The organism is Dysgonomonas sp. UBA7630 (genome assembly GCF_002483985.1).
In the GTDB taxonomy this organism is placed as follows: domain Bacteria; phylum Bacteroidota; class Bacteroidia; order Bacteroidales; family Dysgonomonadaceae; genus Dysgonomonas.
The window spans coordinates 180,747-238,417 of record NZ_DLIY01000037.1; the positions used below are offsets into that span (position 1 = coordinate 180,747).

35 protein-coding genes and 5 pseudogenes (2 of these 40 cut by a window edge) are annotated in these 57,671 nt (G+C 38.0%); 15 read left to right on the top strand and 25 right to left on the bottom strand.

What is annotated here, in order from left to right; all coding sequences use genetic code 11:
- Positions 1 to 1,006, top strand: the 3' portion of a protein-coding gene (locus tag B3P17_RS15545; RefSeq protein WP_252636619.1) for a bifunctional 3-deoxy-7-phosphoheptulonate synthase/chorismate mutase type II. It extends 56 nt beyond the left edge of the window; only the last 1,006 of its 1,062 coding nucleotides appear in the window; its start codon lies beyond the left edge, outside the window; the stop codon is at positions 1,004 to 1,006.
- Positions 1,007 to 1,012: 6 nt separating this feature from the next.
- The gene (locus B3P17_RS15550) at positions 1,013 to 1,792 is read left to right on the top strand and encodes a prephenate dehydrogenase/arogenate dehydrogenase family protein (protein ID WP_006842521.1); all 780 of its coding nucleotides are present in this window, start codon (positions 1,013 to 1,015) and stop codon (positions 1,790 to 1,792) included.
- Positions 1,793 to 1,904: 112 nt separating this feature from the next.
- Here B3P17_RS15550 and B3P17_RS15555 read toward each other — a convergent pair whose 3' ends face one another.
- From B3P17_RS15555 to B3P17_RS15580, 6 genes and pseudogenes are all read right to left on the bottom strand, one after another.
- Entirely contained in the window at positions 1,905 to 2,669 is a 765-nt protein-coding gene (locus tag B3P17_RS15555) for an alpha/beta hydrolase-fold protein (RefSeq protein ID WP_252636620.1), read from the bottom strand.
- Between the two features lie 95 nt (positions 2,670 to 2,764).
- Positions 2,765 to 4,126: a glucoamylase family protein gene (locus B3P17_RS15560; RefSeq protein WP_252636621.1), complete on the bottom strand. Its 1,362-nt coding sequence runs from the start codon at positions 4,124 to 4,126 to the stop codon at positions 2,765 to 2,767.
- Between the two features lie 72 nt (positions 4,127 to 4,198).
- A pseudogene (gene bglX, locus B3P17_RS15565) lies at positions 4,199 to 6,413 on the bottom strand (beta-glucosidase BglX).
- Positions 6,414 to 6,521: 108 nt separating this feature from the next.
- On the bottom strand, positions 6,522 to 8,042 hold the full coding sequence (locus B3P17_RS15570) for a RagB/SusD family nutrient uptake outer membrane protein (protein ID WP_135103895.1): 1,521 nt from the start codon (positions 8,040 to 8,042) through the stop codon (positions 6,522 to 6,524).
- 19 nt (positions 8,043 to 8,061) lie between these two features.
- Positions 8,062 to 11,114: pseudogene (locus B3P17_RS15575) on the bottom strand (SusC/RagA family TonB-linked outer membrane protein).
- Positions 11,115 to 11,395: 281 nt separating this feature from the next.
- Positions 11,396 to 14,212: a triple tyrosine motif-containing protein gene (locus B3P17_RS15580; protein ID WP_291106238.1), complete on the bottom strand. Its 2,817-nt coding sequence runs from the start codon at positions 14,210 to 14,212 to the stop codon at positions 11,396 to 11,398.
- Between the two features lie 176 nt (positions 14,213 to 14,388).
- Between B3P17_RS15580 and B3P17_RS15585 the strand changes: the two genes are divergently transcribed.
- Positions 14,389 to 15,216 carry an ROK family protein gene (locus tag B3P17_RS15585; RefSeq protein WP_252636625.1) on the top strand — a complete coding sequence of 276 codons (828 nt, stop codon included), beginning with the start codon at positions 14,389 to 14,391 and terminating at the stop codon, positions 15,214 to 15,216.
- 83 nt (positions 15,217 to 15,299) lie between these two features.
- Here the strand turns inward: B3P17_RS15585 and B3P17_RS15590 are convergent, their stop codons facing one another.
- The 4 genes from B3P17_RS15590 to B3P17_RS15605 all read right to left on the bottom strand — a co-directional run bounded on the left by B3P17_RS15590 (position 15,300) and on the right by B3P17_RS15605 (position 21,378).
- Positions 15,300 to 16,472 (bottom strand): TolC family protein, encoded by a 1,173-nt coding sequence (locus tag B3P17_RS15590; protein ID WP_291106243.1) that lies wholly within the window; start codon positions 16,470 to 16,472, stop codon positions 15,300 to 15,302.
- A gap of 17 nt (positions 16,473 to 16,489) precedes the next feature.
- Complete coding sequence (locus B3P17_RS15595; protein WP_252636627.1) at positions 16,490 to 19,588, bottom strand: efflux RND transporter permease subunit; 3,099 nt, start codon at positions 19,586 to 19,588, stop codon at positions 16,490 to 16,492.
- A gap of 17 nt (positions 19,589 to 19,605) precedes the next feature.
- On the bottom strand, positions 19,606 to 20,841 hold the full coding sequence (locus B3P17_RS15600; protein ID WP_291106246.1) for an efflux RND transporter periplasmic adaptor subunit: 1,236 nt from the start codon (positions 20,839 to 20,841) through the stop codon (positions 19,606 to 19,608).
- 90 nt (positions 20,842 to 20,931) lie between these two features.
- The gene (locus B3P17_RS15605) at positions 20,932 to 21,378 is read right to left on the bottom strand and encodes a hypothetical protein (RefSeq protein ID WP_252636629.1); all 447 of its coding nucleotides are present in this window, start codon (positions 21,376 to 21,378) and stop codon (positions 20,932 to 20,934) included.
- Positions 21,379 to 21,573: 195 nt separating this feature from the next.
- On the opposite strand from B3P17_RS15605, the gene B3P17_RS15610 reads away from it, so the two are divergent.
- On the top strand, positions 21,574 to 22,971 hold the full coding sequence (locus B3P17_RS15610; protein WP_291106249.1) for an aspartate ammonia-lyase: 1,398 nt from the start codon (positions 21,574 to 21,576) through the stop codon (positions 22,969 to 22,971).
- 80 nt (positions 22,972 to 23,051) lie between these two features.
- Here the strand turns inward: B3P17_RS15610 and B3P17_RS15615 are convergent, their stop codons facing one another.
- Positions 23,052 to 25,211 carry an elongation factor G gene (locus B3P17_RS15615; RefSeq protein WP_252636631.1) on the bottom strand — a complete coding sequence of 720 codons (2,160 nt, stop codon included), beginning with the start codon at positions 25,209 to 25,211 and terminating at the stop codon, positions 23,052 to 23,054.
- A 218-nt stretch (positions 25,212 to 25,429) separates the two neighbouring features.
- On the opposite strand from B3P17_RS15615, the gene B3P17_RS15620 reads away from it, so the two are divergent.
- From B3P17_RS15620 to B3P17_RS15630, 3 genes and pseudogenes are all read left to right on the top strand, one after another.
- The gene (locus tag B3P17_RS15620) at positions 25,430 to 26,014 is read left to right on the top strand and encodes a Crp/Fnr family transcriptional regulator (protein WP_252636632.1); all 585 of its coding nucleotides are present in this window, start codon (positions 25,430 to 25,432) and stop codon (positions 26,012 to 26,014) included.
- A 73-nt stretch (positions 26,015 to 26,087) separates the two neighbouring features.
- A complete protein-coding gene (locus B3P17_RS15625; RefSeq protein WP_252636633.1) occupies positions 26,088 to 26,672 on the top strand; it encodes a hypothetical protein in 585 nt (194 codons plus the stop codon).
- Positions 26,673 to 26,846: 174 nt separating this feature from the next.
- A pseudogene (locus B3P17_RS15630) lies at positions 26,847 to 30,363 on the top strand (bifunctional proline dehydrogenase/L-glutamate gamma-semialdehyde dehydrogenase).
- A gap of 93 nt (positions 30,364 to 30,456) precedes the next feature.
- Here the strand turns inward: B3P17_RS15630 and B3P17_RS15635 are convergent.
- The 4 genes from B3P17_RS15635 to B3P17_RS15650 are packed head-to-tail and all read right to left on the bottom strand — an operon-like array spanning position 30,457 to position 32,734.
- A complete protein-coding gene (locus B3P17_RS15635) occupies positions 30,457 to 31,296 on the bottom strand; it encodes a hypothetical protein (RefSeq protein WP_252636635.1) in 840 nt (279 codons plus the stop codon).
- 4 nt (positions 31,297 to 31,300) lie between these two features.
- The gene (locus B3P17_RS15640) at positions 31,301 to 31,786 is read right to left on the bottom strand and encodes a hypothetical protein (protein ID WP_252636636.1); all 486 of its coding nucleotides are present in this window, start codon (positions 31,784 to 31,786) and stop codon (positions 31,301 to 31,303) included.
- Between the two features lie 11 nt (positions 31,787 to 31,797).
- On the bottom strand, positions 31,798 to 32,226 hold the full coding sequence (locus B3P17_RS15645) for a hypothetical protein (protein WP_252636637.1): 429 nt from the start codon (positions 32,224 to 32,226) through the stop codon (positions 31,798 to 31,800).
- Position 32,227: 1 nt separating this feature from the next.
- Positions 32,228 to 32,734: an RNA polymerase sigma factor gene (locus B3P17_RS15650; protein ID WP_252636638.1), complete on the bottom strand. Its 507-nt coding sequence runs from the start codon at positions 32,732 to 32,734 to the stop codon at positions 32,228 to 32,230.
- Positions 32,735 to 33,107: 373 nt separating this feature from the next.
- Here B3P17_RS15650 and B3P17_RS15655 point away from each other — a divergent pair, with 373 nt between their 5' ends.
- The 8 genes and pseudogenes from B3P17_RS15655 to B3P17_RS15690 all read left to right on the top strand — a co-directional run bounded on the left by B3P17_RS15655 (position 33,108) and on the right by B3P17_RS15690 (position 40,063).
- Positions 33,108 to 33,728: a TetR/AcrR family transcriptional regulator gene (locus B3P17_RS15655; RefSeq protein WP_252636639.1), complete on the top strand. Its 621-nt coding sequence runs from the start codon at positions 33,108 to 33,110 to the stop codon at positions 33,726 to 33,728.
- A 10-nt stretch (positions 33,729 to 33,738) separates the two neighbouring features.
- On the top strand, positions 33,739 to 35,004 hold the full coding sequence (locus tag B3P17_RS15660; RefSeq protein WP_252636640.1) for a TolC family protein: 1,266 nt from the start codon (positions 33,739 to 33,741) through the stop codon (positions 35,002 to 35,004).
- A gap of 57 nt (positions 35,005 to 35,061) precedes the next feature.
- On the top strand, positions 35,062 to 35,961 hold the full coding sequence (locus tag B3P17_RS15665) for an HlyD family secretion protein (RefSeq protein WP_252636641.1): 900 nt from the start codon (positions 35,062 to 35,064) through the stop codon (positions 35,959 to 35,961).
- Positions 35,962 to 35,972: 11 nt separating this feature from the next.
- Positions 35,973 to 36,176 (top strand): winged helix-turn-helix domain-containing protein, encoded by a 204-nt coding sequence (locus tag B3P17_RS15670; protein WP_252636642.1) that lies wholly within the window; start codon positions 35,973 to 35,975, stop codon positions 36,174 to 36,176.
- A 3-nt stretch (positions 36,177 to 36,179) separates the two neighbouring features.
- The gene (locus B3P17_RS15675) at positions 36,180 to 37,094 is read left to right on the top strand and encodes an ABC transporter ATP-binding protein (RefSeq protein WP_252636643.1); all 915 of its coding nucleotides are present in this window, start codon (positions 36,180 to 36,182) and stop codon (positions 37,092 to 37,094) included.
- Between the two features lie 11 nt (positions 37,095 to 37,105).
- A pseudogene (locus B3P17_RS15680) lies at positions 37,106 to 37,834 on the top strand (ABC transporter ATP-binding protein); the annotation flags it as partial.
- Positions 37,835 to 37,838: 4 nt separating this feature from the next.
- Entirely contained in the window at positions 37,839 to 38,945 is a 1,107-nt protein-coding gene (locus tag B3P17_RS15685; RefSeq protein WP_252636645.1) for an ABC transporter permease, read from the top strand.
- Positions 38,946 to 38,950: 5 nt separating this feature from the next.
- A complete protein-coding gene (locus B3P17_RS15690) occupies positions 38,951 to 40,063 on the top strand; it encodes an ABC transporter permease (protein WP_252636646.1) in 1,113 nt (370 codons plus the stop codon).
- Between the two features lie 74 nt (positions 40,064 to 40,137).
- On the opposite strand, the gene xylE is transcribed toward B3P17_RS15690, so the two are convergent.
- The 10 genes and pseudogenes from xylE to B3P17_RS15740 form a co-directional block, all read right to left on the bottom strand.
- On the bottom strand, positions 40,138 to 41,694 hold the full coding sequence (xylE, locus tag B3P17_RS15695; RefSeq protein WP_252636647.1) for a D-xylose transporter XylE: 1,557 nt from the start codon (positions 41,692 to 41,694) through the stop codon (positions 40,138 to 40,140).
- 172 nt (positions 41,695 to 41,866) lie between these two features.
- Positions 41,867 to 43,195, bottom strand: coding sequence for a xylose isomerase (gene xylA, locus B3P17_RS15700; RefSeq protein ID WP_252636648.1), 1,329 nt, complete (start codon positions 43,193 to 43,195; stop codon positions 41,867 to 41,869).
- A gap of 32 nt (positions 43,196 to 43,227) precedes the next feature.
- Positions 43,228 to 44,709, bottom strand: a complete 1,482-nt coding sequence (locus tag B3P17_RS15705; RefSeq protein ID WP_252636649.1) for a xylulokinase — start codon at positions 44,707 to 44,709, stop codon at positions 43,228 to 43,230.
- 33 nt (positions 44,710 to 44,742) lie between these two features.
- Positions 44,743 to 45,412 (bottom strand): annotated as a pseudogene (locus B3P17_RS15710) (NUDIX hydrolase).
- Positions 45,413 to 45,682: 270 nt separating this feature from the next.
- Positions 45,683 to 48,181 (bottom strand): sugar-binding domain-containing protein, encoded by a 2,499-nt coding sequence (locus B3P17_RS15715; protein ID WP_289781669.1) that lies wholly within the window; start codon positions 48,179 to 48,181, stop codon positions 45,683 to 45,685.
- A 123-nt stretch (positions 48,182 to 48,304) separates the two neighbouring features.
- Positions 48,305 to 50,011: a cellulase family glycosylhydrolase gene (locus tag B3P17_RS15720; protein WP_252636650.1), complete on the bottom strand. Its 1,707-nt coding sequence runs from the start codon at positions 50,009 to 50,011 to the stop codon at positions 48,305 to 48,307.
- Positions 50,012 to 50,087: 76 nt separating this feature from the next.
- Entirely contained in the window at positions 50,088 to 52,004 is a 1,917-nt protein-coding gene (locus B3P17_RS15725; protein ID WP_252636651.1) for a hypothetical protein, read from the bottom strand.
- A gap of 19 nt (positions 52,005 to 52,023) precedes the next feature.
- The gene (locus B3P17_RS15730) at positions 52,024 to 53,640 is read right to left on the bottom strand and encodes a RagB/SusD family nutrient uptake outer membrane protein (RefSeq protein ID WP_252636652.1); all 1,617 of its coding nucleotides are present in this window, start codon (positions 53,638 to 53,640) and stop codon (positions 52,024 to 52,026) included.
- A gap of 21 nt (positions 53,641 to 53,661) precedes the next feature.
- The gene (locus tag B3P17_RS15735) at positions 53,662 to 56,829 is read right to left on the bottom strand and encodes a SusC/RagA family TonB-linked outer membrane protein (RefSeq protein ID WP_291106272.1); all 3,168 of its coding nucleotides are present in this window, start codon (positions 56,827 to 56,829) and stop codon (positions 53,662 to 53,664) included.
- Between the two features lie 76 nt (positions 56,830 to 56,905).
- Positions 56,906 to 57,671: the 3' end of a TIM-barrel domain-containing protein gene (locus B3P17_RS15740; RefSeq protein ID WP_289781670.1), read on the bottom strand. Its footprint extends 2,069 nt past the window's final position; only the last 766 of its 2,835 coding nucleotides appear in the window; its start codon lies beyond the right edge, outside the window; the stop codon is at positions 56,906 to 56,908.

The following is a 57,671-nucleotide window of genomic DNA, read 5'->3' on the forward strand; positions in this document are numbered from 1 at the left end:
AGCCGGTCCATGCAGTGCCGAGACTGAAGAACAAGTAATGAATACTGCAAAGCAACTAGCAGCAGACGGTATAAAAATCCTTCGTGCCGGAATATGGAAACCCCGCACTAAACCAGGTGGATTTGAAGGAGTTGGCAGCGAAGGTCTTGCTTGGCTCAAAAAAGTGAAACAAGAAACCGGAATGTACGTTTCTACTGAGGTTGCAACACAGAAACACGTTTATGAAGCTCTTAAATATGGCATAGATATGTTATGGATCGGCGCCCGTACAACAGCAAATCCATTCGCAGTTCAGGAAATAGCAGAAGCGCTACAGGGTGTTGATATCCCGGTATTGGTTAAGAACCCTGTTAATCCCGATTTAGAGTTATGGATCGGTGCTCTTGAACGCCTCAGCAATGTAGGTCTAACCAAGATAGGAGCAATACACCGTGGATTTAGTTCATACGATAAGAAAGTCTACAGAAACCTGCCTCAATGGCATATACCGATCGAACTGAAACGTCGTTTTCCTGATCTGCCTGTTATTTGCGACCCAAGTCATATCGGAGGAAAACGTGACCTTATACAGCCGCTATGCCAGCAAGCAATGGACTTAAACTATGACGGATTGATTATAGAAACTCATTGCGATCCTGAAAATGCTTGGAGCGATGCTTCTCAGCAGGTAACGCCGGTGAGGCTAAAAGAAATACTGACAGCACTTATTATTCGTGATGGTAAGCAATCGACAGAAGACCTTTCTGACCTTCGCAGACAAATAGACGAACTAGACGATCAGTTGCTGGAATTACTAGCAAAACGTATGCGCATATCATGCGAAATAGGTACTTTCAAGAAAGAGCACAACTTAACCGTTGTTCAGACAGACCGCTATGATGAAATTCTTCAAAAACGAATTGCTCAGGCAACATCTATGAGTATGAACCCTGACTTTATGCGTGTAGTTCTGGAAGCAATACACGAAGAATCTGTAAGACAACAGGTTGAGATATTAAACAAGTAACCGTATATGAAGATATTAATATTAGGAGCCGGAAAAATGGGCTCCTTCTTTACTGATGTATTAAGTTTCGATCATGAAGTTGCTATATTTGACATTGACCCCAAACGGCTACGATTTGTTTATAATGTAGTCAGAATGAGCAATCCGGAAGAGATAAGGGACTTCAAACCTGAAATTGTTATTAATGCAGCAACAGTCAAATATACCATTCAGGCATTTGAAATGGTACTGCCATATCTGGATGAAGATTGTATATTGTCGGATATTGCATCTGTAAAGACGGGACTAAAAGAGTTTTATAAAAAAACAGGCAGACCGTTTGCATCTACCCATCCTATGTTTGGCCCTACATTTGCCAATCTAACAGACCTTAGTACACAGAGTGCAATTGTAATTTCGGAATCGAACCATTGGGGAAAAATATTCTTCAAAGACTTGTATAACAGTCTTAAGTTGAACGTTTTTGAATATACATTCGAAGAGCATGACGAAACGATTGCATATTCCCTTTCAATTCCGTTTGCGTCTACACTTGTATTCGCATCGGTAATGAAGCATCAGGATGCTCCCGGAACAACCTTCAAGCGTCACATGAATATTGCAAAAGGGCTTCTGTCCGAAGATGATTATTTGTTGACCGAGATTCTCTTCAACCCTTATACTCCTGCTCAGGTGGAGAGTATACGAGGCGAACTAAAGCATCTTTTAGAGATCATCGAGAAAAAAGACAGTGCAGCAATGCTAAGTTTCCTTACCAAAGTAAGAGCGAATATAGCTGACAAATAGAATATAAAAAGAGACTGCAAAAGTCATACAATACTAATGCAGTCTCTACTCCTTATAACACCAATTACCAACCATAGTTAGCCTAACACCAAACAAACCTTGAATTCAGCTTTTATTTTTTATGTTTAAACAGCCATGAGGCAAGTCCTTTTTCTCTAAAGGCATTGTCCCAGCTATTATGATTAACTCCTTCATATTCGGCATATTCCGCATCACAACCCAATTCTTTGAGACGCTTATATATATTTCTCGAATTTTCTACAGGAACGACAGAGTCGGCACTGCCATGAAAAACCCAAACAGCTGTATTGTGGGCATACAAAGGCAGCTTACTCAAATCAGCACCCCCACAGATCGGAAAAGCAGCTGAGAAAGTATCAGGCAATCGCCACAACAGTTCCAATGTTCCCATGCCACCCATCGACAAACCTCCTACATATACTTGATGGGAGTCTACTTTCCCTGAGGTCAGCCAATTTTGCACCAAAGCAATCAGTGTTCTCATTGGATCTGTAATTCCCTCAGAAAGACCGAATGTCAATGTCATTTTATCATCAATCTGGTGACGAACGACATTGGCCCAATAACTATCAGCTGGACATTGAGGAGCTATAACGATAGCTGGATAAGCAGACTGAAAATTATCAATAAGGAACTGCTTACCATGAGTCAATTGCTTCTGATTGTCATTACCTCGCTCTCCTGCTCCATGAAGAAATACGACCAATGGATATTGCTTCGACTCATCATAGTTTTCAGGATACATCACCTGATATGGCAATGTATGCCCATCAAACATGAATGAGGCATTCTTGAACTGAGCAAAACTGAATAAAGAACAAATTAGAAAAATGAAAGATAAAACACCTTTTTTCATAACCTTAATTTTAAAATAACTGACATTAAAGATAACGATAATACATCTTACTTCATGTAAGTTATCATGCTATTTCCTTTTGATTCTATTACTCTTTAATTCAATGAAGGAGATTCAAAACCTAGTTTCTTAAGACCCTTTTGAACATCAGTATGACTCATAAATAGATTCCAAAGCAACTGCGAACGATAGTTCTCGATCATCACAGCTATTGTACCTTGGTCTATTGCTAAATAACGTTGCGGATACCAATTGTCTGTTTCACTAAATGCATCATAAAAACCATATTGCCCCCAAACCTTATCGCCCATGCTATATAGCTTGCGCATCACTTTCATTGATTCCTCCGGAGTATATACAATAGAAGACAAAGCTGCCGTAGGAGCTATTACACCGAGGTCTCCTTCTTCTGTCGGTTCGTGAGCACTATATCCTTTAACTGAATAACTAGCAGTCAAGCCCCAGCAATCTTCTCCATAACCTTTAAATCCTTTCGGGTTACGCAAGCAATACGCTCTATTTATCAGTGTATAATTTTTCATTTCCTGATAATAATCAGCATACTTATCTTTTAGCCCGGTAGGATTTAATCCTAAGAATGAATAATGAGCCCAGAATAAAGGGCCTGCTCCACTATTGCTTTGATAGCGCATATTCAGGTTATACCCTTCCAATTGATGAGGGGCAATAATCTTTCCGTTTTCTGCCCAACCTTCGTGATAGACCTCAGCCGGAGTACCATGAGTAGGAGAACATGCAGCCAGTACATAAGTGATGAGACATTCATTATATCCACGAATAGGAAAATTCATTTCCCATGAATGGTTAGGGCTCCAGTGCCAATACAATACATTTTGACCGTTACGATGCCAGTTCCAGTCGACATTTTTCCAAAGGTTGTCAATACGGACAGCTAAAGCTTTTTCTGCATCAGACCCATTTACATAATACTGATGAAGTGCCAACAAACCTTGTAGAAGGAATGACGTTTCAACTAAGTCTCCTCCATTATCCTTATCACTAAATCCTTTTACTTCACCCGTCTCACCATTCCACCAATGTGGAAATACACCATGAAAAGAATCTGCTTTTTCGAGAAAGTTTACAATCTTTGTAAACCGTTCTAAACCTTGTTCACGAGTTATATACCCTCTGTCTATTCCGGCAACAATAGCCATTATCCCAAAGCCACTACCTCCGGAAGTCACTACATTTTTATCATTTTGAGGATATACTCCATCTACATGAAAGCGTTCGCGAGCCATTCCACTCGTAGGTTCGGCTCCATCCCAAAAATAATTAAATGTCCTGCGCTGAACACTATCCAATAGAGCCTCATCTGTAATAGCAATTGGCTCTATGGTGCTATCATCAGTATCTTTATTGGATTTATCCTTACAGCTAATAGCCGCTAGCACAAGTATTATAGAAATGAATGGTATATATATTTTTTTCATATTATCTGTTTTAATAATAAACAAGAAAAAGAGACTAAGATTACATAGTCTCTTTTTCAAGACTCAGAGCATTTAATTTAATGTAAATCTCGCAGATTTAACATCACTACTATTACCTCCTATCATCACATCAAAATCACCTTTTTCAAATACATATTCGAGATTGTAATTGTAGAATTTCAATAACTCAGGAGTTATCTTAAAACTAACATTTTTACTTCCCCCTGCTTTGATAAATGTTTTTTCAAAACCTTTCAATTCTTTAACCGGACGTGTAACACTACCGACTAAGTCACGAATATAAAGTTGAACAACCTCAGCTCCATCATATTTTCCTGTATTTGTAACAGTAACTGAAGCGGTTAATTCTCCTTTTGCATCAAGTGTTGTAGAACTCAATTTAATGTCGCTATAGCTAAATGTAGTATAGCTTAATCCATATCCAAATGGATATAGCGGATCGTTGCTTACATCTAAATAGTTACTGCGGAATTTCTCAAACCATCTACCTTCCTGCAAGGGACGACCTGTATTTTTATGATTGTAGAATAAAGGAATCTGTCCTACATTCTGAGGGAAAGTAGCAACAAGTTTTCCACTTGGGTTGACATCACCGAACAAAACATCTCCAATAGCATGTGCTGCCTCTGAACCACCAAACCAAACATTAAGAATGGCAGGTACGTTTTCATTTTCCCAAGTCAAAGTCAATGGACGACCAGTAAACAATACCAAGACAACAGGTTTTCCAGTTTTCAATAATTCTCTTAACAATTCTTTCTGTACATCAGGTATACCAATTTCGGTACGAGAACTAGATTCTCCACTCATCTCAGACGATTCACCCAATGCTGCAACTATTACATCTGCATCTTTTGATATTTGCAATGCTTCTTGTAGCATTTCTTCATTACTACGAGTTTCCTTATCTCTATGTAATGTACGACCAAACATAGTTGCATTTTGTTCATATTTTGCATCATTTATCAAATGACTACCCTTTGCATACACAACCTTAGCATTATTTCCGGCTACCTCCTGAATACCTTCAACTACGGTTGCAGGTTTAGTAAGATCCACGGCAACACTCCATGTTCCGGGCATATTAGAGCGTGTGTTTGCCAAAGGGCCAACCACTGCTATAGTTCCACCTTTTTTCAAAGGCAATGTATTATTTGCATTTTTAAGCAAAACAAAACTTTCTGAAGCTATCTTACGAGCAACAGCACGATTTTCGGCTGTGTATATTTCTTTTTTTGCACGATTTACATCGCAATATTTATATGGATCTGCAAATAATCCCAATTTATATTTAGCTTCCAACACACGGCGACAAGCCTGATCTATTTCAGCTTGCGTAACTTTTCCTTCTTTAAGAGACTTGCCCACTGTAGCCAAGCCTTCACTTACCATATCCATATCGATCCCTGCCTTTAAGGCACGAGCCGAAACGGTTTGTAAATCACCAATTCCGTGATCTATCATTTCACTTATTCCGGTATAGTCTGTAACTACAAAACCGTTAAAACCCCATTGCTTGCGTAATACATCTGTCATTAACCATTTGTTAGCTGTAGCCGGAACTCCGTCCACTTCATTAAACGAAGCCATTACGCTCCCTACACCTGCCTCTACAGCAGCCTGATAAGGGTACATATATTCATTAAACATACGTATGCGACTCATATCTACCGTATTATAGTCGCGACCTGCTTCACCTGCACCATATAGCGCATAGTGTTTAACACAAGCCATAATATTGGAGTTAGACTTATACATGTTCTCTCCTACTCCCTGATATCCGCGAACCATCGCTTTTGCGATTTGTCCTCCAAGAAAAGGATCTTCTCCATTTCCTTCCGAAAAACGTCCCCAACGAGGATCTCTTGAAATATCAACCATTGGGCTGAATGTCCAGCAAATACCATCAGCACTTGCTTCTATTGCAGCGATACGAGCAGATTGCTCTACAGCAGCCATATCCCATGTAGCAGCCATTCCTAAAGGAATTGGAAATACGGTTTCATATCCGTGAATTACGTCCATTCCAAATATTAATGGAATTTTCAGACGACTCTGTTCTACTGCAATGCGTTGAACTTCTTTAATTTTCTCAACACCTTTTATATTGAANNAGATTAAGCTGTCCGATTTTCTCTTCCAGCGTCATCTTACTCATTAAATCATTGATAAACTTATCCATCTTTGGATCTTTCCCTTGTGCCAATATATTGCCCGAGAGAGCAAAGAAGGCCAAGAAGACCAATAATAATTGTCTTACAGTCATTTTACCTTAAATTTCAGTTATACCTTAACTCTAATTATTTCTTGCCTAAAACTAGTAAGGGCTAATTGTCTAGCCCTTACTATAAAAAATGTGATAACCTAATAAACCTTATTGATAGTTGGGGTTTTGTTTCAAAACGCCATTTGATTTATCGATTTCCGATTGAGGAACCGGAAGTAATGCATGCTTATCTTGATAATTTGTTTTACCTGCTGCATGTAACACTTCTTTAGCAGTACCCCAACGTACTAAGTCATAAAAACGGTCTGGTTCTAAAGCTAATTCTACTCTTCTTTCACGCTGAATAGCTTTTCTCAATTCCACTTTATCTTCTGTAGTAACCTTTGGCAATATACTGGTACTAGCTCCTCTCGCATGAGATCTTACCATTTCCAGATATTTCAAAGCATCTTCAGTCTGATCTAATTCATTTGCGGCTTCTGCAGCCATAAGAATAACATCCGGATAACGGATAATGCGTATATTAACCCAGAATCCTTCTCTCGTATATTTAGCTCTCATCGCAGGATTTGTGTATGCTTTTTTATTAAAGTATGCACCCATTGCAGATGATTCAGGAGACTCGCCATATGGCTTGTTTGTATTTTCAGGAGTAATAGCTGCACCCGGTTTTCTGAAATACAGAAGTGTAGCATCTTTACGTGGATCTCCAGGCTCGAAAGCTGTACCTAACTCTTTTGTTGCCATATGCCACCCCCAGCCAAGATTCCATTGTCCGGCTCCTCTCACGCCTTGCACCTGACAAAACTGGCTACCGATAGCTGTACTTGCAGGCATTGCCGCAGTAGCAGTACATTGCAGTTCAAAAATTGATTCGCCACAGTTCTCACCCGCATCAGTAAACACTTGATCAACAGATGTATTCAGATTATAGATTCCTGAATTGATAACTTCTTTAGATGCAGCAAGCATATTTCCCCAGTCGTTACGCATCATATATGTTCTGGCATGTAACGATTTGGCAGCACCCCATGTTAAACGTCCTGTATATTTAGCTTGCCAAGATTGAGGTAAATTTGCTTCAGCAAAAGTAAGATCAGCATCAATTAATGCATAAATCTCAGCAGCAGAGCTTTTAGGGATATTAGCCTGTGATGCGTCTTTTATTTTAAAGTCTATTTTAGGAACTTCACCCCATGCTCTTACCAAGTTGAAATAACAATAAGCTCTAAAGAATTTAGCTTCTGCTTCCAAGCTTCTAAGGTCACTGTTATTCAATTTCTGTATAGTATCTATAGTAGAGTTACAGTCATGAATTATCGAATAATTATGATTCCAGTAAGTTCCTAATATACCATTAGATGCTGTGTATTCAAAATCATCCCAAAATCTGGCGTTATCCGGTCCATCATTCTCAGTACTTCCTTTTTCAGAATCTTCGGAACGGAACATATGTACGGCAAATGCAGGAATTCCGGCAGTTATATTATAACTTCTCATTTTTGAGTAAACACCAAAGATTTTTGCTTCTACACCACCACTAGTATCGTCATCCTCAGTAAAACTTCCTTGAGGACTTTTGTCCAGAAAATCATTACAGCTGATAACCGATAATGCTAAAGCAGCAATTATAGCGGCATATATATATTTATTAAATATTCGTTTCATAATATATTGTTTTTATCTATTAAAATGTAAGATTTAAACCAAATGTATAAACCGCAGGCATTGGATACGGATTAGCATCGATACCGAATGCTGTTGCCGAACCTCCTATTTCTGGAGAATAGCCTGTATTATTTTTCCATGTTTTAGGATTTTGAGCATTTATATATACTCTCAAAGATCTCATTCTTAATTTCTTCAACATATCTGCTCCGAAAGTATAACCCAATTGAATATTTCTGATACGGAAGAAACTACCGTCTTCGACGAAATAATCAGATGGATAATCTTTACCATTTATCGCACGTTTTCTATTCAAAATAGGTTCTGTGNNTGCCATCTACCCATCTTCGATTCCAAATAGTTAAACTGAGACCATTCAAAAATATTCCATGTGCGATAAATTTCATTACCATATACACCCATCATGTCAACAGACAAGTCAAAATTCTTATATCCTACATTTACAGAAAGCCCGTAAGTAAAATCAGGAGTAGGATTACCAATCATTGTTCTGTCTGCAGTAGTAATTTCACCATCTCCATTTACATCTTTAAACTTAAGGTCTCCCGGTAATACTTTTGTTAATTTATTTGTAGGAGAGTTATCTATTTCTGTCTGATTTTGATATACACCCTCTACTTTATATCCATAGAAATAACCAATCGGATAACCGGCTTGTGTATAAGACATCATTGGAAGACCTGATGTTCCATCAGTAATAGTATATCCGTTCTGCACCAATGACAATACTTTATTCTTTATTGTTGTCAGGTTTCCACTTACACTATATCTCCAATCAGAACCAATTTTATCATTCCATGAAAGTGATAATTCAACACCTTTATTTTCCAAAGCTCCAAGGTTTCCTAAACCGGGTCTAGTACCTGTTATTCCTGGTACTTCAGCCAAAAGATCTTTAGTTTTCTTCTTGTAGTAAACACCTTCGAAATTTAGTCTATTCTTCAAGAAATAAGCTTCAAATCCAGCTTCCCAAGCTTCAATTTTTTCCCATCTCAAGTTTGGATTTGGAAGATATGCGATTTCATATCCCGGTATTATATTATCACCAAAAATAGCGTTAGAAGTGTTTAGAAGTACTGGTTCTGCAGGATAAACTCTATCCATATTTTGGTTTCCTAGAGTACCCCATGATCCTTTAAGCTTCAAGTAATCAAGAAAAGTGAAATCTTTCATAAAATCCTCTTCTGTTATTACCCAACCAGCACCTAAAGAGTAGAAATTTTGCCATTCGTTGCCAGTATAGAAGAATCCTGAAGATCCATCACGACGGAACGATCCGTTGAACAGGTATTTATTTTTATAATTATACAATCCCCTTGCCAAGAATGAAACAGTTGAGCGTTCCCATTGTGTACTTTCGGCAGATGCTGCATTTGCATCACCGATGCTTACAAACCATTTGTCAGGGTCATTCGCGATAGGAAGTCCGTTTCCTTCACCACGTTTTCCGGTAAGGCTGGACAAGTTGTTATAGTATGTTGTAAAACCAGCTGTAGCTGTAATATTATGATTGTTAAAGCTATTTGTATAAGTCAACAAATAATCGCTTTGAACTTTTGTTTCATTTGTTTTTTGTTGCTGCACAGCAGTTTTCCCATCTCCCATAACTACAGGTTGTTGAGTATCAACATCGAATATAGTTCTCTTAGGAGTATACAATCTGCTATCATAAGATTTGTAATCTAATGAATACATTACACGGAAATTGAAGTTCTTCAAGAAAGTAAGATCTCCATATACATTACCGGATGCTCTGTAGTCAATTACTTTGTTCATATCCTTTTGTAACTCAACAATAGTCATCGGATTTGACACTTCATTTTTTTGGAAACTAGGTAATGTATTATACAAACCTTCTTTTTCATTATAAGGAGATCCGATAGGTGCTGCATATAAAGCTCTTTTCACAGCATCTGTATATAAGCTGGTAGAAGTATTAAGAGGGGTTGAACGGGCACCATTAAATTGGAATCCAACTTTAAATGCTTTAGTGATAGTGTAATCACTGCTCAGATTGATAGTTACCTTACTGAATTGTTCGTGTTTCAAAGTTCCTTCTTCTGAAGTATATCCAACACCCATATAGAACTTATTCCTTTCGCTAGAAGATGTTATACTAATATTGTTATTGGTAATAAATCCTGTTTGGAATATTTCATCTTGCCAATCTGTATCAGCAGTCCAGTTTGTATAATCGAAAGGACTTGCTCCTTGGTTTGCTAACTGCTCTGAATAAAGTTCTTTAAACTGCGCAGCATTCGCCATTTTGATTTTATCTACTACCGATTTAAAACCAAAAGAAGTATTGATATTTACCAATGTCTGACCTTCCTTCGCTTTTTTAGTAGTAACAATAATAACACCATTTGCACCACGTACACCAAAGATAGCCAATGATGAAGGGTCTTTTAAGATTTCCATTGATTCAATGTCGGCAGCATTCAAGAAGCTAATGTTATCGTTAAATAATCCATCAACTACATATAGCGGCTTATATCCGTTAATTGAGTTTGTTCCGCGAATACGGATTTCAGGATCTTGTCCGGCAATACCCGTGTTTACTACCTGCACCCCTGCGACTTTTCCTTGCAATGAGGCTAATGGGTTTGCAGATGGACGGTTTGCTATATCCTCAGCTTTAATACTAGCTATGGACCCGGTCAAGTCTCTTTTTTTTGCTGTACCATAACCAATTACGACTGTTTCTGTTAGCATTTTGGCGTCATCTTCCAATACTACGTTTATGGCATTCTGAGCACCTACAGTAACTGATTGAGATTTCATTCCCAAATAAGAAAACACAAGAACATCTCCTTGTTTTGCAGAAAGAGAATACATACCATCTATATCTGTTATTGTTCCGTTTGTTGTACCTTGTACCAGAACACTAACTCCGATTAGAGGCTCATTCGCTTGATCCACAACCTTACCCGAGATTGTTTTGGTCTGCGCATAAATAGTCGTCACGCTTGCCAAAAGAAAACAAGTGAAGAAAAAAATTCTCCGCATGAGAGCAGCTGAACTTTTCATTTTTTTAGGTTTAATTTTCATAGTCTTACTTTTTATTTAAACACATATTTTCAAATAAAATCTACTATGAACGACAGAAAAGAAGAACTAAAAAGTGATCGTATTTTCCAGTAACGGCTAAGTTATGATTGTTCTTTCTGTGCGTATGATATTAGATTTGTGTCAAAATTAGAGTTTATAGACAGAGTGTTTCTAAAAGTTAATACACCGTGAATACACCCTCTCCTCTTTTAACAATATCACCACCTCACTTTTACCTCTCAAACAATCATAACAATATAAAAAACAACAAATTACAATAGTTAATCTATATTCAGAAAAAACTCATTTAAGTTCTGGGAAGGAAGAATATTTAACTTTTTTCTTAATCTATAGCGGCTATTTTCAACTGCTCTAATAGATAAATTCATTAAAGAAGCAATCTCTTTTGTTTCCAAATTTAGTTTCAAACAAGCACAAAGTCTAAGATCATTATTCGTTAACTGAGGGTATAGAGTTTTCATTTTTTTGAAAAAGCCTGTATGTTTCTCTTCAAACTTTAGTAGAAATGTTTTCCAGTCGTCTTCCGTATTCATATTACTATTGAGCAAGGCATTTATTTTTTGAGACAACGGAATCAATGCATTGTTTCTATTCTTTGAATAAAAATCATCTATTATATCTTTTACTTTCAAAATGAGTTCATTTTTCTGAATGATAAAAGATGTTTGAGTAAGAAGTTCGGCACTCTTTTGTTCCACTTCTTGCTGCAACTCCCCGGCCAACATTTTCAAGCGTCGGGTTTCTCTATGTCTGATCTTTTGAAGATGCAAGTTTCGATATCGCCTTAATATAAGCATCCAGATGATATACATGACAAAGAAAAAAGCAAGAATATAAAACATATATGCCCAAATAGTCTGATACCAAGGCGGCAGTATTTCAAACTCATAAGATATAGATTCGGAATAATGTCCGAGATTATCTACCGTCCGTACCATAAAGACATACTTACCCTCAGGTAGACGAGCATACTGGGCACCATTCACCTTTTGAGGTAGAGACCAATCATTATCTACCCCCTGCAACATATACTGAAATGAGAAATTAGATGAAAATGCATTTTCTGCCGAAAAGCCAAAGGTTACAGTATTATAGTTATATGATATCTTAGCTAATTGAGCAAGATTCTTATATTCGTAATCACCATAACCATTTGTTGTTCCCAACATCCTTAAATATGGAAGAGGTAATTTATTTTGAAGGTCTTTTTTTACAACATGTTCTTTATTGTATATCATAAACCCATTGTCCAAGCAGACAAGACTCAATGAATCATTCAGGATAGAAACATTTTCGTATGCGTTTACCAATGATAAGTTCATCCCTAAGTTGTAGCTTTCGAGAATAGATGCCTCATAGCCATCATATGAGAATTTATAAATCGAAGCATCTGTAAGTGCCCAGAATAGATTTCCACGAATATGTACAATTTGCTTTAGGTTCTTTACATTTTTAAAGCAATCATTCAGTATTGTATTTGAAACTATTTTATTTGAAATATCATCGTAAGTATAAAACTCATTATTTCCAAGCAAAACAACACGTCCCCCTACCTTAAACATTTTCATTTTGTATGGGAATCCATCTTTATTACTTCCGCCGTAATATGAGAATGTTTCAAAACCCGAGAGATCGTCTCCGAGTTTACATCTATAGATACCTCTATTAGCATGTTCTAACCAAATATTACCGATATGATCAATATCCGCATTAATTATTGGCTCTGATATCTGCTTCGGCACATAAACCTTATTTGTAGCGGGATCTACAATTTTTAGAGACTGATAGGTGGATAGAAAAAGTAAGTCTTTCTCTTTATATTTTGCTTGCATGATGTTGTAGACACCCGTATGTATATCAAATACATCTGAAACTGAAAGGTTACTATTTATTAATTTTAGACCCTTATTATGACAACAGTATAGCTTTCCATTGACAACTTTTAATGTCCAGACTTGTCCTTGTGTCCCATTTATCAGTTTCATATTAGCCAAAGCTTCCGGCTTTCTCAGATCTTCAGCAGCTATATAAAACACACCCTGATTGGTAGCAACAAACAATTTATCATTCCACAGAGCGCCACCGTATACAGCACCGGTTTTCCCTCCTTTATCTATATAGCAGTCCATATTCTCTATATGCTGTATATAAGAGATGCCTTTATCCAGAGCAGCCCAGACATTGCCTATATTATCTTCATAGAGGGACAGCACCGTATTATTCTGGAGGGTATTTATAGTAGATAGATGATCCAATATATTACCATATTCGTCAACCTGATAAATACCATCTAATATAGTTCCGAAAAAATAAACACCCTTCGATGAGAGTATACCACAATTAAGCTCAGCTGAGCTTAAGGTAGAAGATATTGCAGAATTCCATTGTTTAAAGGTCTTTCCATCATAAATATACATCCCTTTTGTAGATGTACCTATAAGATATTTATCAGTCGAATATGGCAATATAACTCTAACATCGTTATTCGTAAAGATTTCACTTCCTTCTATCTTTGTTAATGTAGTTCCTTTTAGGCGATACAATGCTCCAAACATCTGTTGCACCAAGAATTCATTTCTTACCTTAGATAATAATAAGAAGCCTCCATTAAAAGGTACATGCTTCACCGTTTTATAGTCGTACATATAGATGGACGAAAAAGATTGGAAATAAACACAATCTTCCGCAATCCAGATCTTCCAGAAATCATCATTTTTAAAAAGAGCTTTATCCAGTTGATCACTTAAAGAATTGTAGACTAATTTCCCTGAGATATCCCTATCCCATCGACCAAACTCCTCATAACTGCCCGTAAAAATCGTTTGATGCGAAAGAACTGCTACCGAACGTGCTATTAGAGAATTAGGTATACGGTTTAGCTTCCATTCGACACCGTCGAACTCCAACAAGCCTATGTCGTTACCAAAATACATTATTCCTTTTTCGTCTTGCGCTATCGACCAGTTTTTATTATCGGCTCTATACATGTTCTTGGAGAGGTTGATAACATGTGGTTTATTTGCCGAAATTGAAATGAAAGGAAGGAAGGTTAGGAATAATAAAAAGATATATTTCATTAAATTATTCATTCAGGTTGAATTTACAAAGAGCTTTCTTATTTAAGACATCAAAAATACTACTTTTTTATGGATTTTGTTTTCAGATGGATGTCAATATAATGTCTTCAATCGTTTTGCCTTTAGAAGTTCATAAGTTATATTTGTATGCAATAAAAAATTAATATCAGAAAATCATGAAAATCGGGATAGACCTAGGAGGAACCAATGTTAGAATGGGTGTTGTTAATAATGGTGTCATTGTAAAAAAAATATCGGAACGATGCAAAGCAGACCAGCCTGAAGACGTCGTTATAAAACAATTAACAGACATGCTTCATCAAATCATATCGCCTGAAATAGAAAGTATAGGCATAGGCGTACCGTCTGTAGTTGATGCACAAAAAGGTATCGTATATAATGTGATGAATATCCCCTCGTGGAAAGAAGTATATCTAAAAGAAATATTGGAAAAAGAATTTAATATCCCTGTCTTCGTAAATAATGACTGTAATTGTTTTGCTCTTGGTGAGTATCATTTTGGAGAAGGAGCCGGATCGAAAGATTTAGTCGCCGTTGCTTTAGGAACAGGTGTAGGCTCAGGGATTATTATCGATGGCAAACTATACAATGGAGGAAATACAGGAGCCGGCGAAGTCGGATGTATTCCTTATCTGGAGTATGATTATGAATCTTATTGCAGTAGTTCTTATTTCACTCGTGTACATGGTATCACTGGTAAGGACGCTTTTGAAAAGGCTAAAGCCAATGAAGATGTTGACTCCATCATTCTATGGAATCAGTTTGGACACCATGTAGGCGACCTGATGAAAGTAATTCTTTTTGCTTACGACCCTCGAGTGATTATTTTAGGGGGAAGTATAGCCAACGCTTACGAATATTTTGCTCCTGCCATGATGGATAGCCTTGATAGCTTTCCTTATCCCGAAACAGTAAAGAATCTGAAGATATATACATCTAAAGTAGACGATGTTGCTATACTGGGAGCATCAACCCTAAGCTAAATTAATAGCCATTATACAGAACGAAGTGAAGAATCATAAATTATAGATTCTTCACTCCGTCAAAAAACAATAAGAATAATATCTTATCTCTCCCACTGCTGTAACTCGGCTACAGCTAGCTGATAATCTAGTTCTGTCTCTAGATATTTATCCACTGTTTCATAATACACCGACAACTCTAATAGATAATTAATAAGGGATAATTGCCCCTTATCCAATGCTACTTTAAGCAAATCCTGACTACTGGTAACACTCAAAGCTTGTTCATACTCTTTTAACAACAGTGATAATTTCTTTGCTTTATCATACTGATTCTTCAAGGTATTCCTGAATTGTAACTCAGAGTCCTCATGCTGCATCTGCAATGCTACCGTTTGGGCTTTCTGATGCTTCACTGTATTTTTCCCTTCCCACAAAGGAATGGATACGCCAACCGAAACACCCTGAAATGTTGTGCCCGATACTCTTTCGCTGGCATAGCCTGCTGTTATCTTAGGCAGATTCAAAGCCCTTGTAAGCTGTTCCTGCTTCCTGCTCAGCGCAACATCTTGTTCGGCTACACGTAATGAAGGATTATTAGCCTTTACTATTGCAAACCATTCTATAAAGTTCAGAGGAAAGGTAAAATCTGAATAACGATTAAATTCTCCAACATCCAAACCTCCGTTCAATCGCTGCAACTCAGATTTGGATAAATTCAAATCAACTTCATTGATCTGCAAAGCTTTTTCAGCATTTAGTAAGTTCAACTTCGTTTTATTACGCTCCAAAACATCGATATTTCCCTGATCAAAACTCTTCTGATATGCATCAGACAGTTCTCTGGCTTGTTTCAGTCGATCCGATAGTATCTTGTTCATCTTCGTTTGATAAACCAGTTCTACACAGATTAAGCGAGCCTGTTGCAAGATCTCCACTTTCTGTTGATCATAGATCATATCTACCTGTTGGTTTTTTCCATCAGACAATTGTGTCTTATAGCGATATGCTGTAGGAAAATCAAACGACTGGGTTACATTAAGGTCTACACGGTTACCTTCTCCGGAGGGACTTCCCCACAGATAACCGAATTCCACTTCGGGATTGGCCATGTTTATGCCTGTTTTGTTCCCTATTTTATCTGCATTAGCTTTCTCGCGATACGCTTTCAGTGTTGTATTATTCATTTCTATCTCTTTCAATACATTATCGAACGAGACTTGCGCCTGTGCACTGAGAGCTAACACCGACAAAAGAATATATATTATTGGTTTCATACATTATCACTCTTTTATTAAACAATTTCTTCTTTTACAGTCTTTCTATTTTTCAACATTCTGTATATTATTGGCACAATGTACATATTCAACATGGTGGAAGTTAGCAGTCCGCCCAAAATAACCTTAGCCATAGGGCTCTGAATTTCATTACCAGGCAAACTTCCTTGTACAGCAAGAGGTATCAAAGCCAGTCCCGAAGACAAAGCCGTCATCAAAATAGGATTCAAACGATCAAGCGATCCTTGCAATATACTCTTATTCACAGAATATCCTTTGTTTCCCAAATCGTTGTAATGAGCCATCAGCAAAATTCCGTTTCGCGTAGCAATACCAAACAAGGATATAAATCCGATAATGGCCGGAATACTGATCTCTCCGGATGTAAACAGAATAGCATACACTCCACCAATAAGAGCCAGAGGAAGATTAAGAAGAATTACAGCCGATTGTGTAACACTTCTAAACTGATTAAAAAGCAATAGAAAGATAATAAGAATCGCAAAAACAGAAGCGATCAGCAATATCTGCGATGCCGCCTGTTCACTTTCAAACTGTCCTCCATATTCAATATGATATCCTTCAGGCAACTGAATATTATTATCCAAATTATCCTGAATTTCATTTACGACGCTTCGCAAATCTCGTCCGGCAACGTTTGCCGACACGACAATCTTACGTTGAGCATTCTCCCTATTGATTGTATTAGGGCCCGTAGAGGATGATATATCTGCAATATAAGCAAATGGGACTTTGAGGCCGTTAGCATCTATCATCAGATTTCTGATCTTCTCGGCTTGGTCTTTATAGTTCTCATCTACTTTTAGCGTCAAGTCAAAACTTTTTCCTGCATCATAAACCTGAGAAACAACTTCACCCGAAAGCATTGTAGTTACAAACTCAGTAAATTCGGGTAAAGTGATACCATATTTTGCCAACAGTTCGCGCTTAGGGACAATCTTTAATTGGGGACGTTCTACCTGCTGCTCTACATTCAAGTCGGCAACACCGTCTATGCCCTCTATCTTCGACTTGATCTCATTTCCGAGAGAGAATAATTTATTCAGATCTGTCCCAAAAATCTTTATGGCAATATTGGCTTTGGTGCCCGAAAGCATATGATCGATACGATGCGATATCGGTTGACCTATTTCCACACTAATTCCCGGTATGGTATTCAGCTTATCCCTAAGCTCCGCCAATACTTCCTTCTGAGGACGGTCTTTCAAGATAAAAGGTGCTTCAATCTCAGAACTATTTACGCCAAAAGAATGCTCATCCAATTCGGCACGCCCGGTTTTACGTCCTACGGTTTGTATTTCAGGAACGCTAAGAATAGCCTCTTCCGCCATTGCAGCTACCTTATCAGATTCCTCCAATGATATCCCTGGTAAGGTGTTTACTGTTACAGTAAAAGACCCTTCATTAAATGGCGGTAAAAAATTGCGCCCAAACGTGAAAGAGATAGCAATAGCCGAAATCAACAACAAACCTGTTATTCCCAATACTATCTTTTGTTTCTCTAATGCCCAATGTAAGCTTTTTTCATAGATAGCTTTAAGCCTTACTACAAATACAGATTCTTTTTCTCCCTTATCTTTCTTATTATTTGCGAGCAAATAACTACACAAAACAGGAGTTACTGTAAGAGCTATAATTGTAGATGCGAAAAGAGCAACGATAAAAGCTATACCCAGAGGAACAAGCATACGCCCTTCCATACCGCTAAGGAAAAATAAAGGAGTAAAACTTGCGACAATAATCAATGTTGAATTCAAAATCGGCATACGGACTTCCTTTGATGCTTCGAATACAATAGTAAGCACACTTTGTTGTTCCTCTTTTGGCTTTTTCCGATTCTCTCTCAAGTGCTTAAATACATTTTCAACATCTATGATAGCATCGTCTACCAGCGAACCGATAGCAATAGCCATCCCTCCCAAGCTCATTGTATTGATCGTTAAGCCCATCAGCTTGAGAGCAAGAATAGATGTCAGTAAAGAAAGTGGTAAAGCCATTAAAGAAATGAAAGTGGTACGACCATTCATCAAAAACAAGAACAGCACGATGACTACAAAAATAGAACCTTCATAAAGCGACTTCTGCACATTATTAATAGAGTTATTAATAAAACGTTCCTGACGGAAAATATCTGTTGATATTTTCACATCCGCAGGAAGTCCCTTTTGCAAGTCAGCGATAGAAGCATCCAGCTTTTCACTCAGCTCGATAGTATTTGTATTGGGTTGCTTGGTTATAGTCAGCAATACGGCAGATTTTGTTTTTTCGGAAGCGACACCTAATTTAGGTGTTTTTGCTCCTATCTTTACATCTGCAACATCGCTGATCAGAATAGGACTTTCTCCTACTTTCTTTATAACAGCTTTGCCTATTTCTTTTACATCGGCACTTTGCAGAACACCTCTTACTATATATTCATTCCCGTACTCATACAATACACCTCCCGATGCATTCTGATTCATATTACGCGTCACTTGCAACACTTCATCCAGCGTAACACCGTAATGTTTCATACGCCCCGGATCGAGTAATATCTGATATTCTTTGATATCTCCACCTATAACTGTCACCTGAGCCACACCACCTGTAGATAGTAAGCGTGGGCGTATCGTCCAATCGGCAATAGTGCGAAGGTCTAATAAAGATGTAGAGTCAGCAGTAAGGCCGATAATCATCACCTCTCCCAGTATCGAAGATTGTGGTCCCAATGTCGGTTGTCCGATATTCTCGGGTAAAGCATCACCCAGAGTAGCCAGTTTTTCGGTTACTATCTGCCGAGCTTTATAAATATCTGTACCCCAATCGAACTCGACCCATACAACAGAGAAACCTGTAGTAGATGAGGAGCGTACCCGCCGCACATCTGTAGCACCATTCACTGCTGTTTCGATAGGAAAAGAGACCAAGCGTTCCACCTCTTCCGAAGCCATCCCATTCGCCTCTGTCATTATCACTACAGTAGGGGCATTGAGATCAGGAAATACATCTATCTCCATATTCTTAGCAGTATAAAGCCCGCCAAGCAATAGGAGTACAGCACCGATAAGAACAATCAGCCGATTGTTCAACGAAAATTGTATTATTTTATTCAGCATATCTATTCCTCCTCAATTTAATGTTCATGAGCATGAGGGATTGCTGATGATGTAGAAGCTAACTTGACATGATATGCTCCTTTACTTACTACTTTATCTCCCTTCTTCAGACCTGACAAGATTTCGACATGATTGCCATCATTTGCACCCAAAGTAACTTCCTGCTTGCTATAAGCATCATCGTGAGATTGCAAATAAACGAAATACAGGCCTTGTTCTTCGATTAAAGAAGATACAGGTATAGAAATAACATTGCTACGCTGTTGTCCTAAGAGATAAACCTCAACATAAGAGCCGGAAATTATTTGACCGATATTATCAAATTCAAAATTGACCGGAACATAATATTCTTGACTAGAAGAAGACTTTCCGTACGATACCAGCCTTCCGTTCAAAGCGGAAAGGGTATAAACCGTCTTATCGTAAGGCGTTTTGAACTTGGCGGATATTACAGCTCCTAAATCTTTAAAATAACGTTCCGAAACGTCAGCTCTTAGTTGCAATCTTCTATTTTGCGTAACGGTCATTAAAGCTTGCCCTACTTCCACGTATTGACCTTCATTAACCAATTTAGTCTTTATAAATCCAGTTATTGGTGTTGAGATTCCCACGCCCTTAGCTGTAGTTTTCTGCCCAATAGCATGATAAGCAACCTTAGCATTTTCGTAGTTCAGCTTGATCTCGTTATATTCTTTTTCGGCAATAAGCTTATTTCCGATCAAAGATTCAGCTCTCTGATATTCCTTCTTAGCAATCTCGTATGCGGACTTCGCTTTTGCTACAGGGTCTCCATCCACTATATTTTTAGAAGAAATACTTAGAAGCGATTCTCCGCCACGTACGGCTAATCCTTCATTCAACGAAGCCTTATTAAATGACACTATCCCATTAGCAGTTGCAGAGATTGTAACCTCGTCACCTTGTGCAGATAGAATTTGTCCACTGGTCTTAATTACCTGATGAAATGCAGATGGTTGAACATTCACAATTTCTAATCCTGCTTTTTTAGCCTGCTCGGGCGAGAATACGATTTCCTCTCCATGGGCTTCTTTATCATGCGAATCATCTCCTTCAGCATGATCGTGGTCACACTCCTCTCCTTCGGCGTGAGAGTGAGCTCCCTCTTCTTCAGAATGATTATGCCCTGCATGAGATTCTTTATTTTGTTCTGTATGAGTGTCTGCTTTTTGTTTAGAGTTGCACCCCCAAAGCATCGCAAGCAAACAAGCGATATATATTACATATTTTTTCATATTCTTATTTCTTAGACTTGAATAAACAAAACAGTTATAGGCAGTTTCGGTAACTGTCACTATAAAATGCAAACTTCTCTGTTAGAGAAATTATACTAAGAAATAAGATACAGGAGGTGCCCGCAGGCTTCTTATAGAGCCAACAAAAGGTGGGGTATAGTTTACTAAGTAAGGTTTTTGCCTGAAGCGTTCCCCAAATTGTGGAGCTTCTAAATAAAACTCATTCAGTGAGTATAATATATAGGCAAGAGAAAGACAGTTTGCACATGGCAATATGTCATCATGCGTATTATCTTGTTGACGAAGTATTAGTTCCTGGAGATTGCAATCTTCTGTATGCGCCTGATGATGACATCCTTTTTTGTGTTGTTCACAACAGTTATGGGCATCGTCTTGCTGATCGGAGCAATGATGTCGATGCATAATTTCCTCAAGAGAAAAACAGATAACACCATCATGATGCGAATGAGGCATAATAGCATGAACTAACATAAACATGCTAGCCATCAGAGTTAGAGTCAAAGCTATTAGTCTCATATGTCTCATACGACAAAGATACAAAACTTAGGTAAAGAAGCTCTCGTTTCTTTACACAAAAAAATAACGAATAACTTTAGAACTAATAAAATATGACATTTTAATAGAATAAATATTTTAATTAAGAATAAATATATAACTTAGTGAACGATTGTTAACCAAATACCCATTTAATAACTTTCAAAATATCACATCATGAGTAGAATAGAAAATGACCTTATTAGCAGTCTGCCTGTTCCTGATAATGCTTATTATGGAATACACACTCAAAGAGCAATCAACAATTTTAACATTTCAGGAATAAAGTTATCACATTATCCTCAGTTCATTAAAGCTTTAGCCTATGTAAAATGGGCAGCAGCCGAAGCGAATTATGAACTTGGAGTCTTGAATAAAGACATTCACGATGCAATAATAGAAGCCTGTAAAAAAGTTATAGAAGGAAACTACAACGATCAGTTCCCGAGTGATATGCTACAAGGGGGTGCAGGAACCTCTACTAACATGAATATCAACGAGGTTGTTGCAAATATTGCTTTAGAGATTATGGGACACAAAAAGGGAGAGTATCAATACTGTTCTCCTTACGACCACGTAAATCTTTCTCAGTCGACAAACGATGCTTATCCGACAGGCGTAAAGCTAGGGATTCTCTTTTACAATGAAATGATAGAAGACACCTTGATTGANNTGATTGAGCTAATAACAGCCCTCAAGCAAAAAGGACAGGAATTGAAGCATGTAATAACAATGGGGCGTACCCATCTACAAGATGCCATACCAATGACATTGGGACAACAATTTGACGCATACGCTGCGACTTTGGAGAAAGAGAAGACTTCTCTGAGACAAAGCGTAAATTTGTGCCTCGAAATAAACATGGGAGCAACAGCTGTAGGTACAGGACTGAATGCTATTCCCGGTTATGACGCATTATGTGCTAAAAACCTGACACGTCTCACTCGATTCAATTTTACCTCTGCAAAGAATCTGGTAGAAGCCACATCAAATACAGGTAGTTTCGTAGCCTATTCTTCTGCATTGAAAAAGTTAGCGACAAAGCTTTCCAAAATATGCAACGACCTTAGAATACTAGCCTCAGGGCCACGCTGCGGAGTACACGAAATAAATCTTCCGCCGATGCAAGCAGGTTCTTCTATTATGCCGGGGAAAGTAAATCCGGTTATTCCTGAAGTCGTTTCTCAGACATGCTTTAGAGTACTGGCAAATGATTTTGCGGTAACAATGGCTGCTGAAGCAGGTCAGCTACAACTGAATGTTATGGAACCTATTATAACATATACTTTACTCGAATCGCAAAACCTGCTTAACAATGCAATGGCCTGCCTCACGAAAAACTGTATCGAGGGTATTACTGCTAATGAAGAACATTGCAAAAGTCTTGTTATGAATAGTATCGGGCTCGTCACTGCATTGAATCCGTATATAGGCTATGAGAATAGCACGGCTATAGCAAAAGAAGCTTTGGAAACAGGAGCGAATGTGTATAATCTGGTACTGAAAAAGAATATACTATCTAAAGATGATTTGGATAGAATATTAAATCCGGAAAATATGACGGGTGTGAAATAACCCCTCCATTTTGAAAATGGAAAAGGAGTGAAAATGTTTTTTTCACTCCTTTTCTTATTTCGACAAAAAACTTATTTCTATTAATCTTCGTCTTTCTGGCTTTCTGCGTATTCTTTCAACAGCTTATCCTGAACATCCGAAGGTACGAGTTCATAGCTGGCAAACTTCATCGTAAATGAAGCACGCCCACCCGTTAAGGAACTGAGCGAGATAGAATAATTAGACATTTCTTTCAAAGGAACTTTTGCCTTCAAGACTTCTATTCCTCGTTCGCTTTCCATCCCCATTATCATAGCTCGACGCCCTTGCAGGTCACTCATCACATCCCCCATTTTGTCCGAAGGGACAAATACAGATATATCATATATAGGTTCAAGAATTTTAGGTCCTGCATTTTTAAATGCTTCACTAAAGGCATTACGGCCGGCAAGCATAAATGATATTTCATTCGAATCTACCGGGTGCATTTTACCATCATATACAACTACACGAACGTCACGTGCATAAGAACCTGTTAGCGGTCCTTGTTCAAGGCGAGACATGATGCCTTTAAGTATGGCAGGAAGGAAGCGAGCATCAATTGCACCTCCTACAATACTATTCACAAATACGAGTTTGCCCCCCCAATCTAAATTATACGTTTGGGTATCACGTGCCTGCACTTTAAATTCCTGACCATTAAATCTATATACATCAGGTGCTGGCATACCCTCTGTATATGGCTCTACAACCAGATGCACCTCTCCAAATTGCCCGGCTCCCCCCGATTGTTTTTTATGACGATAGTCTGCACGAGCTGCTTTGGTAATTGTTTCACGATAAGGAATCCTAGGTTCTGAGAAAACAATTGGAATCTTATCATTGTTTTCAATTCTCCATTTCAACGTTTTAAGATGAAACTCTCCTTGTCCTGATACGATCAACTGTTTTAGCTCTTTCGAATTTTCTATTAACCATGTAGGATCTTCTTCGCGCATACGCTGCAATACTTCATTCATTTTTTCAGTATCTTTTTCGTTTTCAGCTTTTATTGCACGACGATATTTAGGATCAGGATATTTTATAAAGTCGAATTTATTATCAACGCCTTTTGCATTCAATGTATTCCCCGTACGAACATCTTTGAGCTTCACTGCCGCACCGATGTCGCCCGCTATAAGCTCTTCTACTTTTGTACGTTGTTGTCCTGCAGGAGCGAATATTTGCCCTATACGTTCTTTAGAGCCCCTATTTGTATTGATAAGATCATCACCTTCATGTACCTTTCCGCTCATTACTTTAAAGTATGACACTTCACCTACATGAGGCTCAACGGTTGTTTTGAAGAAAAACAAGCTGGTTGGAGCTTCCGAATCCGGTTTTATTTCTTCTCCTTCTGTATTTACCGGAGCCGGTAAATCGCGTACGTAAGGAACTACATTTCCCAAAAACTCCATTGTACGACGCACACACATATCTTTTTCGGCCGACACACAGAAAATCGGATATAAATCACGATGCACTAATCCCCAACGGATTCCCATACGCATTTCATCTTCTGTGAGTGTTCCCTGATCAAAGAATTTTTCCATCAGAGACTCTTCATTTTCTGCTGCGGCTTCTACTAATTTCTGCTTTAATTCTCTTGCTTTTTCCAGTTCTTCATCCGGAATATCAAGCACCTCAGGAGCTCCACCTTCCGGTTTCCATCTAAGCATTTTATATTTTAATATATCAATCACAGCATTAAAACCTTCGCCACAATTGATAGGGTATTGTATTTGTACTGCCTTTTCGCCATACTCAGCTTTGAGTTGAGCGACAACGTTATCAAAGTCAGCCTTAGGATGATCAAGTTGATTAACGATGAAAACAACAGGTTTTTGAAGCTTTTGAGTATATCTCAATTGATTTATAGTACCCACTTCCATGCCATACTGTGCATTAAGTACCATAAGTGCAGTGTCTGTCACATTGAGTGATGTAACAACATTTCCGACAAAATCATCAGATCCCGGACAATCAATAAAATTCAATTTTCGGTTCATCCATTCCACAGAGAAAATGCTGGAAAAAACGGAATATCCATATTCTTTTTCCACAGGGAAATAGTCCGAGACAGTATTTCCATCTTTAACACTTCCTCTGCGTTTAATGACGCCGGCTTCAAAGAGCATGGCTTCGGCGAGAGTGGTTTTGCCCGCTCCCGAACTACCAAGAATTGCGATGTTCTTGATTTCTTGTGTTTGGTAAGTTCTCATGGCTAAATGTTTTTTACATGGTTAATATTATTCCTTTTACCAAATTGCCTCCATTTTGAGGCGATGTTTTCCAAAATTAATGAAATGTTCTGATGAAATAGCAAAAAAACGTATGTTATTTAGTTATAAAAGTTAGCATATAATGAATTTCAACCAAAAGATTCAAAATAAATTATCTACGATTGCTTACCTTTGCTCATATTGAGATAGATGAATAGATGGATACCGAAAAAATAAAAAGCTATATCGAAACTATCATTTCCCTCTCAGACGAAGAATGGGAAATATTGAGTACCCATATTGAATATAAAATTCTGAAAAAGAATGAACATCTCTTGCAGGAGGGTGTGATCTGCAATTTTATAGCCTTCATTAATAAAGGCGTATTGATATACTGCAAAGAACTGGAGAATGGAAATGGGATGACCACAGATATGGCTTTTGAAGGAGAATGGGTAACTGATAATTATAGCCGCCTCAAAAGACTACCTTCTCATCTTAATATAAAAGCTATTGAGGATTGTGAACTCTGGATAATAAAAGAAAAAGATCTGCCTTATCTTTATCAAAGAATACCTTCTCTCGAACATTTTGGGAGAATACTTACAGAGCAAGCTTTTATAAAAATAACTCAAATACGTATCGATCTACAAACTCTATCTGCAAAAGAAAGATATTTAAAGCTATTCCGTAATCATCCTGAAATATTTCAAAGAATACCCCTGCATTATATTGCTAATTACCTCGGAATTGCACCTAAATCATTAAGCCGTATAAGAAATACGATTTTCAGAAAAGAGTAATTTGGTAACAAATGTGGAGTAATCAATTGCTTTTCTATCCGGATATTTGTCATAGTTATTAAAATATCAGAATATGAAAAAGCAATTAATAGTATTCATTCTTCTTGGATTGGCAGTTAGTATATCTGCACAAGAAACAATACCCCAGAAAAACAAGCAAAGCCATGAAGTAAAGCAAGCTTTTGAAGCAGAAAGTTTATTTCCCATGTTTCTTACCGGAGGTTATCATTTTGCCTTAGGGTATAGATATGAAAGATGGAGAGTAAGAGTTAGCGTTATTAACGGGGGATCGTACAATGCCGAGACAGCGGGAATAAACAATTCAGCCGACGACTTTAAAAGATATTACAAAACCGCTCCGGGTTTATTCTTAGGATATAATGTATGGAAGAACCTCGATATATATACATTTATAGAGGCTCATAAGTTTGAAATTGAGCAAAAAGGTACAGGTGTTAAAAAGGATATGAGAAGCCTTGATTTTGGAGGTGGAATAGGTTACCAATTGTTTATATGGCGCAACCTTTATATACAACCGGCTGTACATATATATTTGAGAAAAGATAAAAGTCTTGATTTTGATCAGGTACAATACAATATCCCCAATATGGATATCTCACCTGTGCTCAGGATAGGATACAGAATATGGAGTAAATAATTTATCTACACAACCGCGCAGAAGGCTCCTAATTAAATAATTAAGAGCCTTCTATTGTTTTATAGTCACCACTCTTAAAATTGTGATATTTTTTCACTTATCAGAGTCATTTTATCAAGCTTTTGATATAACTTTAGGTTTCTAAATAAAACCTTGTTAACAGCATATACACCTATGGAAAAAATCACGACTAAAGAAGTCCTTGAATGGGCAAAAGACTTTCTCGTAAGAGCAGAAAAAGAGTTAACCCCCGAGGAAGTCAAAGAACAAAAAANNAAAGTTTGCTTCACTCATTCAAACCCCTTCTAATAAAACTGTCTTATCTAAAATGCTCGACGAATCGTCACAGATAAGAGATAAAAAACTTGTTGTTAAGCGAATGAAAGAGCTTATCAACGAATATGGCGTTCCGGACTTCTTTAGCTCATTCGATCGGCTCCAGCTAAAACTTTTTATGAACTTTGGTTCTCTGGCTCCGGGAATAGCAGTTCCTTTATTCAATAGAAGATTACGTGAAGAGACCAACAAGATAATCATAGCCGAAGAACGCCCTACACTTACAGGACATTTATCAGGCAGATGGAATTCCAAAATAGGGCAAAATGTTAATTTATTAGGTGAAGTCGTTCTTGGCGATGGCGAAGCAAGGAACAGATACGAACATTATCTGGAAGCGTTAAAAGAACCGGATATAAATTACATTTCAATCAAGCTATCGGGTATATATGCTCAAATACATTCGCTGAGCTACGAGCAAAATAAAAAAGAGCTTTGCGAATTAGTCGCAACCATTTACCAGCAGGCAATAGATTATCCATATACAGATCAGGGGGGAGTAACCCGACCTAAATTTGTGAATCTGGATATGGAAGAATATAAAGATACACACCTTACGCTCGATGTATTCGAAGAAGTATTGAGCATGCCTCAATTCAAGAATTACATGGCAGGTATTGTAATACAAGCCTATCTACCCGATGCAGGATTATTTCAGGAACGCTTATTAAAATTTGCGAAGAAACGTGTGGCCGAAGGAGGCTCTCCTTTAAAAATGCGCTTGGTAAAAGGAGCAAACCTTCAGATGGAAAGTATTGTATCTTCACTAAAAGGCAGGCCAAATCCTATACTACCTACAAAAGTAGAAGTAGATGCCAACTATATGCACATTCTTGACATAGCCTTAGAGCCCGAAAATGCAAAAGCGTTACATGTAGGTGTGGCATCGCACAATTTCTTTAGTATTGCTTATGCCTATCTGCTCAGTGAAAAGAACGGTGTTGGCGATTGTGTCACATTCGAGATGCTAGAGGGAATGGCAAACAATCTTCCGCGAGTAATAAGAGGCCTCAATAAACAAATCATTCTGTACACCCCGGTAGTTAAAAAGGCACATTTCCTTAATGCTATTTCATATCTCGTTCGGCGTCTGGATGAAAATACAGGAAAAGACAACTTCCTTAGCTATTCATTCAACTTGAAGCTTGATAGTCCTCAATGGAACTTCCTAACAAATCAGTTCCTCGAAGCATATAAATTGAAAGATAGTATAGTTCCAAAATCATTCAGGACACAGAACAGGAAAGAAAAACCTATTCCGGTAAAAGATATAAATGTATTCAATAACGAACCCGACACCGATCTTGACTTAGGTGCAAATAGAGAATGGGCATTAGAAGCACTGCGCAAATGGGGTACGCTTGTAGACGACAAAAACTTTGTTGTACCTGTTCAGATAGGAGATAAAGAAGTTATTACCGAACACAAAAAGAAGTACTATGATCGCAGCCGAAATGATCAGGTCTGTTTCTGCGAAGCAAATCTATCGTCACTCGATCAGATAAAAGAAATAATAAGTGTTGCCGAAGAAGACAAATCGGACTGGAGAAAGACGGATGTAAACAAACGAAATGAAACACTCCACCAAGTAGCCGAAAATTTAAGTGCGAAGCGAGGAGATCTTATCGGATGTATGGCAGCTATCACCGGAAAGACATTCGGCGAGGGAGACGTAGAAGTATCTGAAGCTATCGACTTCTGCCGCTTTTATCCGATTACGATGAAGCAGTTTGCAGGACTAAGTACTGTTGAGTACCAACCAAAGGGTATCATTTTGGTGATTCCACCTTGGAACTTCCCGCTTGCAATCCCTGTAGGTGGCGTTGCCGCTGCTTTAGCCGGAGGAAATACAGTTATACTAAAACCTGCTACAGTAGCTTTGCCGATAGCATGGGAGTTTGCGAAATGCTTCTGGGATGCGGGTGTACCTAAAGATGCGCTACAAGTTGTATGCAGTGCAGATCGCTCTTCGTTAGACTATCTTACTGCTCACCCTTCTGTAAAACATATAATACTTACCGGAGGTACTGATACATCATTCCGCTTATTGGAAAACAGCCCTAAGACTCCATTATCGGCAGAAACAGGCGGTAAGAACGCAATCATACTCACTGCCAATGGCGATCAGGATCATGCCATACAAAATGTGGTATCATCAGCCTTCGGAAATGCAGGACAAAAATGCTCGGCATGTTCACTATTCCTGGTAGACAAAACCATATACAATGACGAGAACTTCAAGTCGAAACTTCGAGATGCTGTAACAAGCCTGCGTACAGGTAGTGTATGGGATACGATGAATATGGTAGGCCCAATGATAACTAACGACAACGATAAGTTGACGCATGCCATCAACAATCTCGAACCGGGTGAATCGTGGCTAGTTGCTCCGGAGTTTTTGGATGATAAGAAATATATACTCAAGCCTACTGTAAAATGGGGCGTTAAACCGGGTAGCTTTACTTTTAAGAATGAGTTGTTTGCTCCTCTATTATCTGTTGTATGCATAGACGGACTGAAAGAAGGAATAGAGTATGCCAATTCATCAGAGTATGGTCTTACTGCCGGATTACAAAGTCTGGATGAAGCAGAGCACGATCTCTGGAAAAACAGTATTGAGGCCGGAAACCTATATATCAACAGAGGGATAACCGGAGCCATCGTAAACCGTCAACCATTTGGAGGAATGAAACGTTCTGCCTTTGGCGGAGGCATCAAAGCCGGAGGTCCTAATTATGTATCATGCTTTGTCGAATTCACAGAAAAAGATGTAACAGGTGGATCTGAATATAAATACAATATAGGTGATCTTCTGACTGATATAAAAGAAAAGGCTCGCCTAAACTTTGCTTACGACAGTTATTCAAAAGCGTGGCTAAATGAATTCTCGAAAGCAAGAGATGTGAATCACCTCTATGGTGAAGAAAACATCTTCCGCTATTTACCTCTCAAGAGTATAGGTTTGCGCATACAAGAATCAGACTCTTTGTGCGATATCATGTTAATCTTGTTAGCGTCTAATAGGTCGGGAACACCTGTTGTAGTTAGTATTTCGGGTAGCGACGAAAAATTAGAGGCTATAGAAAAGGCTTCAAGTATGCTGTCGGGTATCCACATCAAGATACAAGACGAAGAAAAGTTTGTAGAAGAAATGGATTCATACGAACGTATACGCACTTGTACTACAGACCTTTCTGACGCAATCTATCGGAAAGCGGCAAAATTAGGAAAGCATATCGCATCCGACAAGCCATTAATTGAAGGACGTATCGAACTGTTGCACTATATGAAAGAACAAAGTATTGCCTACGAGTACCATCGTTACGGCAGTATTTTTGGTGAAGATAATAAATAAGTCCAATTTTTTTGAATGAAGAGAAGAGCCCTCAACCTAGATTATTAGGTTAAAGAGCTCTTTTTTCATTGGGAATGACTAAACAATCAATCTCTATATACCTAGCATAACGCCGATGGTGTAAGTATTTAGATCAGGCCCTTTATCTTTCTCAAACATCGAGAATGGAGCATAGTAACCATATACACTAACATCCCTTATCCCAACTTGCAACCTCAATCTCATATCTATAGGACGTATATTCAGATCGCGCCCCATATTCACGACTTGCTTCTTATCGTTTTCATAATATTTAACTTGCGATTTGGAATAGTATTTGAAGAAGCCCACTACCCCACCGGATATATGAAAATCTGACACCTGATATTCCAACAAGAGAGGAATAGTTATGTAATAAGCTAATAGTTTTGTCGATTTGTAATTAACACCCTCCGGAGCAGGAACAAAAGACGTAACACCATTCACTTGAGTCAAAGCGGCATTATCATCAAAATGATAACGAGACCATTCTGTTCCTATTCCACTAACAAATAGCCAATTAGTTTTTCCTATCTGCTTCTGAAAGTCGAAAAGATTGACTGTAAAATTATGAGAACTGCTCATCTTTAATTTTCCGAAAGGAATATCTTTGTCACTATAGTTCATAAATCCCATACCGAATCCTGTCCAGTGAGAACTCAAACTTTTTCGTTTATTCCACGAAAAGATAAAATTGTAGGTCGATCCATTGTAAAGAACACTGCTCTCGTTATCATCCTTGGGTATTAACTCCTGAGTTTCTGTCGTAGAAACAATAACGGTATCCCCTGTATTCCTATTTATCTCCTTGATGATCTGTACTGTTTTTACTATCGTATCCTGCAATACAATCTCATCGGCATTTGCGGATATTACAACAAAACAAAAAGCTAAGAACGCAACTATTTTTTTCATATTACTATTGTATTTTTAAACGTTTATCATTCACATAAATAAAAAGATCTTTCAATTTTTTCAGCTCCGAATCGAGCCTTGCGGGTGGGAAGTTCCCTTTCAGATAAACGATTGTTATCTTATCAGGTTTATTCTTATACAAAATATATTCACCTGTTTTGCCCGATTTGTCTTTGCCTACATAATATGTCCCCGACTCCACTTTTCCATTTTTCTTAACTTCCGATACTATCACATTTTTGTCTATATCAAGTTTCAGGAGATTTAGAACATCTCTGTCCTTGGCTACATCATTATTCATAATAAGGCTTTTGTAAAAAGTAATATTACTGCCCTGTGAAAGTATGTCGGACGATAGTTGTACGAGCACTGATCCCTCTTGTTTGCCATATTTGTCAAATATGCTTTTTATATTCAGGTGATCTTGTGCTAAAGCAGACATGGATATAATCTGCAATAAACAATATAACATCAATACTTTATATTTCATAATTTTCTAATTTATTCAGTAAAAGAATCCAAAATCCCGATTTGGCTGCTCACTACATCATTATCGACTTCTGATACAACGCGAATAGAATTGAGTGCAGCAACACTGACCTCAGCCTCATCCGTAAGTTTCTTTCCATCAACATATACAAATGTTCCGCCCATATCATTACCAACCGATACTGAATTGAATGATCTGATGCCTATTATCAATAATATACTGGCGGCAACACTTATCCATACATAAAAAGGTATTTTCTTCTTTTTCTTTTCTACGGCAACCTCTTTTCTTTCTGCTGAAAAATAGTTGAACATAGGTGCATATACCTTATGCCGATCTTCGATCTGGGACTGACGAAAATAATTTCGTAAGATACTTTCCTCTTCCAGGGTAGTTTGCCCCTCAAAGTATTTTTCTAAAAGCAAATCTATATCACTCATCCTATTTTCGTATTACATTATTCATACTCAAAAATTTGTCTCTAACAGCCTTACGTGCCCTCGAAAGGTTTACCCTTACAGTACTTTCCTCAGAGCCTATAATTGCTGCGATTTCGCCCAATTCATATCCATCTACATCTCGCAATGTTATAATATGGCGTTGAGTTTCGGGCAAAGAGTCGATAATATTCCTGATGATCAACACACTGTCTTGTTGTTCAGTAAATGTATATGGAGTTATCGAATTTCCGGCAATGGATATACCATCGAGCGAAACATTATGCCTCTCCGCCCTCAACCTGTCAATACATATATTCTTCAACGTCTGCATTGCAAATCCACCAACATTAGGATGATTGCTCAACTGAGATCGCTGATTCCATAACCTCAAATAGGTTTCCTGAACAGCATCCTCAGCATCTACCTCATTAGCCAGCATATTCTTTGCAACATTCTGCAGCTTGTTGCGTAGAGGTACAACATCCGATTTGAACTTTTCTAACTCCATGTATCTAGATAACGAACCACACTGAAATTTGTAACAGAAAAAGTAACATTTTAATTATATCACCAAAAACATATCAATTACCACCCTGTCGAAAGACTAACACAACAATCACATATACAACAATATACAATAAATTAAAAATAAAAAGGTGACAAAAGTGACACTTATTTCACTCTCTTTACTTGTCACTTTTCTGTTACTTTTTTATAAGCTACTTACTTATATAAGACAAATTTATTCATAAAAACATTACAGATTACAAATAAAAGTAATTTGACAAAATATTTAAAAATAATATTTAATCATTTGTTTAAATCAATATTTTAATTTACGTTTGTAGCTCAATTAAGAAATAAACAGAATACATCACAAAATGGAAAAAGATATTTCGACAGAAGAAAAAATAAAAAATGCAGCCCGAAAAGTATTTCATGAAAAAGGATATGGGCAAGCCCGAACTCGCGACATAGCAGAAGAAGCGGGAATAAACCTAGCCTTACTCAACTATTATTTCAGGAGTAAGGAAAAGCTTTTTGATATAATTATGAAAGAAAGCTTACAAGAAATGTTTGGACTGATCGTAAATATTGTAAATGCAGAAGATATTAGTCTTTCTGATAAGATAGACATGATTGTTGCGCGCTATATAGACTCTATCTCAAAGAATCCGAATTTACCCCTATTTGTACTAAGTGAAATACAAGCCAATCCTCACAAAATAATAGAAAATGTGGGGCTTAAAGGAAAATCTATCGCAAATAATTATCTATTTAAACAGATACAGGAACAAACAGACAAAAAAGGGATAAAAGGAGTAACCCCGCTTCAGATTTTTATAAATATAGTATCCATGTCTATTTTCCCTATCGTAGGAAAGCCTTTATTAATGAACCTGCATGCTCCTTTCGGAGAAAAAGAATATGAGATATTTATAGAAGAACGAAAAGCATTAATTCCACAATGGATAAAAATGATGCTTAAAATAGATGAATAATAGAATCAGCATGAAAAAATCATTAATCATCATCACATATTCGCTTTTCTTTTCAACAATGGCTTTTGCTCAAAACACACTTACCATAGAGCAATGCCAGCAAATGGCAAAAGAAAATTATCCGCTTATAAAACGGTACGGATTGATTGAGCGGTCGAAAGAATATAATCTCTCAAATGCCGGAAAAGGCTATTTGCCCCAATTCTCATTATCGGCTAAAGCCTCTTATCAATCGGAAGTGACAAAGATACCTATCGATATCAAGGGTATAGATATCAAAGGGCTGAGCAAAGATCAGTATTCTGCTGCAATAGATGTTACCCAAACGATATGGGACGGAGGCGTAATAAACAGCAAAAAAGATATCACAAAAGCATCGTCCTATGCTGAGCAAAAACAGCTGGACGTTGATCTGTATAAGATAGTCTATCAGGTAAACCAAATGTATTTTGGCATCTTGCTACTCGATGCAAGATTGAAACAGAACACTCTTTTACAAGAAGAGTTGCAACGGAATTTCGACCTGATATCAAGCTATATAATCAACGGAATAGCAAACCAATCAGACTTGGATGCGATAAAAGTAGAGCAACTGAAAACTGTACAAAATAAAGCACAGATCGTTTCAAACAAAAAAGCATACGTGGATATGTTAGGTATTCTTATCGGACAAAAGCTAGACGAAAACATCACCCTGCCAAAACCGAATGCGGACAATTTGACCATATCATCACAAGTAAAACGACCTGAGCTGGAGTTGTTCGACGCACAATTAGTAAATCTAGAAACGCAAAAGAAAGCAATAAAAGCGGGCTACATGCCCAAACTTGGACTATTTCTCACCGGTGGCTATGGAAAACCTGCGCTGAATATGCTCAATAATGATTTCTCGGCATATTACATCGGAGGAATACGTTTGTCTTGGAACTTTGGAAGCTTGTACACACAAAAAAACGACAGAAAACTAATAGAAACGAATCAGGATAATATTGCAACTTCACGAGAAACATTCCTTTTCAATACAAGTTTGGAAACCTCTCAAGAGCAAAACGAAATAAACAAGAATAAAGACTTGCTAAAATATGATGACGATATAGTCATCCTTCGCAACAATGTAAAGCGAGCAACCGAAGCAAAGGTTGCAAACGGAACATCAACCGTCATTGACCTCATGCGCGATGTGAATGCAGAAGATCTCGCAAAGCAAGACAGAATACAACATGAGATAGAATTGCTTCAAGCTATTTACAACTTAAAATATACAACAAACAATTAAACAAGAAGTAAGAAATAACGATATACTTTTCTCTCTACATCAAATGAAAAATAATATATGAAAACAATAAAAAATATAGTTTATGCAAGCATCATACTCTTGCTTACAGCTTGCGGAAAAGGGAATGGAGACTATGATGCATCCGGCGTTTTTGAGACTACTGAGGTAATTGTATCAGCCGAAGCAAACGGAAAGATTATACAGCTCAATTTCATTGAAGGACAACAAGTAGAACAAGGAAAGCCTCTCGGATATATAGATACCGTACAATTATATCTAAAAAAGATGCAACTTCTCACCAATGCCAGTGCAGTAAAAAGCGGACGTGTAGATATACCAAGACAGATAGCAGCGATAAAGCAACAAATTGCAACCCAGAAAAACGAGCAAAAACGATTCGAGAACTTGGTAAAGGCAAACGCTGCAAATCAAAAGCAATTAGATGATATAAATGCACAGATACTTGTTCTTGAAAGGCAGTTAACTGCACAAACGGAATTATTAGAAAATTCGAACAAAAATATATCAGAACAAAGCTCGGGACTGGGCGTGCAAGTAGCTCAAATAAATGACCAGATACAGAAATCTATTATCAGTAGCCCTATCAATGGGACTATCCTGTCTAAATATGCAGAACAAGGAGAACTTGCAACACAGGGAAGAGCTTTATTTAAAGTAGCAGACATCGAACACATGTTCCTTCGGGCATACATTACAGCAAGCCAATTGATACAAGTGAAAATAGGACAAGCCGTAAAAGTATATGCAGACTTTGGAGAGAAAGAAATGAAAGAATATTCAGGGACTATAACCTGGATATCGGATAAGTCGGAGTTTACGCCAAAAACAGTACAGACTCGTGACGAACGGGCTAACTTGGTATATGCCGTAAAAGTAGCTGTAAAGAACGATGGATACCTAAAGTATGGAATGTACGGAGAATTAAAATTGAATTAAAACACAAAGCTATGTTGAAAGAGCTGATAAATAGTGACACCAAACTTATTTGTGATGCGCTTGCCGAAAAAGGAATGCTTACGATACATGATCTCGAAGTAATAACAGGCTATAGAGAAATGTATATTTATCTGGCTCTGGGATGGTTGTCTAAAGAAAATAAGATTAACTATGTGGATAAAGATGATGACTTATACATTGAATTGAACGAATAAAATATGAAAGCTGTTTCAGTTCAAAATATAAAAAAAAGCTACAAATCGGTACAGGCTCTCAACGATATAAGCTTCGATGTAGAGCAAGGAGAGATATATGGCATTATAGGACCCGATGGCGCGGGTAAAACAAGCCTTTTCAGGATACTTACTACCTTGCTGCTTGCAGATAGTGGCAATGCAAAGGTAGATGGTTTGGACATTGTGAAAGACTATAAAGAAATACGGAATAGAATAGGCTATATGCCGGGAAGATTCTCGCTCTATCAGGATTTAAGCGTGGAAGAGAATTTAGAGTTTTTTGCTACGGTATTTAATACAACCATACAGGAAAATTATCATCTGATAAAAGATATATACCAACAGATAGAACCGTTCAAGGATCGCAAAGCAGGAAAACTATCCGGCGGTATGAAACAAAAGCTGGCATTGTGCTGTGCATTGATACATAAGCCTTGTATATTATTTCTGGACGAACCCACTACAGGAGTAGACCCTGTGTCGCGGAAAGAATTCTGGGATATGCTTAAAATGCTGAAAGAGCAAAATATTACGATACTTGTATCCACTCCCTATATGGACGAGGCTAAACTCTGCGATCGCATAGCTCTGATACAAAATGGGTCTTTCCTCGACGTAGAAACACCACAGAATATAATAAACCGATACCCGGAGATATTATGGTCTGCACAGGCTGATGATATGTATAAACTACTAAAAGACCTCAGAGGTCATAATATGATAAAAACATGTTTTGCGTTTGGGGAAGTACACCATATCACAGTAAATAAAGATTTTTCGATAAATGAACTGAATGAATATCTCATCAACAATGGACATACAGGCATTGACATACACGAAATAAATCCAAGTATAGAAGATTGTTACATGCTATTGGCTCAAAACGAAAAACAATGAACGAAACGGTTATACATACAGAAAAACTGACAAAGAAATTTGGGAATTTCACAGCTGTAGATAATATATCTTTTAGTGTAGAAAAAGGGGAAATATTCGGATTCCTAGGCGCTAATGGTGCGGGCAAAACCACAGCCATGCGTATGCTTTGCGGATTGAGCTATCCAAGTTCGGGGAAAGGCTTCGTTGCCGGATACGACATATCGAAGCAACAAGAAGCTGTAAAGAAGAGCATCGGCTATATGAGTCAAAAATTTTCTTTGTACGAAGACTTGAAGGTGTGGGAAAACATCAGGCTATTTGGAGGAATATACGGAATGAAAGAAAAGGCTATTGAAACTAAAACCGCCCAAACGCTCGACGAACTGGGTTTTGCCAAAGAACGGAATACATTAGTAAAGGAATTACCGTTGGGTTGGAAACAAAAGCTTGCTTTCTCCGTATCTATATTCCATGAACCCAAGATTGTATTTCTGGACGAACCCACAGGTGGAGTAGATCCAGCTACCCGCAGACAATTTTGGGAACTCATATATCAAGCTGCCGACAGAGGAATTACCGTATTTGTTACAACTCACTATATGGACGAAGCCGAGTACTGTAATCGAATTTCGATTATGGTAGATGGCAAAATAGAGGCGTTGGATACACCAAAGAATCTACGCCACCGGTTCAATGCCAAAAACATGGATGACGTTTTTCAACAACTGGCACGAAAAGCAAAACGCTCTGATAATTGATATTATGAAACAATTTCTCTCTTTTGTAAAAAAAGAATTCTACCATATATTCCGCGATAAGCGTACTATGCTGATCTTACTGGGAATGCCCATTGTGCAGATCATTATATTTGGCTTTGCTATAACCACAGAGCTCAAAAACACACAGATTGCTGTGTTCGACCTCTCGAAGGATATTTCGACACAGCGTATCATCGAACAGCTTGAAGCAAGCGAATACTTTACAGTCTCACAGGTTTTGAATAGTCCCGATGATATTGAACAGGTTTTCAGGGAAGGAAAAGTAAGCATGGTAGTTGTATTCGGAGAAAACTTCAACAGCAACTTGTTACATACAGGAGAGGCTTCTATACAACTCATAGCCGATGCTACAGACCCCAATCAATCGCTTATGCAAACAGGGTATGCTACAAATATAATATCGTCATATCAACAAGAATTGATGCGTGAGCTCAACGTTCCTTTTCGCATAATACCCGAGGTAAAGATGCTGTATAACCCTCAGTTAAAAGGTGCATACAATTTCGTACCGGGGGTTATGGGACTTATCCTCATGATGATATGTGCCATGATGACATCGATAGCCATTGTACGTGAAAAAGAAATGGGCACAATGGAAGTATTACTTGCTTCGCCGATAAAGCCTATTTATATCATTCTGGCTAAAGCAGTACCATATTTTACGCTATCGGTAGTGAATCTCACTTCGATATTGTTATTATCATACTTTGTTCTCAAAGTACCTGTAGCCGGAAGCCTGTTTTGGCTTGCTGTTATATCATTCATATTCATTGCGGTAGCACTCTCGCTAGGGCTATTTGTATCTACTATTGCAAATACGCAAGTAACGGCGATGCTGATTTCGGGAATGGGTTTTATGATGCCCGTCATGTTGTTATCAGGTATGATATATCCGATAGAAAGTATGCCGGAAGTACTACAATGGATATCAAATATTATTCCTGCTAAATGGTACATCGATGCAATAAAAAAACTGATGATACAGGGCGTAGGTGTAGAATTTATATTAAAAGATATGGCTATTCTCGTATCTATGTTCATATTACTGATTACAATAAGTTTGAAAAAGTTTAAAGTTAGATTAGGCTGATTATCATGATAAAGTTTTTGATCGAAAAAGAGTTTAAACAGATTATGCGGAACTCATTTCTTCCGAGATTAATCATAGGCATGCCAATTATGATGATGCTCATTATGCCTTGGGCTGCCAATCAGGAGATAAAAAACATTAAGCTAAGTATTGTTGATAATGATCATAGCACTTATTCCGAAAGATTAGTCCGCAAGGCAACCTCATCCGGATATTTTCATCTTACGGATGTCTCTTTATCGGGTGATAAAGCTTCGCATAGTATCGAGTCGGGTAAAGCAGATGTTATACTCGAAATACAACCCAATTTTGAGAAAAACCTTGTAAAAACAGGAGTGGCTAATGTTATGATATCCGCAAATACAGTCAATGGCGTGAAAGGCTCACTAAGTTCTTCATATATGGGTGCTATACTATCCGATTTTTCATCGGATATCAGAGAAGAATGGTCTCCCAAAAGAGAGGGTGCAGTATTACCCGTTATTAACATCGTACCTCAGTACAAATTCAATCCTAATTTGGATTATAAAGTCTTTATGGTTCCGGCATTGATGGTAATACTACTTACACTGCTAACCGGCTTCCTGCCGGCACTAAACATTGTAAGCGAAAAAGAAATGGGTACAATAGAGCAGATGAACGTAACTCCCGTAAATAAATTTACATTCATTTTAGCAAAGCTTATTCCGTACTGGGTTATCGGATTCACGGTGCTTACTATCTGTTTTGGGTTCGCAGCATTTGTCTATAATATATTACCGGTTGGCAGCCTGTTAACAATCTATCTTTTTTCGGGAATTTATATTCTGGTGGTATCCGGATTCGGACTGGTTATCTCCAACTATTCAAATACCATGCAGCAAGCTATGTTCGTGATGTTCTTCTTTATAATGATTCTGATATTAATGAGCGGTCTGTTTACTCCGATAAGCAGTATGCCCGAATGGGCTAAGATTGTTACGATTTTCAATCCTTTGAAGTATTTCATACAAGTGATGCGAATGGTTTATCTCAAGGGTAGTGTATTTATGGACTTAACCACACAGATGTTTGCATTACTGGGATTTGTGGTGTTTTTCAACACTTGGGCTATCATCAGTTATAAAAAGACAAACTAAAAAAGTAGTAGGAGGCTTATTATCACAACAAACCTCCTACTTTATCAACCTATTTTAACATTCAAAATGTTATTCTATTTTTTCCATAATTTTTCCATATCTTCTAACGTCTTACCTTTTGTTTCAGGTAAACGTTTCCATACAAACAATGCTGCAAGAATTGCAAGTGAGCCATATACCCAGTATGCAAATCCGTGATTGAACATCGTTACTAATGTATCGTTCTTGTCCATGATAGGGAATGTCCAAGAGATTAAGAAGTTTGATACCCATTGTGCAGCTACAGCAATAGACATTACGCTCGAACGCACCGAGTTAGGGAATATCTCTGCGAGCATAACCCAACAAACAGGTCCCCATGACATAGCGAAACCGGCTGTATATGTAAGCATAAACACAAGTTTCAATGTACCGGGTAATCCTTGAGAAAAAGATGTCCCCAAGCCAAGCATAGATACTGCCATCACTAAAGCTCCTGTAATCAACAGAGGCTTACGTCCGAATTTATCAACAGTCATAATAGCCAATACTGTAAACGACAGATTGATAATACCTACAATGATAGTTTGCAACAGTGCCGAGTCTGTACCCGATCCCATACTCTTAAATATTTCGGGAGCATAGTATAACACAACGTTAATACCCACAAATTGCTGAAATGCAGATAACAATACGCCTGTCATTATAATCAGGAATCCATAAGATTTAACAGGAACATACAATGCTATTACAAAGCTTGCTATCATAGAGATTTCCAATGCACTTGAAACTCCGACTAACGATAGGGAAATAAGACCCACAACAAATAAGATAAGCCATGTCATCATAAAACGATAATATGGTTTTAATGATGCTGTTTCCTCATTATCAAAACTTTGTCTTATTTCCACCATTTCTTGCTTAGCCATTGTGCTACCTACAAGCTTGGTAAGAATACCCTCTGCCTTTGCGGTGTGACCTTTCATCACAAGCCATCTTGGTGTTTCGGGTGCAATAAACAATAAAAGGAAGAATATGACTGATGGAATAGCTAGCGAAGCAAACATCCATCTCCATCCTGTTGTATGGAGCCACTCTGTGTCTCCTTGTTTTGCTATAAAATAATTTACAAAATATACTACCAGCATACCAAATATTATGGCAAACTGATTAAGTCCTACAAGGCTACCTCTCTTGCTGGGAGGTGCTATTTCTGCGATGTACATAGGAGAGACCATCGAAGCTATACCAACTCCTACACCACCGATTATACGATAAAAAACAAAATGATATACAAAAGAGTGATCTCCTGCACTAGGCATCTGGAAACCTATTTCGGGCCATGCAGACCCTATTGCTGCTAATAGAAATAAAATAGCCGCAGCAAACAATGCTTTTTTACGTCCAAAAGTCTGACTTACCCAACCTGCCATAGCCGCACCAAAGATACAGCCAATCAGAGCGCTACTTATCACGAAGCCTTCCATTGCATTGGCCTCGTTCAATGATAATCCCATCGGCTCTATAAAAAAGTGACGGAGCGACTCTACCGTACCAGAGATAACTGCCGTGTCGTAACCGAACAGCAATCCACCCAGTGTGGCAATCAGTGTCAGTTTTAGCGTATATGATTTACTCGCTTCATTTTTCATTGGTCAATAATTATTTAAGGAACAAAGGGATTGTTTTAAAAGCAATTTATATTTTCTAGTTGTCATATCGAACGAAGTGAATTGAAAAATCTTCGTTACACTCAGAATGAAAAAAGTGAGGAACTTTTGATAAGAATGCTATTACTTTTAAAAACAATCCCTAGTTATATGTTTAGATATACATATTTACAATAGCCTCATAAAGCTCTTGCTTACCGCTTATTTGCTTAGGTTCGCCTACTTTATGTGCAATTGTGCGTAGATCTTCAAGAGTTAACTTGCCATCTTCAAAAGCTTTACCGTCTCCACCATCGAATGAAGCATAACGCTCTTTACGTAATTTGTTGTAATCTGAGCTTTGAAGAATATCAGCAGCAACCAATAAGCCACGTGCAAATACATCCATACCCGAGATATGAGCAATAAACAAATCGTCCATATCTGTAGAATTACGACGTATCTTAGCATCGAAGTTTACACCACCATTTCCTAACCCGCCATAAGGTAACAATACCAACCATGCATGAGCAAAATCATAGATATCGAGAGGGAACTGGTCTGTATCCCAACCATTCTGATAATCTCCGCGGTTAGCATCGATACTACCCAATAGACCCGCATCTGCAGCAGCCTGCAATTCGTGTTCGAATGTGTGACCTGCAAGAGTAGCGTGGTTAACCTCAATATTCACTTTGAAATCTTTGTCTAAACCATAGTGACGAAGGAAGCCGATAACAGTTTCTGTATCGAAGTCATATTGATGTTTAGTAGGTTCCATTGGTTTAGGTTCAATTAGGAATGTACCTTTGAATCCTTGTTTGCGAGCATAGTCACGAGCCATTGTCAACATTTGAGCCAAGTGATCTTTTTCACGCTTCATGTCGGTATTCAACAAGCTCATATAACCTTCACGACCTCCCCAGAACACGTAGTTAGACCCGCCAAGAGCGATAGTAGCATCAATAGCATTCTTTATTTGAGTTCCCGCACTTGCAACTACATTAAAATCAGGGTTTGTTGCAGCACCATTCATATAACGTTCGTGGCTGAAAACATTTGCTGTACCCCAAAGAAGTTTTACTCCCGAAGCTGCTTGTTTTTCTTTTGCATAGTCTACTATTGTATGCAAGTTCTTTTCATATTCTGTCCAAGAATTACCTGCATCTACCAAGTCTACATCATGGAAGCAATAATAGTTGATTCCCATTTTGGTCATGAATTCGAAAGCTGCATCCATTTTGTATTTTGCACGGCTGATAGCATCGTCTCCTATATTCCATGGGTGATGAATAGTTGCTCCACCAAATGGATCGCCACCATTAGCACATAGTGTATGCCAATATGCCATTGCAAAACGAGTCCAATCTTTCATTGTTTTTCCCATTACCACTTTGTTTTCGTCATAAAAACGGAATGCTAACGGATTTTTACTTTCTTTTCCTTCAAATTTGATTTTTCCGATACCCGGAAAAAATTCTTTTGTTCCTTTTAAAATTTCCATGATTATAGTTTTTATTTTAAATGATTAATAATTTATTTTTTAGTTACCAGATTTCTCCATTGTTGATATGCCTCTCTATATTGATCTCTCTTATCTTTCTCAGGTTCTATGACTGCTAATTTTTCGAGAGAAGCAAAAGCTTCCTGAGGTGTAGCATAAAGCCCTATACCAATACCCGCTCCTTTAGCAGCTCCGGCAGCACCATCTGTATTATACAGCTCGATAGTCACCTCACTTACACTGGCTAGTGTTTGCGAGAAAATCGGGCTTAGGAACATGTTCGCATATCCGGCTTTCACTGTAGAAATATTCATACCCATCTCGCGCATAATTTCCATACCATATTCGTAAGAGAACACGATACCTTCTTGTGCTGCGCGAAGAATATCTTTCTTGTCATGGATGTTAAAATTGATTCCATGTATCGAGCAATTAACATCCTTATTTTCCAATACACGCTCGGCTCCATTTCCAAAAGGAATAATACTAATACCTTTCGCTCCAATAGGTGATTGAGCAGCCAGAGCGTTCATATCGCTGTACGATAAGCCTTCAAGAGCCAAATTTCGTTTCAGCCATGAGTTAAGAATACCTGTTCCGTTGATACAAAGCAGCACTCCAAGTCTGATTTGTTCCGGCGTATAATTAACATGCGCAAAAGTATTTACACGCGATAGTTTATCGTAGTTCAGCTGATCCAACACTCCATATACAACACCCGATGTTCCGGCGGTAGAAGCTATTTCGCCCGGCTCAAACACATTGAGAGAAAGAGCATTGTTAGGCTGATCGCCTGCCCGATAAGAAACCGGGATACCTTCTTTCAATCCAAGTTCTTTGGCTGCCGAAGATGAAACATAGCCTTGTATACCAAAAATAGGTTTTATCTCAGGGAAAAAACTCTTCGGTATTCCATAGTGATTCAGTACTTCTTCAGATAACGTATTTGTCTTAAAATCCCAGAAGATACCTTCTGACATTCCCTCGATAGTAACAACGATATCATTTGTTAATTTCATCCCGATATAATCACCGGGTAGCATCAGTTTATCTATTTTTTCATAGATATGAGGTTCATTTTCTTTTACCCATGCTAGTTTAGATGCAGTAAAATTACCCGGAGAGTTGAGCAAATGACTCAGACATTTTTCCTCACCGATGGCTTTAAATGCCTTTTCGCCATAAGGTACAGCACGGCTGTCGCACCATATTATAGAGGGACGGAGTACATTTTTATCTTTATCTACGAGCACCAACCCATGCATTTGCCAGGTAATACCGATAGCTTGTATATCTTCTCCTTTTGCTCCCGACTTTTGCATCACAGATTGATGTGCAAGTTTCAGGTTTGCCCACCAGTCGGCAGGGTCTTGTTCTGCCCATCCCGATTTTACAGCTGTAATTTTCATTTCCTCTTTCGGAAAAAAGTCTGAAGCAACAATTTTACCTGTGCTGGCATTTACCAGACAAGCTTTTACCGAAGAGCTACCAATATCATATCCTAATAAATACATGATAGATGAGTGTTTTTATGTTTTTTAAATCGATTATATACTTGTTTTCAACTTATTATAAGCCTTTTTGTCAAATTTATAATAACGGGCTGCACGATGAGACACATCTTTTTGTTTCTCCTCCAAAGGAATAACATAACTCATAGCTGCTACCTTCTTATGGAAATTGCGTATATCAATTTTCTTATTATATATTGCTTCATACAGTTTATGCAACTGACTTATCGTAAACTTCTGAGGTAAGAGCTCGAAAACTATAACAGGATTGTATTCTATCCATCGGCAGATCTCTACGAGTGATTCTTTCACAATCTGATTATGATCAAATGGCATTTGTGGTATTTTATCAATCGGACACCATTCTGTTTGCTTGNNACGCAACAGTAATCAGGCGATTGATATTTGGCTGATAAGCTGTGTCGAGCCACTTTCTGTCATCCGGGTTATTGGATCTGCCCGGTGAAGCAAAACAACGAAATTGCTTTAACGACATCCTCTTTATCCCTGTAAGCTCAAATAAAACACGATTTGCAGCGTCATCCACATCTTCTTGGTCATATATAAGGCTTCCGGGAAGTTTCAGGTCTTTTTTCCTTCTTTTATCAGTGTTACGCTGTACCAATAATATATTCAACTTGTCGTTCTCGAATCCGAACACAACGCAATCGACAGAGACATAAGTGTGAATGAAGTTTATTTTCATGGTAATCCGGCTATAAAACTTATTGTACTAAGTACAAATATATAACTTCATTTTAAAACACAGCAACAATGCTACACTAATTTTTAGTTAAAGATTTGCATTACAATCAATTACATATCATACATAATACAATAAGAAGAAGGTAGATATTGTAATTTACACATTAATAAACACCTATTAATAAATACGTTACACGAAAATAAATTAACATATAAGCCCGAAAGCCTATATGTTAATTCCCACAATAAGATGTTTAAATAAAAAAGTATATTATTTGCTATTTATTTCTATAGAAGCTTGCTTCAAATTAGAAGAGGTTGCTTTTAAAATTATCTTCCCTGCCTTTTTATGAGATTGCACAACAGCCAAAGCTTTTCCACTAAACAATTTTCTTGAAGGCTTTTTCAAAGAATTCGGATCAGTAGGATCTCCATTATCAGTTCCGGCTATAAAACCATCTCCTTCTATCGTAAAGTTTATAAGATTATCAGCTACAGGAACAGGGTTGCCCTCTGCCTCCAAAGCCTCAACCGTAATAAATGACAAATCTTTCCCATCGGCTTTGATTGTCTGCCTATCTGCTGTAAGCCTTATGGAAATAGGATCACCTGTTGTTTTAACTTCCCTTGTCAGCACCTCTTTTCCATCTTTATAAGAAACAGCTTTCAGAGTTCCTTTTTGGAAAGGAACACGCCAAAACACATGATATACATCTTTTTCTTTGGCTTTCTTGCCTAGAGACAAACCGTTCAAAAACAATTCTACCTCATCAGCATTATTGAAATATGCCCATATATCTACAGTTTGCCCCTCTTTCCAATTCCAATGCGGAAAGATGTGAAGAACATCCTTATTTGTCCATTCACTCTGATACATATAATATATGTCTTTAGGAAATCCAGCAAGGTCAATTACTCCGAAATAGGAACTGCGAGATGGCCACCAGAATGGAGTAGGCTCACCCAAATAGTCGAAACCTGTCCACAGATAGACACCCGAAATATGATCATAATTTTTCACGAGTCTCCATGTATCTTCGTGAGTGCTACCCCAAGGTACATGACAATTATCATATGATGAACAATGATGCACAGGACGGTCGAAAGGCTTATCCCATCTCTCGGGCCAAATGTTCATACTATCGGAAGGCATTTCGTAATATCCACGAGACATTAGACCTGATGTAGACTCTGTAATAATCAGCTTTTGATTCGGAAATTTCTCATGAAAATTCACCCAATTATTTTCATGATAATTGAAACCGATAATATCCATCGCACCCGATCGGAAGATATGATTGGATGGCTCTGTTTCATTATTTCCTGTTGTAATCGGTCGTGTAGGATCAAGCTTTTTGGCAATATCAGCCAGCTTTATAGTCAAAAGAGAATTTACGTGAAGCTCTTTTGCGTCAATATCTTTTTTGTTTAATGTATTGGCAAAATTTAAGACCATATTAGCCTGTTGCAAATCTAATGTATCGGCATTTATATCTGACCATTGTTCAAGAATTTCATTTCCTATACTCCACATGAAGATAGAAGGATGATTGCGATCACGAAGAATAAGATCGGTCAAATCCCGTTCGTGCCATTCAGGGAAATATTGGGAATAATCGTACGGTGATTTCTTCTTTCGCCACATATCGAAAGCCTCATCCATAACGATGAATCCCATTTTGTCGCACAAGTCAAGCAATTCTGGGGCAGGTGGATTATGAGAGGTACGAATACCATTGCATCCCATCTCTTTCAGAATTTCGAGCTGGCGTTCAATAGCCCTGGTATTAACGGCTGCACCTAAGAATCCTAAATCGTGGTGATTACACACCCCTTTTATCTTTACAGATTCGCCATTCAGAAAGAATCCTTTATTCGGATCGAAAGAAAAATAGCGAATACCTAACGGAGTTTCATACTCGTCTACAACCTTCCCATTTTGTTCTATACGGGTTACTATCTTATACAGATATGGATTGTCTATCGACCATAAGATTGGATTTGAGACTTTCAAACTTTGCCCCATAGAGACATTCTCTGCGGCACCAACACTTTCTGAATTATTTATTCTAGCAATCTCTTTACCTTCTTTATCTATTAGGATAGAATACAATTCGAATCTTTGACCAGAATTTGATGAGTTTTTTATATTCGTTTGGACTTTAATTTCGGCATTATCTTTCGTTACTATAGGTGTAGTTACATAAGTACCCCAAAGGTCAACATGTAAAGCATTTGTAGTTACTAACCATACATTGCGATAGATACCCGAACCGGAATACCACCGTGAATTGGGTTGTTTCGAGTTGTCTACACGAACAGCAATAACATTCTTTTCTCCGACTTTAATATACGGAGTCAAGTCGTAACGAAACGAAATATATCCATTGGGACGCTCTCCCAAAAGATGTCCGTTTATCCACACTTTACTGTTCCTGTATATACCATCAAAATCGATATATACATTCTTTTCTTCACAGGATTTATCTACCACAAAGTCTTTGCGATACCAACCTATACCACCCGGTAATGCTCCACCTCCGGGAGTAGCCGGATTCTTGAGCGAGAAATCTGCTTCTATACTCCAGTCGTGAGGAAGATCAAGAATTCTCCACTTTGCATCATCATATTGAGCATTATATGCTGTAGAATCATCTCCCAAATAGAATTTCCAACCTTCGGTAAAGTCTACATTTTCTCTTACTTTCTTTGACGAAGAACACGAAAAGAGAACTGTACAAATAAAAAGAAATAGATAATGTTTTTTCATGTCTGATATTATAATCCTTAAATTTAGAAATAAAGGTCGGAAGATACATATCCGACCTCTATCAATTTCAACCTTAAAAAACCCATAAAAACCAATAAAGATTTCACAATCTTTTTCTATACTTTATTTCCCTGCGCTAATAATAGCATTAATAGCATCTGTATGTACTTGCTCTCCGGTAGTTCTATTGAACAGACCAGATGCTTTATCACCCGTAGGACCATTATCCCAATAAACAGGAATCAGTCCATTCTGAACTGCCACTTTAGTTATATAATTCAGATAGTAATTACGAGCCTTTACATGATTTGCATAATCGGCAGTACTCAACGATGCTCTTAATGTTGCAGCATATTCACCTAAGATTACAGGGATTCCCTTATCTACAAAATTTGTTTTAATTTTTCCAAATTGCGTATCAGCCCAATCTTCTTGTCCCCATGTGGAGACTCCGGCACCTGAAAAATCTTTACCCCAGAGGAAAATTATATTTTCTTCAGCTAATGTAAAATCGTAAGGGTCATAGTAATGAACTTCCGCCATGATACGATTGGCTGTAGGATCTGTAGGCATTTTCATATAGTTTACTGCATAGTCTATATTCGTATTGTATGACTGAACGATAAGGTTACGCCAAGTATTTTTTCCTCCGGTAGACCGCACTGCATTAATAAATGTTTGGTTGTATGACTGCTGTACTTCTATATTTTCTGCCGATGGTGTATTATAATTGGCATGAACTTCGTTTGTCCCTGCAAAAAGGAGGTGTTCGTCATAATCACGGAAATAAACAGCAATTTGTTCCCACAATGCCTTTTGCTTTTTATTTACTTCGACCTGTTTGTCGTAGGTTGGATTTTCTTCAAGCCAGCCACCATCCCAATGGATATTAATTATTGCATACATATTGTTATCAATACAATAGTCTACAACTTCTTTCACACGGGCAAGTCTTGCATCCGATATTTTATATGTAGCCTGATCTTCGATATATGCATTCCACGCACATGGTATACGCACGGTATTAAATCCGGCTGCTTTTACTCCATCTATCAAAGATTTAGACGCCTTTGGGTTGCCCCATGTTGTTTCTCCGGCAGTAGTTCCATCTGTCGCTTCGAGCGTATTGCCTAAATTCCACCCAAGTCCCATTTTTGCAGCAAGAGCCGGAGCGTCGTTATTCATTCCTGTCTTATCAGCCACAATATTCAGACTTGTTGCTGCTTGAGCAATTGTAACTGTTTCTGACAAATTACCGACTTTGAATACTATAGTACCTTCTCTTTCAAAAATATTCTTGTTAGGAGCAATAACAAAAACTTCGGAAACGTCCGAAACTACTTTCGTTGAGGATTTTGTAATCCAATCTCCATTTATTACTATTTCGTGAGAGTCTGATGTTTGTAGCTCGACAGTTATATTTTCTCCTTCTGATTTTACATCATATATATTCTTCTTTACAACAAGTAGATTTGTCAGAGCCTGTGTAACGGCTACTTCTTTTTTTATATTCCCCGCAGTTATTGTCAGGGTCGCATTACGAATATCTGTTGTGGTATTAGCCTGAGCTGATACTGTGAGTTTTATAGTGCCTGTTCCTTCTCCGGATGCAGGCGAAACAGTACACCAAGACTCAGAACTAGCTACAGTCCATTTCTGGTTTGTCTTTATATGTATGGCATTATCTCCACCATCTTTTGTGAAAGCTAAGTTATCTGTTGAAACAATTAACTCCGGATCGGGTTTATCTTCGTCGCCGGAACAAGAAATGGAGAAAAATGTCAAGCAAACGCAGATAAGTGTATAAAGCAAAAACTTATATTTTTTCATTCTATGTTGATATAATATGAAAGGGTTTTTAACAAAACCCTTTCATTGGTTACTATCCTTAAATCACAGAGACTAGTTAATCAGCTGGTATATAATTATACACAAATAGCCATCGACTCTCGCCTGATAAAGCGGGATCTCTTATCACACTTAAACGTAAGTAATCTGCCCCAACAGACTGAATACGACTATCACTCCAATCAGCAACAGCAAATGTAAAATTATCTGCATGCAACATTGGTACATTCAATTTCAGACTATAATTATCATGATTATAGACCCAGGTTCCCGAAAGATTATTTGTCTGATCGAAAGCACCATCTTTAACTGTTTTCTGTATGATATTCACTGTACCATCCATATTAAACTTCATAGAACCATGATCGCCATCTATCATTACCCATGAATTATCTGAAAGGCCTGGTGTCCATGCCCCTGTCAATGCAGGAAAGGTAATTGGGTCGGCATATGTGAGAGGACCTCCAAACTTAGTACCCTTCACATCTATTTTCCAAGTATGCGCACAAAGCATTTTCTTAACAGCTACACTTTCATCGTCACCTGACGCAGACAGCTCAAAATGATAAACCATATATTCACTCTTGGAAGCATCGCGTTTACCCAACCATATACCAGACAAATCACCAAATGTATTGATTTCTGTTCTGATAATTCGCAGAGCTTTATCCCCTGTTGTAGATAACATCTGTGACCCAGATATAGCAAAGCTAATGTCCTTATCGAAGATGATATTATTGTTAGCATCAGTCTTATATGTACCTTTCAGTTCTTTAGCAGCACCATCCGTAAGTATATAGCTTCCGGTTTTCTCTCCTGTTTTTGTCATCGACAAAGAAATATTATCAATCATACTCTTATTGTATGGATAACCTGCAACAGAATAGTCAGCCGGCGAACTCCAATTGTTCAAGAAAGTCCCATCCAGACCAGTCCAGTTATATGGAGTATTAACAGACAACTTCCATTTCTTTGTAAATGTTGATGTTAAATCATCATTTGCATTTCCGTTATATGGAGGTTCTGGGTCTCCTGCGACCCAATTATCTTTATATTCCTTAGAAATATAGTTGAAACATGTACCCGACGGAACAAGCATGATCTGCATAAAGTCTTCCGACAAATATAATATTCTGAATTCGGTAGCTGCCAGTACTTCTCCATTTCTGCTTGTTACATTTACAGGATAAGCATCGGTAAAGGCAATAGTGTGTTCATCTACATTAACCATATACGAACCATTGTAAGATCCTAAGCCATAAGCCTGTTGATCTACCTTAATATTTGCACCGCCAATCAGGTCGAATGTCATTGTTCCAAAGTCAGCAGCATCACACATCCATTTATTACCCGGCCAGTCTGCAAGCCAATACCATAAAGCATTACCATCGTCTCCGGCAAGAGGAGTGATAGCTTTTTTCCAATCCCATGCATCTGCATCAAGATAATTATCTCCTGAAGCTGTATGAAGGGCATCCCAGTTATATGTACCTGTGAAGAAATACATAGGAGCTAAGAAATGACGACTAACGCCTTCGGCATCAAGGTCTAGGTACCATGTTTTGGATTTACCTACTCCTCCCGAGATCATAGTCCACACATCGTCATTTACAAAGTCTGCATAAAAATCATCAACCGTAAAAGTAACAGGTTCTCCATATACAATTCCTCCAGGTGTTTCTACCCCGAATGTTACATTGTAAGTACCTGGGAAAGGCATTTTCAACGTCACTTTTTGTTTCTGGCTACGTCCCTGAGGATGATTCCATAGTGGAGTATAACCATTTCCCATCAAACTTGTCAGATAAATAATATTGGGGTTTGAAGCATCGTGTTCAATCTTGAAAGCTATACCTTCAACCAAATCTTCTGCTTTTACATTCTTACTTCCTAAACTATAATCATCAGGAGAGCAAGAAACAAACATCATCGCAAAAAGAGCGAATAATGTAAATATATTAATCAGTTTCTTCATAATTATTAGTTTTTGTTTGTTACCAACCTGCATTTTGAGTAAGAACATTCTTAGATAATGTAATCTGAGTATTCGGTATCTGCATGAAACCTCTTGTTTTCTTAATATTCTCAGCAGTGATTACAACTTCATCTTCTGCATTGCCACTCAATACTTTTTGTGACTGAGCAATAGTAGAAGCAGCAACATCAAGCCCCTGACGAAGCAAGTCCCAATAGCGAAGACCTTCGAATGCAAATTCGAAACGACGCTCTTCCATAATATTAGCTTGGGAGACTGTCTTAGTTGTAAGTCCTGCACGCTTACGCACTTGGTCATAATAATTTTGTGCATTATTTGACCCCAATTCGGCAGCCATTAACAGTACATCCGCATAGCGTATAATAATATAATCCTGATCTTGAGAAATCTGAAAGTCATTATCACCTCCGGTATCAGAAGTACCATCAGGCAAAGCTGTTGGTGTATATTTCTTATTTGAATATCCGGTATACTCGCGTTGGTCTTTCTTATCATACTTAGCTTCAATTCCTTCTTTAGCTATGTCAATTATTGATGCTGTCTTTCTTTGGTCGTTAGCAGCAAAAGCATTCACTAATTTAGGATTTACAGTACACGCTCCCCAGCCTTTACCATAAGGCGACCAGTTTGTATTACGCATTCCCAACATAACCAACCAACGGTTTCCATCTACCATTCCGTTATAGTCGGATGTATTATTGAATTTTTCTGCAAAAATCACTTCTACATTTCCTGCTCCTGCATACCCCGATTTATCTAATTTATTATCGTCAGCATTCGGTATATAGCTTGCTGCAGGCCACATTTCTTTATATGTAGGCAATAGATCAAACTCACCACTATCCACGATATCTTCTAACCCGGCTAATACCTCAGCCTTGGTTACCCCCAAATCATCTTTAGCATAATAACCTGTATAGAATAAATATACACGAGCCAATAAAGCTTTTGCAGCAAAACTGGTTACACGACCGTCATTCTCACTAGCTTTAGCTTTAGGGTAAGCATCGGCAGGAATATTAGCTGCAGCAAATTTCAAATCTTCAACGATCAACTTGTATGTATCAGTAGGATCAGCCTGAGGTACATTATCGGTTGTTGGTGCAGTAAGAAGAGGAACACGTTCAAACAAACGAACAAGATCGAAATACAAAAGGGCTCTAATGAAGCGAGCTTCGCCTGCTATACGGTTTACGGTTGCAGCCTGATCGCTCCAGTCTGAGGCCTCCATCTTAGTCAATAACGTATTGCAACGAAAGATGCCTGCGTAATAACTTATCCAAGTCTGGTTAAATATATTATTATCAGAAGGCGATTGTGTAATATCGAAGCGGTCTAAAGCCTGATAAGCACGTCCGTCAGTATTACCGGTTCCGCCAAAACAATTATCAGATAGAAGTTCTGAGGTGACATAATGCGCAACCCCTCCATCAGAAGTAGTACGCTGGTATCCGTCATAGCAACCGATCAAGGCCATTTCCATATCTGCGACAGTCTTATAAAAACTACCATCGGTCAGATTTGTTTTAGATTCTGTATCAAGATAACTATCAGAACAGGAGAATAGTCCCATACTTACAGCTACTGCTACTAATATATGTTTAAACTTATTCATAGTTTATATCTCGTTTAATGGTTAAAATTTAAGGTTCACACCGAATAAATAAGTCCTCGGGCGAGGATAATAACCTAAGTCTATTCCTGACACCCAGCCTGATGTACCATAACCGATCTCCGGATCCATTCCATCATATTTAGTAAATGTGAATGCATTTTGCACTGATGCATACAGACGACACTGGCTGATACATTTCAGGTTGATTAGTTTCGCAAAATCATAACCAATACTTATATTGCTTATACGTAAGAAATCACCATCTTGCAGATATAAATCAGAGAATTGCCAGTTTATATTTGTCTCTGTTACACGGGGTATTTTGTTTGATGTGCCTTCACCTGTCCAACGATTAAGGATTGCAGTTGTATAGTTGGCCTGTTTATTGGTATGATTGCGGTACGATTGAACAATCTTATTGCCCATTACACCATTTGCATTCAGGTTAAAATCAAATCCTTTATATTCGAAACCGATATTAAATCCAAAAGAGAAATCAGGCATACCATTTCCTAGATCGGTTTTGTCTGTAGCGTCTATTTTTCCATTTTTATCGAGATCAACGTACTTAACATCTCCCGGTTTTACGTCAGCCTGTAGAATACCATTACCTGCAGCTTTCCAAGCCTCGATATCTTCCTCACTTTGGAATAACCCGGCAGTTTTATAACCCCAAAAATAACCAATTGCATAACCATTTTGAGCTCTGTAAAACTCCTCTGAGTTATCATAAAGCATTCCTGTCAGACCATGAATTATACCATCATCTGTTGGGATATTACCCACTTTATTCTTGTTGTAAGATCCGTTTACGCCTATATTATAGTTTACTTGGCCAATATTGTCTCTCCATGTTAAACCTAGTTCAATACCTGTATTTTTCACATCACCACCATTTATATATGGAGCTCCGGCTCCCGCAGTAGCTAATATAGGAGCTACAACCAGCCAATCTTTTGTTTTCTTTGTGTAAAAATCAGCATTGATTCCTAATCTATTTCTTAGCATATAGGCATCAAACCCAATATTGAGCTGTTCTGAAGTCTCCCACTTAACACTTTCGTTAGACAAACGGCTTGGATAAGCTCCCGCAGTGTTTGTTTTGTTTGTTCCGAAGTTATAATATGCAGCGGGATCGCTACTTGTATAACCAGTGGAAGTATTTATTGGTGCAAGATATTGATCATCATCTATATTTTGGTTACCAACTTGTCCCCAACTTAAACGAAGTTTCAGAAAATCGAGAGTTCTGCTCTCTACAATACTTTGCATAAAGTCTTCATTTGTAATCACCCACCCTGCTGAGAACGAAGGGAAGTATCCCCATCTGTTACCTTTTGCAAACTTAGATGAACCATCAGCTCGCAAAGTTGCATTGAACATGTACTTCTCTTTATAGTTGTAGCCAACACGCCCAAAATAAGACACTCGACGATAATCGTGTTCAGGTCTACCACCTACACTTCTTGTTTCTACAATATTGCCATCACTATCCAAATGGGCCTGTCCTGTTGTATTATCTAAGTATGCATGTGAGAAATCATTGAACTGAGATAATAGATTCCAGTTAGATCCGGAAAGGAATGTTCCCTGATAACGTGTAGCCTCCATACCTACTAAAGCATTGATGGCATGATCATCGGCCAAGGTAAAATCATAACCTGCGGTATTAGTCCAAGTTAGCGTATGACCTTTACTCATATTCTGTAATGTAGTCGTATGATCTTTATTATAAGTATATACAGAGAACTGATAGAATGGCTCGAAGCTACGATATTCGGATGCGTAATAATTAATACCGAATACTGATTTTAGCTTAAGGTTTTTTATTGGCTCTAATTCTGCATATATATCAGCCATCAATCTTTGAGAATCATTCTTATTGTTGGAGTTAGTCATCATTAAACCGTATGGATTACCATCACCATTATACCATGGCGAGTTGCTCGTATCATTATACGGACTGTCATAGATATTATTATCGCTATATACAGGCGACAAAGGAGATGTAGTAAATGCTCCACGCAAAGTATTATTATATTGGTTTCCAACACTTATACCTCTATTCTTGATATAGTTAAAGTTTAGATGTTGTCCTACCTTCAACACCTCCTTATACAACTTGTGCTCTGTATTGATACGGAAACCATAACGCTCATAATTAGAGACATCCTTACCTCCAACGATACCTTCCTGAGATGTATAGTTCAATGAGAGTGCATAGACAGAAGCCTCTGAACCACCATTCACATTCAACGAATAGTTTTCAGTTTTAGCATCATCTTTAAACATTTGGTTAATCCAGTTTGTATTGGCAAGAGTACCCATCGAATCAAAGTCAAACAAAGCCGATCCCGAATTTAATGCTTGCTCATTCATTATTGCCATATATTCATTGGCGTTGAGTATTTTGGCTTTACGTGCAACATTCTGCACCCCATAATATGCATCAAAAGAAACTTGTCCTTTTCCTTTCGATCCTTGTTTTGTAGTTACTAAAATAACACCATTTGCAGCCTGAGCTCCATATATGGCAGCAGATGCAGCATCTTTCAAAACATCGATAGATTGAATATCTGCGGCATTCAACACACTGATATCTCCTTCAATTCCATCGATAATATAAAGCGGCCCTGAATTTCCTACTGTACCAAGTCCACGTATAGTAACTTTCATATCTGCACCCGGTTGTCCGGACGTAGAGGAAATCTGTACTCCCGGAGCTTGCCCCTGAAGAGCCTGAAGAGGATTGGTAGTGTTTAATTTAGCTACCTCATCGCCTTTTACTTGTAACGTAGCACCTGTATTCAGCTTTTTCTTCTGAACACCATAACCTATGGCTACAACTTCATTCAACACATTGGCTTCTTCTTTCAACTCTACGTTGAATACTGTTTGTTGCCCAACTGCAAACGTTTTAGAAGTGAATCCAATATAGGACACTTCGATCGTCGCATTTTCTTTCACACTTAAGGTAAACTTTCCGTCAACATCTGTCAGGGTACCATTTGTTGTACCTTTTTCTACAACAGAGGCTCCAATAAGAGGTTCGCCCTCTGAAGTGACGGTTCCCGATATTCCACGTACAGACTGTGCATAAAGCCCAGCAACTGAGAGTAAGCTGATAATAAGCATCAGATATACCCTCCGCAAACAAATGCAACTTGTTTGCCGAAAAAATCTAGTCATTTTCTCATTCATGGTTTTTTAATAGTATTAGTGAATCTGAACTAAAAGTGATTTATGTAATAACAATAATTCTGCTTTATTCTGCCCTTTTTACAGAGAGCTTCTTTCCTGAGTATTTCACTTCAGATATTGTGTTTTTCTTTCCTTTGGTAATCCATTCTATTTTAAATATTCTATCCTTAGCCATACCTGTATATTCGCCTTTAACATCGTCGACAGTAAGCTGCTGAGAAGCGTCATCATAACTGAACTTAATAGTCGAATATGCCCCATTTTCATAGTTATAGTTCACCCCTTCGTCTTCGTATAAAGTAAACTCTCCGTTTTTACCTGTATATACTTTTATGGTGAGATCTGTTTGATTTTGTTTGGTAGTCTGAATATCATTCCCCATAGGCAAAATCGAACCTTCTTGTACAAACAGAGGCATACGCTCGTAAGGTGCAGATACTTTTACACTTTTTCCTCCGGTAACATATTCTTCTGTATCATAGTTGTACCAATTTGTACCGGCAGGGAAATATACGTCTCGGGATGTTGCTTTGTATTGGTATACCGGACAGACCATGAGGTTAGGTCCAAACATATATTGATCGCTTATATTATGAGTAGCAGCATCTTTTCCGAAATCCATTACCAAAGCACGCATAATAGTATAATCATTGAAGTATGTCATTCCGGCCAATGAATAGATGTATGGCATCATCTGGTAACGAAGCTTGGTGTAATGAACCATGCTATTATATGCAGGATGACCTTCAGGAGCAATATTGTAGATCTCACGATAAGGATATTGTCCATGACTACGGAATAGCGGACAGAATGCTCCAAACTGGAACCAA

Coding starts and splice junctions, on each gene's coding strand:
- B3P17_RS15550 (WP_006842521.1), top strand. CDS start 1,013: ATGAAGATATTAATATTAGGAGCCGGAAAAATGGGCTCCTTCTTTACT.
- B3P17_RS15555 (WP_252636620.1), bottom strand. CDS start 2,669: ATGAAAAAAGGTGTTTTATCTTTCATTTTTCTAATTTGTTCTTTATTC.
- B3P17_RS15560 (WP_252636621.1), bottom strand. CDS start 4,126: ATGAAAAAAATATATATACCATTCATTTCTATAATACTTGTGCTAGCG.
- B3P17_RS15570 (WP_135103895.1), bottom strand. CDS start 8,042: ATGAAACGAATATTTAATAAATATATATATGCCGCTATAATTGCTGCT.
- B3P17_RS15580 (WP_291106238.1), bottom strand. CDS start 14,212: ATGAAATATATCTTTTTATTATTCCTAACCTTCCTTCCTTTCATTTCA.
- B3P17_RS15585 (WP_252636625.1), top strand. CDS start 14,389: ATGAAAATCGGGATAGACCTAGGAGGAACCAATGTTAGAATGGGTGTT.
- B3P17_RS15590 (WP_291106243.1), bottom strand. CDS start 16,472: ATGAAACCAATAATATATATTCTTTTGTCGGTGTTAGCTCTCAGTGCA.
- B3P17_RS15595 (WP_252636627.1), bottom strand. CDS start 19,588: ATGCTGAATAAAATAATACAATTTTCGTTGAACAATCGGCTGATTGTT.
- B3P17_RS15600 (WP_291106246.1), bottom strand. CDS start 20,841: ATGAAAAAATATGTAATATATATCGCTTGTTTGCTTGCGATGCTTTGG.
- B3P17_RS15605 (WP_252636629.1), bottom strand. CDS start 21,378: ATGAGACTAATAGCTTTGACTCTAACTCTGATGGCTAGCATGTTTATG.
- B3P17_RS15615 (WP_252636631.1), bottom strand. CDS start 25,211: ATGAGAACTTACCAAACACAAGAAATCAAGAACATCGCAATTCTTGGT.
- B3P17_RS15620 (WP_252636632.1), top strand. CDS start 25,430: ATGGATACCGAAAAAATAAAAAGCTATATCGAAACTATCATTTCCCTC.
- B3P17_RS15625 (WP_252636633.1), top strand. CDS start 26,088: ATGAAAAAGCAATTAATAGTATTCATTCTTCTTGGATTGGCAGTTAGT.
- B3P17_RS15635 (WP_252636635.1), bottom strand. CDS start 31,296: ATGAAAAAAATAGTTGCGTTCTTAGCTTTTTGTTTTGTTGTAATATCC.
- B3P17_RS15640 (WP_252636636.1), bottom strand. CDS start 31,786: ATGAAATATAAAGTATTGATGTTATATTGTTTATTGCAGATTATATCC.
- B3P17_RS15645 (WP_252636637.1), bottom strand. CDS start 32,226: ATGAGTGATATAGATTTGCTTTTAGAAAAATACTTTGAGGGGCAAACT.
- B3P17_RS15650 (WP_252636638.1), bottom strand. CDS start 32,734: ATGGAGTTAGAAAAGTTCAAATCGGATGTTGTACCTCTACGCAACAAG.
- B3P17_RS15655 (WP_252636639.1), top strand. CDS start 33,108: ATGGAAAAAGATATTTCGACAGAAGAAAAAATAAAAAATGCAGCCCGA.
- B3P17_RS15660 (WP_252636640.1), top strand. CDS start 33,739: ATGAAAAAATCATTAATCATCATCACATATTCGCTTTTCTTTTCAACA.
- B3P17_RS15665 (WP_252636641.1), top strand. CDS start 35,062: ATGAAAACAATAAAAAATATAGTTTATGCAAGCATCATACTCTTGCTT.
- B3P17_RS15670 (WP_252636642.1), top strand. CDS start 35,973: ATGTTGAAAGAGCTGATAAATAGTGACACCAAACTTATTTGTGATGCG.
- B3P17_RS15675 (WP_252636643.1), top strand. CDS start 36,180: ATGAAAGCTGTTTCAGTTCAAAATATAAAAAAAAGCTACAAATCGGTA.
- B3P17_RS15685 (WP_252636645.1), top strand. CDS start 37,839: ATGAAACAATTTCTCTCTTTTGTAAAAAAAGAATTCTACCATATATTC.
- B3P17_RS15690 (WP_252636646.1), top strand. CDS start 38,951: ATGATAAAGTTTTTGATCGAAAAAGAGTTTAAACAGATTATGCGGAAC.
- xylE (WP_252636647.1), bottom strand. CDS start 41,694: ATGAAAAATGAAGCGAGTAAATCATATACGCTAAAACTGACACTGATT.
- xylA (WP_252636648.1), bottom strand. CDS start 43,195: ATGGAAATTTTAAAAGGAACAAAAGAATTTTTTCCGGGTATCGGAAAA.
- B3P17_RS15705 (WP_252636649.1), bottom strand. CDS start 44,709: ATGTATTTATTAGGATATGATATTGGTAGCTCTTCGGTAAAAGCTTGT.
- B3P17_RS15715 (WP_289781669.1), bottom strand. CDS start 48,181: ATGAAAAAACATTATCTATTTCTTTTTATTTGTACAGTTCTCTTTTCG.
- B3P17_RS15720 (WP_252636650.1), bottom strand. CDS start 50,011: ATGAAAAAATATAAGTTTTTGCTTTATACACTTATCTGCGTTTGCTTG.
- B3P17_RS15725 (WP_252636651.1), bottom strand. CDS start 52,004: ATGAAGAAACTGATTAATATATTTACATTATTCGCTCTTTTTGCGATG.
- B3P17_RS15730 (WP_252636652.1), bottom strand. CDS start 53,640: ATGAATAAGTTTAAACATATATTAGTAGCAGTAGCTGTAAGTATGGGA.
- B3P17_RS15735 (WP_291106272.1), bottom strand. CDS start 56,829: ATGACTAGATTTTTTCGGCAAACAAGTTGCATTTGTTTGCGGAGGGTA.